The sequence below is a fragment of the Streptococcus sp. Z554 genome (assembly GCF_053010305.1).
This window is the reverse complement of record NZ_JBRKNV010000010.1, coordinates 1-49,588: the sequence shown is the minus strand read 5'-3', so window position 1 is coordinate 49,588 and position 49,588 is coordinate 1. Positions and strand designations below refer to the sequence as shown.

Sequence of the window (49,588 nt, the reverse complement as noted above, 5' to 3'; positions counted from 1 at the left end):
AAAAAATATCTATGTCAAATAGAAAAGGAGGCAGTATCCTCCTTTCCACACTTAGTTCTTATTATTAATCAATTTTTTCAGCCTTTCTACAGCTCCTCTCATGGTGTCTTTTTGCTTTTTAATCACATGGAGATAGAAACGCTCAATCTCCATGTGATTAAAAAGCGGAAAAGTTAAACCATATGATGAAAATGCAGGAAACAAATTCATGCAGTACATTCCATACTATGCTAAGAGCTATAACGAATAGATTTTGTCTGATTTTTATCTGATTAAAACTAAAGCAAGGTAAAAATCACCCTATTTCATCAACAATTGAAAGAATGAAAAATCCATAAAATCAACGTTTTTGCTCATCACAAATATTGCCAAATCACACATTACGCTTACAGAACTAAACTATTCCCCTATTTAAAAAATATTGATTCAAATTTTATGAAATGAATAAGTAGATATCGTTCTGAAAAGCCTTGATATTACGCTATTTTTAGTCCAACTGAAACCCATACTTTCCAAACCAGGTCTTAAGAAAGCTTGTAAAGCATCACAATTTAATAAACGTTCTTTGAAAGAATGACTATACTTACAAAGAGCACCTTTCGGGGTGTTCTTTTTTATGCTTCCATGCTAAATTGGTGCAATTGACACAGTTGTTGCGACTTTAGTCACTTACAAGTGTGGCTACAAACTGACATGGTCAGTTGCCTCAAAACGTTAATCAATACGATACTATCAACGTTTCGAAACATTTCATGGTTCACACCATGGGGTGTTTTTTTGATGAATTTTAGAAAACCATACAACTTTACTCGAAAGAATGCTATAATAGTTTAGAATAACTGATTCTCTGTTAAAATAAATTTATGGAGGATTACGAAGTCACTTGCCTTAAAGGTTGGCTTGTTCTATTAGACAATTGGATTTTGAATTCCTTTTTTCCAACTGTCTTTGTCCGTCTTGAAAATGCAAATTAGGGTAGTCGTTATCCAATCCTATGGAATTATTGGATGGCTATCGTAATATGAATTTAGAGTTATCTGATAAAGAGAGTAAGGAAGTTTTAAATAAGAATATACAATTACATGATGGGGTTACTGATTTTTTGAAGTCATTTTAATTTAGCTAAGATGTGACATGTGCTCTAATCTCCATAAAATAGGGAGTGAATAGGAGGAGAGGAAATGGTTGGAGATCTTTTGAAAATCGATAGGATTAAGACACTATTGCTCGAGAATGGGATTTCTTTGGAACCAGGTCTAAGTGATGAAGAAATACAAAAAGTCGAGAAAATCTATGGAATTGAATTTTCTGAGCAGTGGTTGGCAGTCTATCAACAATTATTGCCTATTTCAGAAGGTTTTTATAACTGGAGAGATTTCTCAGCTGAAAATATAGAACATATAAAACGGAACCTAGCTGCTCCCTATGATGGAATTTTGAACAGTTTGGATGAACTGGTATGGGATGAATCTTGGGGGATCGAGCCAACTACACTGTTGGACAGAAATGTACAAATCAGGAAAATGTTAGAATCAGCACCTCGCTTAATCCCCTTATATGGGCATCGTTTTCTCCCTAGTTATGAGAATCAGGAGATGCCGATTTTATCAGTAGTGGATTTAGATGTTATTTATTATGGCAAAGATTTATACGATTATTTTGAGATTGAATTTGGAAATAGGAAACTTTCTCTGGCTTTAGAAGAATATAAGCAAGTACCCTTCTGGACGAGTGACTTTTATTAAATGTTTTTACAAAGATAACTGGTCGCACCCTTGAGAACTTCATCTTACTTTGAAATATGCTAAACCCACGATTGGAATTTCTAGTGGATGTTCTTTTTTATGCTTCCATGCTAAATTGGTACAATTGACACAGTTGTTGCGACTTTAGTCGCTTACAAATGTGGCTGCAATTTGACGAAGTCAATTTCCTCAAAACGTTAATCAACACGATACTATCAACGTTTCGAAACATTTCATGGTTCACACCATGGGGTGTTTTTTGATTAGTATACTGTAGATGAAGGATGAAGGCTAGAACATTTGATTGTGGGATAGAGGTTTCTTAGATATCAAATTTCAGATTGAGTTTAACTGAGGCCTATAAACTGACTAGTTTTGATTCTATAATTAATTGATATTACCTTTATTTTTTGATACAATTTACTTATCAAATTTTAAAAGGAGATTAAAATGAAATCTTTGAAACGTATTTTCTTGGGTGCTTTATTGGCAGTTGTTGCTGTTCTTCTTGTGGCTTGTAACTCAAAAAACGATAATGGAACCTATGTTTTTGAACCTACAAAAGAGGAAATGAAACAAATTGTACCGTCTGAGCTCCTATCTTTAGTTGGTGATAATTATAAAGTTTCTATCTCTATCACTATCAATGATGATAAAGGAGAGATGAAAATTGACTCAGATTTAGCTGGGAAAAAGTCTAATCAAGTGGTTGATTTAAAAGTAGATCAAAAAGCAAAAACTCTTGTAGCGGAAGCTAATCAAGAAAAAACCGAAATTACTTATGAAGTGTCTGGAGATGTGTTAACTTTTAAGGATGTGAAAAACTCTTCACTTAAGGATAAAGATAAGGATGTGTTTAGTAATTACATGAAGATTGCTAAATTTAAAAAAGTTAAATAAGCTATAAGGTAGGATTTAGTCCTACCTTTTTGATAATAGATAATTACATTTAGTAAAACTCGATTTTCCCACTAGACATTCGTCTACTTTTTTTATATAATAAAACTAAACCAAAATGGTTGAATTTTAAAAATAAAGTCAACCTGCGATGAAAGCATCACGCTAGGAGGTAAACCATGTACCAACCAGAAAAACTTAAGGCTCGGAGAAAAGAGCTAAAATTAACACAAAAAGAGATTGCAGAGCAGCTTGGGATTAGTTTTCAGGCTTATTCAGCTTGGGAGCGTGGAGTCAAGGAGCCTTCCGAAGAGAAGGTTGCTCAGTTAGAGAAGATTTTAAAAGTACCAAAAGGCTATTTTACTCAAAGTGAAATTGTCCGTCTCTACAATAGCCTCTCTCATCAAGGGAAAGAGAAGGTAGTGGTCTATGCTCGCAACTTGGCCCAAGAAGAACAAGCTAAGAAGGTGACGGATATTTCGGAAAAACTCTACGAGTATCATGTCTATGAACGCATGTCAGCGGGGATTGGGGCTTCGGTTTATGATGATCGAAACTTTGATACGGTTTATTTCAATGAAGAACTGGCTCATGATTTTGCTTCCTGGGTATCAGGGGATTCCATGGAGCCCAAATATCAAAATGGTTCAGTGGCTCTGATTCGGGAGACCGGATTTGATTACGACGGTGCTGTCTATGCAGTGGTTTGCAATAACCAGACCTATATTAAACGGGTCTATCGTGAAGAGGATGGCTTGCGTCTGGTCTCTATCAATCCTAAATACAAGGATATCCTCATCTCTTACGAAGAAGATCCGCGGATTGTGGGCATTATCGTAGGTAACTTTGTACCCATGGAGGGATAGTCTATGGGCTACTTTGATTATTCCAGAGAACCCAAAAGTGATATTGCCTTTGTCGATATGAAGTCCTTTTATGCTAGCGTTGAGTGTGTAGAAAGAGGACTCCATCCCCTCAAAACCTCCCTTTGTGTCATGAGTCGGGCGGATAATTCTGTTGGACTTATTCTTGCCTCCTCGCCTATCTTTAAAAAGATCTTTGGAAAAGCAAATGTAGGCCGTGCCTATGACCTGCCCTTTGATATCAAGACGCGTAAATTTTCCTATTACAATGCCAAGAAACAAGGCTTACGGACAGATCCAGACTATGTGAAATTTATCGAAGATTGGGCTCAGGTAACTGTGATTGTCCCTCCACGGATGGATAAGTATATCGCAGTTAATCTGGAAATCCAAGGAATCTTTCAGAACTATGGCAGTCCAGATGATATTTATCCTTATTCAATTGATGAAGGCTTTATTGACCTAACCAGTTCGCTCAATTATTTTGTTCCAGACCAGCAGATTTCTCGTAAAGATAAGCTGGACATGCTTTCTGCTCGCATCCAGAGAGATATCTGGCGGCAGACCGGGATTTACTCGACCGTCGGTATGTCCAATGCCAATCCTCTGCTTGCTAAGTTGGCCTTGGATAATGAAGCCAAACACACACCGACTATGCGAGCCAATTGGTCTTATCCAGACGTGGAAGAGAAGGTTTGGTCCATTCCAAAGATGACTGACTTTTGGGGGATTGGGCATCGGATGGAGAAGCGCTTGAATAGTTTGGGGATTTATTCGATTAAGGAATTAGCCAATAGCAATCCTGATGTCCTGAAGAAAGAACTTGGCCAAGCTGGACTTCGCTTGTGGTTTCATGCCAATGGAATTGATGAGAGTAATGTTCATACACCCTATAAAGCCAAATCTCATGGCTTGGGCAATTCGCAAATTTTACCGAGAGACTATGTCAAGCAGCGAGATATCGAAATTATCCTTCGAGAGATGGCTGAGCAGGTGGCTATCAGGCTTCGACGGGCTAGAAAGAAGACGACAGTGGTGTCTATTCATCTTGGATTTTCTAAGCAGGAACAAAAACGCTCCATCCATACCCAGATGAAGGTTGAGCCGACCAATAATACCGGTCTTTTGGTCAGCTATGTACTGAGATTATTCCATAGTAAATACACTTCTGGCGCCGTTAGGAGCGTTGCCGTTAGTTATTCAGGGTTTGTGGATGAATCCTTTGGTTTGATTTCCCTTTTTGATGATGTTGATAAAGTAGAAAAAGAAGAAAGGCTCCAGACTGCCATTGATTCGATTCGAGAGCAATTCGGATTTACTTCTCTCTTGAAGGCAACTGCCTTAGAGGATGCATCGAGAAGTATTGCCAGAAGCAAGCTGATCGGAGGGCACTCTGCTGGAGGATTAGATGGATTAAAATGATTGATCGCTCTTATTTGCCCTTCCAATCCGCGAGGGACTATCAGGATCCAGGCATGCAGAAGTGGATGGGCTTTTTTCTATCGGAGCATACCAGTTCCCTCAGTGCAGAAAAAAATCGTGTCGATTTATCAACAGATTTGAATCCAGTCGAGAAGTTGTTGCTACTTTCCCAGCTCTACGTCGGACGACTAAAAGGCTCTTTTATGGTCAAGGAGAAACATCATAAAAGCACGATATTGGGTGAAGTAAGAGAATTATCTCCTCAAGAAATCTCTGTTAGAACGGATGAAGGCTATCGATTAATAAGGGTAGATGATATTCTCACAATCAAACTTTGTCAGGAGGAAGTTGATGACTAGAAAAGAGTTATATGAAAACAAATTGCAGATGGATTATTTTTCGGACGACTACATTCGTTTTGAGGAAGATTTTCAAAAATACTCTGCCATGAATGTACCCCTGACTTTTCTGATTGACGACATTCTGCGAACCATGGCTATGAATCAAAAAAACTACTTTGTCCTGAACAAAGAAAATGCCAAGGATGGCAGGGAACATCGGTTTTATTTTAGGGTGAAAATGGAAAAAGATTGTCCACATACTCGAACCTATGCCTATATGGGACTCAGACAAAATCATCAGTAAAGATTCTGACCGTAAATATATTTTGTTGCAACAATGCTGTGTCCAGCTGTTCAAGAGCTATTTCTTGAATGTTTTTTTGTTTGTAGTTTGAAAGTAATTGAACTATACCAATTTTTATTCTTGACAAGTGAAAGAAACAAGTATATACTGTTTTTGCTGATTCCGTAAAGCGAGAATTAGACTATACCAATTTTAAGGAGAAAGCACAGTCTATCTGTGTCGTATATACTATGTGTGGAATTGTTGGTGTTGTTGGAAACACAAATGCAACGGATATTTTAATTCAAGGACTTGAAAAGCTCGAATACCGTGGTTATGATTCGGCTGGAATTTTTGTTCTAGGTGGTGCTGAAAGCCATTTGGTGAAAGCGGTTGGTCGTATTGCAGAATTGTCTGCTAAAACTACTGGTGTTGAGGGGACGACTGGTATCGGACATACTCGTTGGGCTACTCACGGGAAACCAACAGAAGACAATGCTCACCCACATCGCTCTGAGACAGGACGTTTTGTCTTGGTGCACAACGGGGTGATCGAAAACTATCTCGAAATTAAGGAAGAATACCTTGCAGGTCACCACTTCAAGGGACAAACAGATACAGAAATCGCTGTTCACTTGATTGGAAAATTTGCCGAAGAAGATGGCCTGTCAGTACTTGAAGCCTTCAAAAAAGCCCTTCACATCATCCGTGGTTCTTATGCCTTTGCCTTGATTGACTCTGAAAATCCAGATGTCATCTATGTCGCTAAGAACAAATCACCACTTTTGATTGGTCTTGGAGATGGTTACAACATGGTCTGCTCAGATGCTATGGCTATGATTCGTGAAACCAACCAATACATGGAAATCCATGACCAAGAGTTGGTAATCGTCAAGGCTGATAGTGTTGAAGTGCAAGACTATGATGGAAATCGTCGTGAACGCACTAGCTACACTGCGGAGCTTGACTTGTCAGATATCGGTAAGGGAACGTATCCTTACTACATGCTTAAGGAAATCGATGAGCAACCAACGGTGATGCGTAAACTAATCCAAGCCTATACTGATGAGGCTGGTCATGTAGTCGTAGACCCAGCAATCATCAAGGCTGTTCAAGAGGCAGACCGTATCTACATTCTTGCAGCTGGAACATCTTACCACGCAGGATTTGCTTCTAAGAAAATGCTGGAAGAATTGACAGATACACCAGTTGAACTTGGGATCTCATCTGAGTGGGGCTACGGTATGCCCCTTCTCAGCAAGAAACCACTTTTCATCTTCATCAGTCAGTCTGGTGAAACAGCTGATAGCCGTCAGGTTTTGGTCAAGGCCAATGAAATGGGTATTCCAAGCTTGACAGTGACAAACGTACCGGGTTCAACTCTTTCTCGTGAAGCCAACCATACGATGTTGCTTCATGCAGGTCCTGAAATTGCCGTAGCATCAACCAAGGCCTATACAGCGCAAATCGCAGCCCTTGCCTTCCTTGCAAAAGCTGTTGGTGAAGCAAACGGCAACGAAAAAGCGCAAGCCTTTGATCTTGTTCATGAGTTGTCTATCGTGGCTCAGTCGATCGAATCAACCCTTTCAGAAAAAGAATTGATTGATAGCAAGGTTCGTGACCTTCTTGAAACAACACGTAATGCCTTTTACATCGGACGTGGTCAAGATTACTATGTAGCCATGGAAGCCAGTCTCAAGCTCAAAGAGATTTCTTACATTCAATGTGAAGGCTTTGCGGCTGGAGAACTCAAACACGGAACGATTGCCTTGATTGAAGAAGGAACGCCTGTTTTGGCCCTCTTGTCAGATCCAGTCCTAGCTAACCACACTCGTGGAAATATCCAAGAAGTGGCAGCTCGTGGTGCTAAGGTCCTCACCATCGCAGAAGAAAATGTTGCCAAAGATACAGACGATATCGTTCTTACGACCGTACACCCGTACCTCTCACCAATCTCAATGGTCGTACCAACTCAATTGGTCGCTTACTTTGCAACCCTACACCGTGGACTTGATGTGGACAAACCACGCAACCTTGCCAAGTCTGTAACGGTAGAATAAAGTAGTCCTGTTACTGAATTCCAACATTTCTTGTCAACCTAGCAAAATCTTGTTATACTATAGAAAAGTAGTTAATAGTGAAGTATAAGGAGATTGGAACGGAAATGAAAAAGGGGAAAATTTCATCTATCATAGGACTCTTGTTTGCCAGTTCGTTTTTGATTCGGACTGTCGTCATTCATCAAATGAGAGCTTCAAAGAAACAAGAGAGTGAAAAGATTGCTGCAGTTCAGGAATTTATCAAATCTCAAGAACAGGCTGAGGCAGAAAAGCAAAAGGATACTTTTAAGGATATCCTTGGAAATGGATCAGGAGCTTCTGAACCAAGACCTAGCTATGACAAAACCATATTTGTGAATCAACAATACAATATTGGTGTTCGAGACGGAGCCTATTATCTAGTAACAATCAGTAGCAAAAAAGAACTCTTGTTAGAAGGTGTCGATGGCGCCTATTCCCTAGCTGTTAAGAATGAAGATAAAAACAAACAAGAAGTTGCCATGGTTGTTCATAAAGACGGAGCTTGGCATATTATAAATGAGGAAGGGGAAATCACGAAAACCCTTGACCGACAATATATAACAGCTCATACCAAGCTCGTGGTTAAGAACCAAACACTTGATTTTGAATAATGTGATTGGCTCATGGTTCTTTAGAAAAACAGAGATTCATAAAAACCTCCTAGATGTTTCTAGGAGGTTTTTAAAATTATAAATCTTGCATGGAAATCTTATTGAGTTCGTTGACAACTTGCAAGATAGATAGTCGACTGATATTAATCACTAGCTTGTCTTCAATGTCTTTGATATCAAAGTTAGTGATGATAGCATCGTAGTCACTGTCCATGACTTCTTCAATATTTAGAGTTTCCTTATCCCATGTTTCATACTGGATATTATTTGAAGTATGGAATTCGTAGAGAGAAATCAAGAATTGTGGATGGGCAAAGTCATACTCACTGAGGACTAGGACCTTGACTTTCTTTTTGCGCTCAAACAATTGATCTGTAAGACCCTCAGCGTGGGTAAACAGGGTGTAGATCAGATGTGAGAGAGCAGGAGTCTTGTCCTTTTGTCCCATAATGTTCTTGTATCGCATCATTTCAAAGACCGTTGCTTCATAAAATTTGGGGAAGAATTTTTTAATCTTTCCAAGCGTATAATCTTTGTTTTGTGAAATGATTGATTCAGAGTTGATTTCTCTTCTCTCAAGCAAGGCAGTGTTGTGCAAGTTCCAAATCAAGGTATCCGTATTTGAAAATTGAACGCCAAATCTACGAGTCAAGTTATCCAGAATGTCTCGAGCAGCATGGTAGGAACGATCAACTTGTTCGTAAGACTGACGAGCAGCTAGGAAATCTTCAACTGTAAAGAAAAGACCAGGCTCCGCAAAGGGACTGAAAATCTGATTGATGGTTTCAGGAGTGATTTCAATGTTCAGTCCTTGAGCCAATTCTTGTAACTGATGCTGAAAATCAGGCAGTTGGTCATAGATAGGGCTCAACCAGGAAGTGGTTTGTTTTGGAAAGCGAACAAAATATCCTCTCTTCATTCGATGCATATCGACAGTTGCCTGTGTTCGGATTTGGTAGAGGTTCTGATATTTTGCAGGGAATTTTGCTAAATTGATAAAGAAGGAAACAAAGCTATCAACGTCTGCTTCTTTGAATTCTGTGAAAGGCCACTCTAAAAAGCTATAAGCTTCATGGAAATATTGGGAGAAGAAAAAACGAATATCTTTTTCATCTCCAATAATAGAGATTGGGGTTACCTTGAGCTTAAAGCGGTAGGTCCCATCGAGAATCTTATTGATGTCCGCAACCTTCTTACGCAGAGAAGGAAGAGAGATATCCAAAGATTCTGAAAGGTGTTCATAGGTGAAGGGGTTGTCCAAGAGGAAGAAGACTTTTAAAATTTGGAAATAATCAGATGTTTGTAAAAAATATTGGTAGATGCGCTCGATACCATTATTTTTCGTATTCACCATCATTATCCCCGCAGTTGAGTGTCGAATATCAAAATCAGGAAAGATTTCACGTAATTCTTTGATATCACTCTTGATGATGCGAGCATTGTATCCAATGGTTTTAGATAAATCATCTAGGTAAATCCAATCAGGATTTTCGAACAAATACTCTAAAATCTTTAGTTGTCTCTGTTCTTTTTGAGTGAGCAGTTCTCTCATTTTTAATAAACTCCCGAAATGCTGTTAGAATGATTAGAAAAGAAGATGATTGAAAATTGTCAGAACTCATGTATAAAAGAAAGTCACCCCTTGAGAGATTTGAAATCTATCAAGGGGTGATACTTGATAAGAAGTTCTGACGAGTCTTCAATCTATTTACGATATAAACGATCGTATTGGTAGTATGGGTCAAAGGTTACGTTAATTCCCAATTTACGGAGAACGTTCTTGTCTTCATCCGTTAAGATAATCGTAGAATGAGCTTCGCTTCCTTTGAGATTTCCGAGTTCTTTCATAGCGCGATCTGCATCTGGATTCTGCATGGCTGTGATTGCGAGAGCAATCAGAATCTCGTTAGAATGAAGTCGAGGGTTACGACTGCCCAAGTGATTGATTTTCAAACCTTGGATTGGTTTCACCACTTCTGGTTCAATCAAATTTATTTCTTTATCAATGTTGGCTGACATCTTGATAGCATTGATCAAAGCAGCAGCTGTTGGACCAAAGAGTTCTGAGTTCTTCCCAGTGACGATTTCACCAGAAGGTAACTCAAGAGCGAGAGCAGGTCCGTCGGTTTCTTCAGCTTTTTGTCGAGCAGCTACAGCTACCTTGCGGTCTGCAGGAGTAATACCAAGGTCATTCATGAGAAGTTCAATTTTCTTGACCGCTGACTCAGCAACTTTTTCAGCTTTAAAATCGAGGACTGTTTGGTAGTAGCGACGAATAATTTCTTGTTTTGATGCTTCAACTGCAGCTTCGTTATCAGTGATTGCAAAACCAACCATATTTACACCCATATCAGTTGGAGATGCATAAGGAGATTCACCCAAGATACGTTCGAGCATACGCTTGAGGACAGGGAAAATCTCGATATCACGATTATAGTTGACGGTAGTTTCTCCGTAAGTTTGGAGATGGAATGGGTCAATCATATTGACATCATCAAGGTCTGCAGTAGCAGCCTCATAAGCCAAATTGACCGGATGGTGGAGAGGTAGATTCCATACTGGGAAGGTTTCAAACTTAGCATAACCAGATTTGATACCGTTTAGCTGGTCGTGGTACATGTTAGACATACAAGTTGCCAACTTACCTGAACCAGGACCAGGAGCAGTCACGACAATTAAATTGCGACTAGTTTTGATATAGTCGTTTTTCCCCATACCTTCAGGTGAGATGATATGGTCCATATCTGTCGGATAACCCTTGATTGGGTAGTGGAGATAAGAGTCAATCCCATTTTTTTCTAATTGGTTACGGAAGGTATCTGCAGCAGGTTGACCAGCGTATTGCGTGATCACAACAGAACCAACAAAAATACCAAGTTCGTTGAATTTATCGATTAGACGAAGAACTTCTTGGTCGTAAGAAATACCCAAGTCACCACGAGCTTTTGAGTGCTCGATATTGCTAGCGTTAATGGCAATCACAACCTCAACTTGTTCTTTCAACTCTTGCAAGAGCTTGATTTTGTTATCTGGCTCATATCCAGGAAGGACACGGGCAGCGTGGAAGTCTTCCAGCATCTTGCCTCCGAACTCCAAGTAAAGCTTGCCGTCAAACTGGTTAATGCGCTCCAAAATATGGTCGCGTTGTAAATTTAGATATTTTTCAGAACTAAAAGCTTGTTTTTTCATTTTTTTACCTCTATTTTCTATTATATAAAAAAAATAGAAGATAAGAAACTAGAGAGTCACAAAAGTCAGAAAAAAGATAAAGCAAACGCTTGCATAAAATGATGAAAAGCGCTATCATAGACTATAGATTATTAAAATAATGAGGTAAGAAGATGCAAGAAAAATGGTGGCACAATGCCGTAGTCTATCAAGTTTATCCTAAAAGTTTTAAGGATAGTAATGGAGATGGGATTGGCGATTTACCTGGAATTACTAGCAAGTTAGATTATCTAGCCAAGCTTGGAATCACAGCCATTTGGCTTTCACCAGTTTATGATAGCCCGATGGATGACAATGGTTACGATATTGCCAATTATCAAGACATTGCTTCTATCTTTGGAACCATGGAAGACATGGACGAGCTGATCGCTGAAGCTAAAAAAAGAGATATCCGAATCATTATGGATTTGGTTGTCAATCATACATCCGATGAGCATGCTTGGTTTATCGAGGCGCGTGAAAATCCTCAAAGTCCTGAACGTGACTACTATATCTGGAGAGACCAGCCCAACGATTTGCCGTCGGCTTTCAGTGGTTCTGCCTGGCAATATGACGAAAAGGCTGGTCAATATTACCTACACTTTTTCAGTAAGAAACAACCAGACCTCAATTGGGAAAACGAAGAGCTCCGTCATAAAATCTATGAAATGATGAATTTCTGGATTGATAAAGGGATTGGTGGATTCCGTATGGACGTTATTGACATGATTGGGAAGATTCCTGACCAGAAGATTGTCAACAATGGTCCTATGCTGCACCCTTATCTCAAGGAGATGAACAAGGTGACCTTTGGTGATAAAGATTTGTTAACAGTTGGGGAGACATGGGGAGCGACACCAGAAATCGCAAAACTCTATTCAGATCCAAAAGGACAAGAACTGTCTATGGTCTTCCAGTTTGAACATATCTGTCTTCAGTATCAGGAAGGACAACCTAAGTGGCACTACCAAAAAGAGCTAAATGTTGGGAAATTAAAAGAGATTTTCAACAAATGGCAGACAGAATTAGGAGTTGAGGATGGCTGGAATTCCCTCTTCTGGAACAACCATGACCTCCCTCGAATCGTCTCTATCTGGGGAAACGACCAAGAATACCGTGAAAAATCCGCCAAAGCGTATGCAATCTTGCTTCACTTGATGAGAGGGACTCCCTATATCTATCAAGGTGAAGAAATCGGTATGACCAATTTCCCATTTGAAAGCTTGGAACAAGTAGAAGATATTGAGTCGCTCAACTATGCCAAAGAAGCGCTAGAACAAGGTGTTTCAATGGAAACAATCATGGATAGCATTCGTGTGATTGGACGTGACAATGCGCGTACTCCAATGCAGTGGGATACTACAGACTACGCTGGATTTTCAAGCGCGACACCATGGTTAGGAGTCAATCCAAACTATGCGAAGATTAATGTAGAAGAGGCTTTAGCAAATCCAGATTCCATCTTCTATACTTATCAAAAATTAGTTCAGATTCGCAAGGAAAACAGCTGGCTGGTTCAAGCTGACTTTGAATTATTAGAAACAGCTGAGAAGGTCTTTGCTTATATTCGCAAGGACGGGGAACGCCGTTTCCTAGTAGTAGCTAACCTCTCAAATCAAGAACAAGAATTTTACTTTAATGGGGTTCTCAAATCAGTCTTGGTTGCTAACACCGAGGTTCAAGAAAAACTCGAGCAACTAACACTAGCTCCTTGGGATGCGTTCTGTGTCGAATTAGCCAATTAAACCTAAAAACTCAAGTATCTAAGATACTTGAGTTTTTTCTAAAATAAGTGTAGAAATTTCTTTAAAATATATTTTTTTGAATTTTCAAAAAAATTCCATGAAAACCCTTGCTTTTATAAAAAAATAGGGTATAATGGTGAAAAATAGTATTTTAAAGGAGAATACCGATGAAATCGAAAAAGTTGCTCGTAGTAGCAGGGATAACGATGAGTGCAGCTCTTCTTTTAACAGCTTGTGGAAAGACAGAGAAAAAAGCAGACGCTCCTACAACATTTTCATATGTTTATGCCATTGATCCATCAACGTTGGACTATAGCGTTACTAGTAAAAGTTCAACATCTGACGTCATCGCTAACTTGGTCGACGGACTCTTGGAAAATGACAAATACGGGAACTTGATTCCATCTCTTGCTGAAGATTGGTCAGTTTCACAGGATGGTTTGACCTATACCTACAAGCTACGTAAAGGTGTCAAATGGTATACTTCTGAAGGTGAGGAGTACGCCGAGGTCAAGGCTCAAGACTTTGTGACTGGTTTGAAGCATGCTGCCGATGGTAAGTCAGATGGTCTAACACTTATCCAAGACTCTATCAAAGGTTTGGCAGAGTACGTTAGCGGTGAAAACAATGACTTCTCAACAGTTGGAGTCAAAGCTATTGACGACTACACTGTTCAATATACCTTGAATCAACCAGAAAGCTTCTGGAATTCTAAGGTAACAACAGCGACTATGCTTCCAGTCAATGAAGAGTTCTTAAATTCTCAAGGTAAAGATTATGGTGCAGCTACACCTTCAGGGATTCTCTATAATGGACCATATATTTTGAAGAACTTCACTTCAAAATCAGTGATCGAGTACGAAAAAAATCCAAATTATTGGGATAAAGACAATGTTAAGATTGACCACATCAAACTTACTTTCTACGATGGTTCTGACCAAGAATCATTGATTCGTAGCTTTACATCAGGGGCTTATACAACAGCTCGCCTCTTCCCAACAAGCTCAAACTTTGATTCAACCAAGCAAGAATACGGGGATAAGATTGTCTATAGCCCGCAAGAAGCGACTAGCTATTACTTTACCTTCAACGTAAATCGTCAGTCTTACAATAAAACAGCCAAGACAGACGAAGCGCAAAAGACTTCTACAAAAGAAGCGCTTCTCAATAAAAACTTCCGCCAGGCAATCAACTTTGCTCTTGACCGTCATTCTTACTCTGCTCAGATGAATGGTGAAGAAGGAGCGGACAAGATTATCCGTACCAGCCTTGTACCTTACGACTATGTTCAGGTCGGTGAAAAGACCTTCGGAGAAATGGCCCAAGAGCAACTGGTAACATACGGAGACCAGTGGAAAGATGTAGCTTTGACAGATGGTAAAGATACCCTTTACAATCCAACAAAAGCAAAAGCTGCCTTTGAAAAAGCCAAGTCAGAATTGCAAGCCAAGGGTGTAACCTTCCCAATCCATTTGGATATTCCAGTTGAACAGACAGATGTCATTGCTGTTCAACAAACCAACTCCCTCAAACAATCTGTCGAAGCAGCGCTTGGAACTGAAAATGTCGTCATCGATGTACTTCAAATGACTGATAATGAGAAAATGAGTATTACTTCTCAAGCCAAGGTTCCTTCTCAAAAAGACTATGACTTGAATGGAACTGGTTGGGGACCAGACTATCAAGATCCAGCTACCTATCTCAATATCCTAGATGCTAAGAAGGGTTCTGCCCTTAAACATTTGGGTATCACAAAAGGTAAAGATCCAGAAGTCATGGCTCAAGTAGGACTTGATGAATACAAGAAACTCTTGGACGATGCAGCATCTGAAACGAGCGATCTGAACAAACGTTATGAAAAATATGCCAAAGCACAAGCTTGGGTATCTGATAGCTCACTCCTCATCCCTGTAGCGTCTTCAGGTGGTTCTCCGACCGTGAGTCGTACAGTGCCATTTACAAAAGCCTACTCTCAGGTTGGTATCAAGGGTGATCCATTTGTGTTCAAAGGTTTAGAGTTACAAAATGATATTGTAACCACCAAAGAATACGAAGAAGCTCTCAAGAAATGGCAAAAAGAGAAAATTGAAACAAATGCCAAGTACCAAAAAGAGTTAGCCAACCACGTTAAATAATCTGTAACAATACTGAAAGAAATCCAGTTTTTATGCGGGATTTCTTTCTTTTTTTCATCTGGGTAACGGATTGCGAAAAAATTAAATAACTTTACTTTTAGGACAAAATTTGATAAAATAAACTTATGTCATAAAACCTAACATATAAGGAGAAAATGAATCATGAAACTCAAAAAACGACTGATTGGAGCGGGGTTGACGCTAGCCGCAGCGGTCTTGTTGGCAGCATGCGGGAAGTCAGCATCAGATGCTAAAACCTACTCGTCAACATTTGGTGCCGACCCAACCACCTTCAACTACCTTTTGGATTATTCTGGTGACAATACGAATGTTTTTACCAACTTGGTAGATGGTTTGCTTGAAAATGACAATTATGGAAATCTCATTCCTGCTCTTGCGGAAGATTGGAGTGTTTCAAAGGATGGATTGACTTACACTTATAAACTTCGTCAAGATGCTAAATGGTTCACGGCTGATGGGGAAGAATACGCCCCAATTAAAGCACAGGATTTCGTCACAGGTATCAAGTATGCAGCTGATAACAAGAGTCAAGCTCTTGATTTGATTCAGAGTTCAATCAAGGGTTTAGATGACTATGTGACAGGCGCAAATACTGACTTTTCAAATGTTGGTGTTAAAGCTGTAGATGATTACACTGTTCAATATACTTTGACACGTCCAGAACCATTCTGGAACTCTAAAACAACCAATAGCATTCTCTTCCCGGTTAATGAAGAGTTCTTGACTTCTAAAGGTAAAGAATTCGGGGAATTAAAACCAGATAGTATCCTCTATAGTGGTCCTTATTTGTTAAAAGAATTTACATCTAAATCATCACTTGAGTACATGAAGAACCCTCATTACTACGACCAAGAAAAAGTGACAATTGAAAGAGTTAAGTTGGCTTATGTTGATGGTTCAGACCAAGATATGACGATTCGTAACTTCGAAAGCGGAGCTTACTCATCTGCAGGTGTATATCCAAATAGCTCAAACTTTGCTAAGACAAAGGAAAAATACAAGGACAACATCGTTTATAGCTTGCAGGATGCGACTTCTTGGTACTATAACTTTAATGTAAATCGTCAAAACTATAACCATACAGCTAAAACTAGCGATGAGCAAAAACAAGCTACCCAAGCTGCAATCTTAAATAAAAACTTCCGTCAAGCCATCAACTTTGCAATTGACCGTACAGCATACTCGGCCCAATCAAACGGAGAAGAAGCAGCCAAAAACACTCTTCGTAACACACTTGTACCACCAACTTTCGTGCAAGTTGGTGACAAGACTTTTGGTGAGACAGTTTCATCTAAGTTGGTAAACTATGGTACACAGTGGACAAATATGAATCTTGAAGACGCCCAAGATGGTTACTTCAATAAAGAGAAAGCGCAAGCTCAGTTCGCAGAGGCTAAAAAAGAATTAGAAGCACAAGGTGTGACTTTCCCGATTCATTTGGATTTGCCAGTGGATCAGGTTAATAAAACCCTCCTTCCTAAGATTCATTCGCTTAAACAATCAGTCGAATCAACTCTTGGAGCTGAAAATGTAGTGATTGATGTCGTTCAAATTTCAACAGAAGACTATGCCAATGCAACTTTCCAAGCGCCAACCACAGCTGATCATGACTATGATTTGAACTTGGATGGTTGGTCTGCAGACTACCAAGATCCATCAACTTACCTCAATCCTTTCAATGCTGAGGATGGCTTCTATCTCAAAATCTTAGGACTTGATCCGAGCAAGGATACTGATAAGATTACAAGTCTTGGATTGGACCAGTATACTCAAAAATTAAAAGCGGCAGATGCAGAAAATACAGACGTTGCCAAACGTTATGAAAACTATGCAGACGCGCAAGCCTGGTTGATTGATAGTTCGCTATTGCTTCCTGTGAATTCAAATGGCGGTGGGGCATCGGTGACACGCGTGGTACCTTTCACACGTGCATACTCACTTGTCGGAATCAAAGGAACTGGAAGCAACTATAAGTATATGAGATTGCAAACAGAAGTGGTAACAACCGCTCAATTTGACGAAGCCAAAGCTAAATGGGAACAAGAACGTAAAAATTCAGTCGAAAAGAGTCAAAAAGAATTCGAAAGTCACGTTAAATAAAAAAATAGAGCTTTTAAAAACTCTATTTTTTATTTTAATTGTATTTTAAAAACATAAAACAGAACAAAAGTGATAATAAATATACACTAACTAAAAACATTTTTTAAAACAAGCGCTTGCATGACGGATGTAGATAGCTTTTAAAGTTACTTTGTGATATAATTAAATTAAAATGTTTTGAAGAGGTATTCCATGAAAGGTAGACGCATAAAAAAAAAGAAATCTGGCAAATTTCAGCAAAGTTTAAATGTAGGTTTATTACTAATCTATGTTGTTCTTGCTTCTTTTTTATTGTTTTTGATTTTTAAATATCAGATTTTAGCAGTCAGTTATCTTAATATTATCTTAGCGGTCGTTTTAGTGCTCGTAGCTTTATTATCCCTGCTTTTTGTAGTCAAGCGAAAAGCTAAGGTTTTTACCCTGATAATTCTGTTGGTCTCAATCTTATTTAGTTCTGTAGCATTAGTAGCTGTCAATCGGTTTGTTGGACTTGCCAATCAATTCAATGCAACGTCAAATTATTCAAGCTACTCTATGAGTGTGGCAGTACTTGCAGATAGTGAGATCGATAACGTTTCTCAACTTTCTAGTGTAACTGCTCCAACAGCTTCAGATGCCGAGAATATTCAAAAATTGATAGATGACATTAAAACAACTCAAAGCAAGGAATTGACAGTTGAGGAAGCTTCTTCTTACCTAGCAGCCTATAAGAGTTTGTTAGATGGAGAAACCAAAGCGATTGTCTTGAACGGTGTTTTTGAAAATCTGATTGAGCAGGAATATCCTGACCACGCTAAGAAGATCAAGAAAATCTATACCAAAGACTTGACCAAGAAAGTGGAGGCGCCTAAGGTAGCTACAGGAAATTCTTTCAACGTCTACATCAGCGGGATTGATACCTATGGTCCTATCAGTTCTGTTTCGCGCTCAGATGTCAATATCATCATGACAGTGAATCAAGATACTAAAAAGATTCTCTTGACGACCACTCCTCGAGATGCCTATGTCCCTATTGCAGATGGTGGAAACAACCAAAACGATAAGTTGACGCATGCGGGTATCTATGGAGTAGATGCTTCTATCCATACCTTAGAAAATCTTTATGGTATCGACTTGAACTATTATGCCCGTCTCAATTTCACTTCTTTCTTGAAGTTGATTGACCTTCTCGGAGGTGTGGATGTCTATAACGACCAAGAGTTCACATCGCGTCACGGGCAATACCATTTCCCAGTTGGCAATGTTCATTTAGATTCTGAGCAAGCTTTGGGATTTGTGCGTGAACGTTATTCACTTGCGGATGGTGATGGTGATCGCGGTCGTAACCAACAAAAAGTCATTGCGGCTATTATCCAGAAATTAACCTCGGCAGAATCACTAAAAAACTATGATAGCATTATTCAAAGCTTGCAGGATTCGATTCAGACCAATATGCCACCAGAAACAATGGTAAGTCTTGTCAATACTCAATTGGCAAGCGGAGGAAAATATACAGTAACCAATCAAGATCTGAAAGGGACTGGTCGTATGGGTCTTCCGTCTTACGCTATGCCAGATAGTACCCTTTACATGTTAGAGATCGACCCAACAAGCTTGGAAGCTGCTAAAAAGGCTATTAAAGATACCATGGAAGGAAAATAAGATGATTGATATTCATTCACATATTGTTTTCGATGTTGACGATGGACCTAAAAATAAAGCTGAGAGCAAGGCTCTCCTTGAGGAAGCTTACGCACAAGGTGTTCGAACCATTGTTTCGACCTCTCATCGTAGAAAAGGGATGTTTGAAACACCAGAAGACAAAATTGCGTCTAATTTTAGCGAAGTGAAACAGTTGGCTCAAGAAATTGCGCCAGATTTGAATATCGTTTACGGGGCTGAGATTTATTTTTCAAGTGATGTTTTAGAAAAACTTGAACAGGGTATCCTACCAAAACTCAATGGAAGTCGTTATGCTTTGATTGAGTTTAGTATGAATACGCCCTACAGAGATATTCATAGCGCTTTGACCAAAGTTCTCATGTTAGGGATTACACCTGTGGTTGCTCATATTGAGCGCTACCACACCTTGGAAAACGATGAGAAAAAAGTAAGAGAACTCATCAATATGGGCTGCTATATGCAGATTAATAGTTCGAGTGTATTAAAACCACGACTATTTGGTGACACCTACAAGTTTATGAAAAAGCGTGCTAGATACTTCTTGGACAAAGATCTAGTACATGTAGTGGCTAGCGATATGCACAATTTGGATAATCGCCCGCCCTATATGAGAGAAGCTTATGAACTCATTGCTAAAAAATACGGAGCAGGAAAAGCTCGTGAACTGTTTGAAACAAACCCGTCAAACATTATAAATGACCAACTAATTTAGGAGAAATGATGAAAGAACAAGATAAATTTGAAATTGATGTATTTCAATTGGTAAAAGTGCTTTGGAAAAGAAAATTCCTCATCGTCTTAACTGCAATAATAGCAGGTCTAGTAGCTTTTGCCTATAGCTCGTTTGTGATCAAACCTCAGTACACCAGTACTACCCGCATCTACGTTGTCAATCGTAACCAAGCAGATAAGCCTGGCTTGACCAACCAAGACTTGCAGGCAGGTGCTTACCTGGTAAAAGACTACCGTGAAATCATCCTTTCACAGGATGTTCTTGAAAAAGTGGTGGCTGATCAAAACTTAACGATGGATGCGAAAACTCTTGGGAAAAAAGTTTCCGTAACAGTCCCTGCAGATACGCGTATCGTATCCATCTCAGTTCGAGATGATAAGCCTGAGGAAGCGAGTCGTATCGCCAATGCGCTCAGAGAAGTAGCTGCTCAGAAAATCATTTCTGTAACACGAGTGTCGGATGTAACCACGCTTGAGGAAGCAAGACCCGCAACATCACCATCTTCTCCAAATGTTCGTCGCAACACAATCTTGGGTGTAGCTGTAGGAGCTAGTGCTGTGATTCTATTGGCTCTATTGGTTGAACTATTGGATGACCGAGTGAAGCGTCCAGAAGATATCGAAGAAGTGATGCACATCTCGCTTTTAGGTGTTATTCCAAATCTTGAGAAATTAAAGTAAAGAGGGAAATATGGCAAAGTTAGAATTATCAGAACAACGATTAAACTCTGTAAAAAAAGCTGAAGAGTATTATAACGCTCTACGGACCAATATCCAGTTGAGTGGGGATGGTCTCAAAGTGATTGCACTTTCTTCGGTTCGACCTGGAGAAGGGAAGTCTACCACTTCAACCAATATTGCCTGGGCTTTTGCGCGTGCAGGTTATAAGACGCTCCTTATCGATGCCGATATTCGTAATTCAGTCATGTCAGGTGTCTTCAAATCTCGAGAAAAAATTACAGGTCTGACAGACTACTTATCAGGAACCAAAGATCTATCTCATGGTTTGTGTGAAACAAACGTAGAAAACTTGTTTGTTATTCAATCAGGAGCTGTTTCACCAAACCCGACTGCCCTTCTTCAAAGTGAAAAATTTGAAGCAATGATTGAAACTTTACGCAAATACTTTGACTATATCATTGTGGATACAGCGCCTATCGGAGTTGTTATTGATGCGGCGATTATCGTACAAAAATGCGACGCTTCTATCTTGGTGGCTGAAGCTTCTGCAACAAAACGGAGAGAAGTTCAAAAAGCGAAAGACCAGCTAGAACAAACAGGGACACCATTCTTAGGAGTTATTTTGAATAAATTTAATATTCAGCTTGAAAAATATGGTTCTTACGGGTCATATGGGAACTACGGTTCCTACGGAAAGAAATAAGTAGGAAATAAGGGAGAAAAAAATGGAAGGAAGGGGTTTCTATAACGTAACTCTAGCGTTTTTACAGAGTATACTAGTCAGTATATTGGCTTATATACTAATCTCTGTATCTGAAACAGAAATTGTTGCAAAAACAGTTTTTGTTCTGTATTTTCTTCATTTTGCAGCCTTCTATATCAGTGGCTACGGTAAGGATTTTTTTAAACGTAGTCAATCCGCTGAATTGATAGAAATAGTAAAATACATCATATTTTTTGCTTTGTTGATTAGTTTTTCTAGTTTTTTTCTAAAAGATCAATTTGTGATTTCTAGAAGGGGTATGATTTACTTCCTGTCTTTGTACGGAATATTTAATTATCTCCTGAGTTTTGTGATCAAAAAATATTGGGTCCATTTTAATCATAATTTAAAGGGGAGCCGTAAAATCATTTTGATTACAGCGACATCTAGAATTGAGAAAGTGATAGACCGCTTGTTGACTGCAAGTGATGTTGGCGGAAAACTTGTTGCTGTAAGTGTACTAGATAAACCGGATTTTAAACACAGTAAAGTAACGGTTATTCCTCGAGAAAATCTCATTAATTATGCAACTCATGAGGTAGTAGACGAAGTCTTTGTAAACCTACCTAGTGAGGATTATGATATCGGTAGCATTATTTCACAATTTGAAACGATGGGAATTGATGTTACTGTTAATTTAAATGCCTTTGATAAAAATTTAGGTAGAAATAAACAAATTCATGAGATGGCTGGTTTAAATGTAGTAACTTTTTCTACAAACTTATATAAACCGAGCCATATTATTGCAAAACGAATCATTGATATTTTAGGGGCAATTGTTGGGCTAATTCTTTGTGGACTAGTAAGTATAGTCCTTGTTCCAATGATTCGAAAAGATGGTGGACCAGCAATTTTTTCTCAAACCCGAATAGGAAAAAATGGTCGTCATTTCACTTTTTATAAATTCCGTTCTATGCGAGTAGATGCGGAAGAAATCAAGCAGCAATTGATGGACCAAAATACCATGCAGGGTGGTATGTTTAAGATGGACAATGACCCTCGCGTTACAAAAATTGGACATTTTATTCGAAAGACAAGTTTGGATGAACTGCCCCAATTTTGGAATGTGTTGATTGGTGATATGAGCCTAGTTGGAACTCGACCTCCAACAGTGGACGAATACGAAAAATACACACCTGAACAAAAACGTCGTTTGAGCTTCAAACCAGGGATTACTGGTTTGTGGCAAATTAGTGGTCGTAGTGAAATTACCAACTTTGATGATGTAGTCAAACTAGATGTAGCTTATATCGATGATTGGACAATTTGGAAAGACTTCGAAATTTTATTAAAAACAATAAAAGTAGTGCTGATGAGAGATGGAGCGAAATAGACTGGTATTTCTGCTCTAAAATAGGAGTAATATGAAAAAAATAGTCTATATCGTGGGATCAAAAGGAATCCCAGCAAAGTACGGGGGTTTTGAAACCTTTGTTGAGAAGTTAACAGAGTGCCAACAAGACCAAGAGATTCAATACTATGTAGCTTGTATGCGGGAGAATTCTGCAAAATCAGGGATTACCGCAGATACTTTCGAGCATAATGGAGCAATCTGCTATAACATTGATGTTCCCAATATCGGTCCTGCGCGTGCGATTGCTTATGATATCGCAGCTCTTAATAAGGCCATTGAAATTGCTAAAGCCAATAATGATCAAGCACCGATTTTCTATGTTTTGGCTTGCCGTATTGGACCTTTTATCTCAGGAATCAAGAAGAAAATCAAAGCTATTGGTGGCACTCTTATGGTAAATCCAGATGGTCATGAATGGCTTCGTGCAAAATGGAGTCTTCCTGTTCGTAAATACTGGAAGATTTCGGAACAACTTATGGTGAAGCATGCAGACCTTCTGATTTGTGATAGTAAAAACATTGAGTCTTATATTCAAAAAGATTATGACAAGTATAGTCCAAAAACAACATATATTGCTTACGGAACTGATACAACCAAATCTAAATTGACTAATGTTGATGAGAAAGTACGTTCATGGTACTTTGAAAAAGGTGTTAATGAAAATAACTATTACCTTGTTGTTGGACGTTTTGTACCTGAAAATAACTACGAGGCCATGATTCGTGGTTTTATGCGGTCAAACTCTCAGAAAGATTTTGTCCTTATTACCAATGTGGAACAAAACAAGTTCTATGAACAGTTGCGTAAAGATACTGGATTTGATCAGGATCCTCGAGTGAAATTTGTGGGGACTGTCTATGATCAAGAATTGCTCAAATACATTCGCGAGAATGCCTTTGCTTATTTCCATGGTCATGAGGTAGGCGGGACCAATCCGTCCCTTCTTGAGGCGCTCGAGTCTACTAAACTCAACCTCTTGTTAGATGTTGGCTTTAACCGTGAAGTCGGTGAAGAGGGGGCACTCTATTGGAAGAAAGACCAATTGGCAAGCGTTATTGATCAGGCTGAACAATTGGATGCTCAAACTATCGAAGACTTCAATCAAAAATCAAGTAAACGTATCTCTGAAGCCTTTACTTGGGAAAAGATTGTTACAGACTACGAAAAAGTATTTAAAGGATAGAAATGCAGAAAATTTTATATCTCCATGCTGGTGCCGAAATGTATGGCGCTGACAAGGTTTTGTTGGAGCTTATTAAAGGATTGGATCAAGATGCTTTTGAGACACATGTTATCTTACCCAATGATGGTGTCTTAGTCAGTGCATTGGAAGAGGTTGGTGCTAAGGTTAAAGTCATTGATTACCCAATCTTACGTCGTAAATATTTTAATCCTAAGGGAATTCTTGAGTATTTTGGTTCCTATAATCGTTATTCAAAACAAATTGCTCAATATGCTAAAGAAAATGGGATTACCCTTGTTCACAACAACACGACAGCGGTTCTTGAAGGAATTTACCTCAAGCGGAAGTTGAAACTTCCTTTGATTTGGCATGTGCACGAGATTATCGTCAAACCGAAAGCCATTTCAGATTTCATCAACTTTTTGATGGGGCGCTATGCGGATACGATTGTGACAGTTTCAAATGCTGTAGCCAACCACGTGAAGCAGTCTCGTTATGTGAAAGACGATCAGGTTCAAGTAATCTATAATGGGGTCGACAATGCCGTCTATCATGAAATCGATGCTAGCTCTGTCCGTGACCAATTTGGGATCGCACAAGATGCGCTTGTTATCGGTATGGTTGGACGAGTGAATGCATGGAAAGGGCAAGGGGACTTCCTAGAGGCTGTTACTCCGATCTTACAGGCCAATCCAAAAGCAGTAGCCTTTTTAGCAGGTAGTGCATTTGAGGGAGAAGAGTGGCGCGTGGATGAGCTGGAAAAAGCTATTTCAGACTCACCAGTAGCTGGACAAATCAAGCGAATTGACTATTATAGCAAGACGACAGAACTCTATAATATGTTTGATATCTTTGTCTTGCCAAGTACCAATCCAGATCCATTACCAACAGTCGTCCTCGAAGCCATGGCCTGTGGAAAACCTGTAGTAGGTTATCGTCATGGCGGTGTCTGTGAAATGGTCAAGGAAGGTGAAAACGGCCTTCTCGCCACACCAAATCAGCCTGCAGAATTGTCGAAGGCTATTCAAGAATTGGCTGACAATACCGAGAAGAGAGAGCAATTTGGTAAGGCATCTGTCCGACGTCAAAAAGAACTCTTCTCATTACAAAGTTATATTCGGAATTTTTCGGAGTTGTATAGGAAATACTAAAAAATAAAATTGGTTGAAAAATAGAACTATTTCCTGTCTGCTTTAAAGAATTACCATTATTATTAAATGTTGTAAAGTCAGTAAAACAGATTATGAAAATACAGACTAAAATAAAAGTTCAGGTGAAAAATATATGAAACCACTTTTAACTGTCGTTATTCCAGTTTATAATGTCGAAAAGTATTTAAGCCGTTGTCTTGAGAGCATCCTGATTCAAGAGTGGAAAAACTATGAAATCATACTGGTTGATGATGGAAGTACGGATCGTTCTCCTCAAATTTGTGATGATTATGTTAAAATGTATGACTTTATCTCAGTTATTCATAAGGAAAATGGTGGACTTTCAGAAGCTCGAAATACGGGTATTTCTCAGGCTAAAGGAGAATATGTTTATTTTCCTGATTCCGATGATTGGATTGAACCAGATACCTTTATGGCCTTGGCAGAAGCGCTAGAATCTCAAAAATTTGATATTATTTCTTTTAATCGTGAGTTTGTCAAGGGTGAAGAAGATGTGATCATTTCGGATCCAGTAGAGACTCAAGTCTTTGACGGGAAGGATGCTTTTGTGCAAATGCTGAAGCATAGTTATATTACTGGTTTCGCTAATGACAAAGTCTATCGGAAATCCTTATTCACTGATCATAACGTTCAGTTTCCAATTGGTAAATACTATGAGGATCTTGGAACCAATTACAAGCTTTTTCTTTCAGCAAAGAAGGTTTATGCGACAAATCAGAAGTACTATCACTACTTAATCGATAACCCGGATTCCATTACACAGTCTTGGAATGAGAAGAAGTTTAGAGATATGTTTGGGTTCTACAAAGAAGTTTTTTATTCTGATTTTGTTCGTTCTCAATTGAACCAAGAGGAGTTACACATCTCACAGCTTTATTATGTAAATGGTTTAACGCACATACTGGCTAGTTTATATAAAGCTAAACTGCATAAAAATTATGATGAGATTACAAGTGAAGTAAAACAGGAATTAGACAAAAATAAAATGACATGTAGTGAAGCAAAGTCTATTCCAAATAGAATCAAATATTTGTTGTACCGTTTGCATTTATTAAAGCTGGCTTTCGCTATACAAGGGATGAAGTGAGAGAAATTTAGGGGATTATCTTGAAGTATTCAGTCATTGTACTGGTATACAATGTAGAGAATTATCTCCCTCGTTGTATCGATAGTCTACTTGCTCAAAACTATGCGGATTTGGAAATTTTGTTGATTGATAATGGCTCCAATGATCAGAGTGGTCAAATCTGTGAGAATTATGCAGCTCAGTTTTCTAATATTACAGTCTATCATATTCCAAATAAGGGGGTCGGTTCAGCCCGTAACTTTGGCTTATCCAAAGCGAAAGGCGAGTTTATCTGTTTTGTGGATGCGGATGACTATCTTGTGGGAAATCTATTTTCAGATGCGGAAAGTCAATTAGATTCACAATTAGACTTATTGGTGTTTAGTTACTATAATTCGATTGAAAAGAACTTATCAGAAATAAATCGACCGGCTAAAATACTTCCTACTGAAGGGAAAAAAGACAAGGGTGAGTTTATTGCGCTTTTTCAAGAATTATGGTTAACAGACATGATGTATACTGTCTGGAATAAAATTTACCGTAAAGAATTTCTGGAGGAACATCAAATTGTTTTTGAATCCTATGAATTGGGAGAAGATGTTCGTTTCAATTTGAATGTTTATCAGCATGTCAATGCAGTTTTCTTGGTGAAATCTGGTTATTATGTCTATGTTTCAGGAAGAGTAGATTCTGCGATGGGACAGTATAATCCTAATCGGATGAACTATCAACTGGAAGAATTAGAGAAAATTGACCAGCTGATGTCAAGATGGGGCATTCATGATGAACAATTTGTTGATCAAATAAAATCTCGTATTCTAATGAGTAATATTCAAAATATTTCAGCTCAAAAAACACCTCTTCCTCTGAAACGACAATATGTTGAAGAATTGTGTGAAAACAAAGAGATGGTTATTTTGGCAAAAAATACTCCTTTTATCAATCTTATTGTTAGATTCTTACTTAATTATAGAATGTATCGTACAGTGCTTTTTCTTAAAAAAATACAGATTTTAATCAAATGAGTATGTTCAATTGTTTGATATTTGATAATAGAGAGTTGTAAAGTTTTAAATATTTTTAATTTAATGACTGAAAGGGTTGGATGACTATTGTGATAAGCAATCGTATTATTTCAGAAAAAATTTACTTAATTACCTTATTTATATGGGTTGTTGTCGCGTCATTAGTCACAACTACTTATTTTATTAGATTAGAAGGCTTTCTATCATTGTATAGAATCCTCCTCTATTTCACAATTGCTATGATTTTGATAAAAGAGTTGATGAACTTTCCGAAAACGCTATATTACTTTAGATTTCATTGGCAACAATTACTAATAGTAACGGGACTTTTTATTGCAATGTTTATAGTTGCAAAAAATCGTGATGGATTGTTAGATATAAGTGTGTTGCTTCTTGTTTTTTCCGCTAGGGATATTGATTTTAGGAAATTATTAGGAACTTTTTCTGTGGCGACATTCCTGGTGCTTTGTTTGACAATTTATGCCAGTCAACAAGGTATTATTGCAAATATGTTTATGAAAGCAGATAGTGGCTACCGTTTTAGTCTAGGATTTAACTATGTATCATTTGCATCACAGAGACTCTTCTTTGCCTTGTGTACTTATCTGATGTTTCGGGGGAAAAGAATTTCGTACCTTGAATTGTTGGCCTTACTCTTGGCTACGATTTTTATGTACCAACAAACTTCGACATCTAGTCCATTTTACTTAAGTATTTTGATACTAACCTATGCCTTGTTGAGTATTAAAATCTTTAAAAAAGAGTTTATCATTGGAAATTTCTTGTCAAAGGCACTTGCGCAGTACGGTTTTATTGTAGCTTTAGCGGTTATCTTGTATTTTTGTTTTTATTCATCTGACAATTTATTTCACTTAGTTGATCAATTTACGCATAATCGCTTGCGTCTCAGTGTGGATGGTTTCCGAAATTTTGGTGTATCTTGGTTAGGGCAACCAATTTCCTTTACAACTCTTGATATGTTTGGAAATTTCACTAGTAATTACAATTATATTGATAGCTCTTTTGTTCAATTATTGGTTATTGATGGCTTGATTGTCAGTGCCTTCATGTTGTTTGCTCTTACTAAAGTTATGAAATATTTCATAACCATTCAAAAAGATATCGTACTGGCTTGCCTAGGAATTATGATTATCCATGGAATGTTCGATCCTCAGATGTTGGTTCTTCGCTACTCTCCATTAATTTTGTTCATCAGTCGATTGTTTATTATGAATCCAGATAACAAAATTGAATAAAAAGAGTTAAGTCCAGTTAAAAAGAAAGATTAAGACGAGTTACATCCTTATGAAAGTTCTTAAAAATTACGCCTATAATCTCTCCTACCAGCTGCTGGTGATTATTCTACCGATTATCACCACCCCGTATGTCACTCGGGTATTTAGCTCTGAAGATTTAGGAACTTATGGCTATTTTAATTCCATTGTCACCTATTTTATTCTCCTAGCTACTCTAGGGGTCGCCAACTATGGGACCAAGGTCATTTCAGGACATCGCAAGGAAATTGAAAAAAACTTTTGGGGAATCTACTCTCTGCAATTAGCTGCAACTCTCCTTTCTATATCCTTGTATGCTCTTCTTTGTCTGACCCTTCCCTTTATGCAAAATCCGGTAGCCTACATTTTAGGCTTGAGTTTAGTTTCAAAAGGTTTAGACATTTCCTGGCTCTTTCAAGGATTGGAGGATTTTCGAAAGATTACTGTTCGAAATATCACGGTCAAGCTCGTTGGAGTTATTTCCATCTTCCTCTTTGTTAAATCTGCAAATGACCTATATCTCTATGTCTTTTTGCTAACCATATTTGAACTATTGGGGCAACTAAGTATGTGGTTACCTGCTCGGGAGTTTATCGGTAGACCACATTTTGACATAGAATATGCTAGGCATCATTTGAAACCCGTCATATTATTGTTTCTTCCTCAAGTAGCGATTTCCTTGTATGTTACACTAGATCGTACCATGCTTGGAGCCTTAGCTTCTACAAAAGATGTAGGGATTTATGACCAGGCTCTAAAGTTGGTAAATATCCTTCTGACCTTGGTAACTTCCTTGGGAAGCGTTATGTTGCCACGTGTCGCTCATTTGTTAGCGACAGGTGATCATAAGGCAGTCAACAAGATGCATGAAATGTCCTTCCTCGTATATAATTTAGTGATTTTTCCAATGATGGCAGGAATTTTGATTGTCAATGATGATTTTGTTCAGTTTTTCCTTGGTCAAGATTTTCAGGATGCACGTTATGCAATCGCCATTATGATCTTCCGTATGTTCTTTATCGGTTGGACCAATATCATGGGAATTCAGATACTGATCCCTCATAATCAAAATAAAGAATTCATGATTTCAACAACAGCTCCCGCAATTATCAGTGTAGGTTTGAACTTACTATTCCTTCCTAAACTTGGCTATATCGGAGCAGCTATTGTTTCTGTTTTGACAGAAGCGCTAGTATGGGCGATACAATTATACTTTACCCGTAGATACCTAAAAGAAGTTCCGATTATGGGATCTATGATAAAAATTGTATTAGCATCCGCTATCATGTATGGCATTCTGCTAGGTTCAAAAACAGTGATACATTTTTCACCAACCCTAAATGTTCTAGCATTTGCAGTGCTTGGTGGAATCATTTATCTTTTTGCAATTCTATCTCTGAAAGTGGTAGATGTAAAAGAATTAAAACAAATTATTGGGAAAAAATAGAATGCATAAAACTCGGAACATTAATTTAGATTTAATAAAAGTGCTTGCATGTGTTGGAGTTGTTTTACTTCATACAACAATGATTGGATTTAAAGAAACAGGTTCTTGGAATCTTTTGGCGTATTTATATTACTTAGGTACGTACTCTATACCTCTGTTTTTTATGGTCAATGGTTATTTATTGTTAGGAAAGAAGGAGATAACTTATCCCTATATACTCCAGAAAGTAAAATGGATTCTAATAACAGTGTCATCATGGAACATTATCGTTTGGCTCTTAAAAAGAGACTTTGCGGTTAATCCAATTAAAAAAATTGTAGGCTCTCTGTTACAAAAAGGGTATTTCTTTCAGTTTTGGTTTTTCGGTGCCTTGATACTGATTTATTTATGTTTGCCTATTTTGAAAAAAATTCTGAATTCAAAAAGAAGCTATCTATATATTCTATCTTCATTGGTTACTATTGGTTTTGTCTTTGAGTTGGCAAATATGGTACTTCAAATGCCATTGCAGTCATATGTTATACAAACCTTTAGGTTATGGACCTGGTTTTTCTATTATATTTTAGGTGGATTTCTAGCACAATTTAGCTTGGATACTCTTAAAAAGTGTTTTAGGAGTTGGATGAAAGAAATGACCGTAGTTTTACTATTTGCTTCACCATTAATCTTATTTATGCTAGCGAAGTATATTCACCATAATCTTTTTGCTGAATATTTTTATGATAGTATTTTTGTGAAAGTTGTAAGTTTAGGGACTTTTTTGACGGTACTTACGTTTGATTTAAATACAGATAAAAACAGATGGATAATCTATCTTTCTAATCAAACTATGGGAGTTTTTGTTATACATACATATGTTATGAAAGTGTGGGAGAAATTAGTTGGATTTAGTTTTGCAGGAGCGCATTTGCTTTTTCTCATCTTCACATTAAGTGTAAGTTTTATTGTGGTTGGAATATTAATGAAAATCCCTTATTTCAATCGAATAGTTAAATTATAAATTATTAATAGGAGACAACTATGTACGATTATCTGATCGTTGGTGCTGGTTTATCGGGGGCAATTTTTGCCCATGAGGCAACCAAGCGTGGCAAAAAAGTAAAAGTGATTGACAAACGTGATCACATCGGTGGAAATATCTACTGTGAAAATGTTGAAGACATCAATGTCCACAAGTATGGTGCCCACATTTTCCATACTTCTAACAAAAAAGTGTGGGACTATGTGAACCAGTTCGCTGAATTCAATAACTATATCAACTCACCAGTGGCTAACTACAAGGGTAGCCTCTACAATCTTCCTTTCAACATGAATACCTTCTACGCTATGTGGGGAACTAAGACACCACAAGAAGTCAAGGATAAGATTGCAGAACAAACGGCGGATATGAAAGATGTTGAGCCCAAGAACCTTGAAGAACAGGCCATCAAGTTGATTGGTCCAGATATCTATGAAAAGTTGATCAAGGGCTATACAGAAAAGCAATGGGGACGTTCTGCAACAGACCTTCCACCATTTATCATCAAGCGCCTCCCTGTGCGTTTGACCTTTGATAACAACTACTTTAATGACCGTTACCAAGGGATTCCAATCGGTGGCTACAACGTCATCATTGAAAATATGTTGGGCGATGTAGAAGTTGAGCTTGGGGTTGATTTCTTTGCTAATCGTGAAGAATTGGAAGCATCAGCAGAAAAAGTAGTTTTCACAGGGATGATTGACCAATACTTTGACTACAAGCACGGGGAATTGGAATATCGTAGTCTTCGTTTTGAACACGAAGTCTTGGATGAGGAAAATCATCAAGGAAATGCCGTGGTCAACTATACCGAGCGCGACATTCCGTACACTCGTATCATCGAGCACAAGCACTTCGAGTATGGCGCCCAACCGAAGACGGTCATCACTCGTGAATACCCGGCTGACTGGAAACGTGGAGATGAACCCTACTACCCAATCAACGATGAAAAGAACAACGCTATGTTTGCTAAATATCAAGAAGAAGCAGCCAAAAATGACAAGGTCATCTTCTGTGGACGCCTAGCAGACTATAAATACTACGATATGCACGTGGTCATTGAGCGTGCTCTAGAAGTCGTTGAGAAAGAATTAACTAAATGACACAAGAAAAAATTGATGTCGTGGTTCTTTGGGTCGACGGAAGTGACCCGGAGTTTATCCGCGAGAAACAAGCCGTGACTGGTAAAGTTGCAGATTTGGACCAAGAAATCGACGGAGAGCAGCGTTATCGTGATTACGGGATTTTTAATTACTGGTTTCGAATGATTGAAAATCATGCCCCTTGGGTAAATCATGTTTACTTAGTCACCAATGGACAAAAACCTGAATGGTTGAACTTGGAGCATCCAAAGCTTAAGTTGGTCACTCATAAGGAATTTATCCCTAAAGAGTATCTACCTACTTATAATTCAGCGGCTATTGAGCTTAACCTCCATCGGATTGAAGGTTTGTCGGAAAACTATCTCTATTTCAATGATGATATGTATTTGATCAGAGATAGTCAGCCTTCGGATTTTTATAAGAATGGGCAACCTAAGCTTTTAGCTGTATATGATGCTTTGGTTCCTTGGTCACCATTTACAAATACTTATCATAATAATGTTGAATTGATTTATCGCCATTTTCCTAATAAAAAAGCCTTAAAATCTTCACCTTGGAAATTCTTTAATTTCCGTTACGGGTCTTTGGTTTTGAAAAACTTGCTACTCTTGCCATGGGGGCCAACGGGATACGTGAACCAGCATTTACCTGTTCCAATGAAAAAGAGTACCTTGGCACATTTATGGGAAATTGAAGAAGAAACGTTAGATAAAACGTCACGAAATAAAATTAGAGACTACGGAGTAGATGTTAATCAATACATCTGCCAGCATTGGCAAATTGAAAGTAATCAGTTTTATCCAATGTCAAAGAATTTTGGGGAGTCGATAGATCTAAATCAAGTGGATCGATTGGAGAGTATCTTTAAAGAAAAACATAAAAAACTGCTTTGTGTGAATGATGATGTTGACTTTAAAGAGGAGAATATCCTTCGTTTTAAGGAAATCTTGAAAGAACGCTATCCTGAAAAATCAGCTTTTGAAAAATGAGAAATAAGAGATGAAATACTATTTAAAAGAAGAATTTTTACACGATAACAATGTTAAAAATGCCGGTAATAAGGCACGTAATGATGTTGAAAAAATTGTAAAGAGTGAAGGTTATCAAGCCTTGGTTCTTTCAGTTGATAATTGGTACGAGATGAGTACGCTTAAAGCACAGCTTCATAAATCTAAGGCTTTTGGTCAGGCTTTGAATCAATTAAAGCAAGGTGATGAGTTATTGATCCAGTTTCCCATGCTTCACCATAGCTTTTTCTCAACGCATCATGTAAAGAAAGTTCAGAAAAAGGGTGTAAAAGTTCATTTTATTATCCATGATTTAGAAGCTCTTCGTTATGTCAAAGTTGATAATATCCCTTTGAAGCATAAGATTCGAATTCAAATTCAAGAATCAGGTCTTCTTGCTGCAGCTGATGGTATCATTGCCCACAATCCAATCATGAAATCTATTTTAGTGGATAAAGGGATTTCGGAAAGTAAGATCGTTAGCCTAGGCATTTTTGACTATTTGATTCCAAACTTCCAAGAGAAGATGGGCCTTACTAAGAATCAGCCAATTATTGTGGCTGGGAATTTGGCTCAGGAGAAAGCCGGTTATCTTTACTCTCTTCCTGAAGAACCTGCTTATAACCTTTATGGTGTCGGCTTCGACGAGAGTAGAGCTCTTGCGAATGAGACTTACTTTGGGTCCTTCCTACCTGATGAGCTTCCTGCAGCACTTGAAGGTGGCTTTGGTCTTGTCTGGGACGGGGATAGCGCAGAGACCTGCAGTGGCGTCTTTGGTGAGTACCTTCGCTATAACAACTCTCATAAGGCGTCACTATACTTAGCCTCAGGTTTCCCGTTAGTTGTATGGGAAGAATCAGCACTATCAAAGTTTGTAATGGAGAATCATTGTGGAATTACTGTAGCATCTTTATCAGAACTGATAGAAAAACTCAAAAAAATATCTGAAGAAGAATACCAAAACTTAGTGCAGTCTGCTCAAATAATAGGTAAAAATATCCGATCAGGATTTTATTTAAAATCAGCACTAGAAAGATTTGATTGAGTTAATTAATGTCATCCAACTTATTTTAAAAGTAAAACTCGTTGTTCTTATAAGGTAAATCACGGAATTTTCTTTTGTGATGATATGATAAAGAACATATAGAAAGGTTTCCAATTATGAAAGGTATTATTCTCGCGGGTGGCTCGGGGACACGTTTATATCCTTTGACTCGAGCTGCATCAAAACAACTGATGCCGGTTTATGATAAACCAATGATTTATTTCCCCCTTTCAACATTGATGTTGGCTGGGATTAGGGATATTTTGATTATCTCAACTCCTCAAGATTTGCCTCGTTTTAAAGAGCTCCTTCAAGACGGATCTGAGTTTGGGATTAAACTTTCTTATGCTGAGCAACCAAGTCCAGATGGTTTGGCACAAGCCTTTATCATTGGGGAAGAGTTTATTGGGACTGATAATGTTGCCTTGATTTTAGGAGACAATATCTATCACGGTCCAGGGCTTTCTAAGATGCTACAAAAGGCAGCAAGTAAGGAGTCAGGGGCAACTGTTTTTGGTTATCATGTGAAGGATCCTGAACGCTTTGGAGTTGTTGAGTTTGATCAGGAAATGAACGTTCTTTCTATTGAAGAAAAGCCAGAACACCCTCGTTCAAACTATGCAGTTACAGGCCTCTATTTCTACGATAATGATGTAGTAGAGATTGCCAAAAGTATAAAACCAAGCCCTCGTGGGGAATTGGAAATAACAGATGTAAACAAGGCTTACCTAGATCGTGGAGATTTATCCGTTGAGGTTATGGGACGTGGCTTTGCTTGGTTGGATACTGGGACTCATGAAAGTTTATTAGAAGCTTCACAGTACATTGAGACAGTTCAACGAATGCAAAATGTTCAGGTTGCAAATTTGGAAGAAATTGCTTACCGCATGGGTTATATCAGTCGCGAAGATGTGTTGGCCTTAGCTCAACCACTTAAGAAAAATGAATACGGACAGTATCTGCTCCGTTTGATTGGAGAAGCATAGATGACAGACAAGTTTTTCGGTAAGACTCTTGCAGCACGCAAGGTTGAAGCTATTCCAGGCATGTTGGAGTTTGATATCCCAGTTCATGGAGATAATCGTGGCTGGTTTAAAGAAAATTTCCAGAAGGGAAAAATGATTCCACTTGGATTTCCAGAATCATTCTTTGCAGAAGGAAAATTGCAAAACAATGTATCCTTCTCTCGAAAACATGTCCTCCGTGGCCTCCACGCAGAGCCTTGGGATAAGTATATTTCTGTAGCAGATGGTGGTAAAGTTTTGGGTTCTTGGGTTGATCTACGCGAGGGAGAAAGCTTTGGCAATACTTATCAGACAGTTATAGATGCTAGCAAGGGAATTTTTGTTCCTCGAGGCGTGGCTAATGGCTTCCAAGTTTTATCAGATACAGTTTCGTATAGTTATTTGGTCAATGACTACTGGGCTCTAGAACTCAAACCTAAGTATGTCTTTGTAAACTATGCTGATCCAAGCCTTGGTATCGAATGGGAAAATCTTGCAGAAGCAGAGGTTTCAGAAGCAGATAAAAATCATCCACTACTAAAAGATGTAAAACCTTTGAAAAAAGAAGATTTGTAAAAAGGAAAGAATATGACTGAGTACAAAAATATCATCGTGACAGGTGGAGCTGGTTTTATCGGTTCCAACTTTGTCCATTACGTTTACAAGAATTTTCCAGATGTTCATGTGACTGTTCTGGACAAGTTGACATATGCTGGGAACCGCGCGAATATTGAGGAAATTTTAGGTGATCGTGTTGAGTTAGTTGTTGGCGACATTGCTGATGCAGAGTTGGTAGACAAGTTGGCAGCTCAAGCAGATGCTATCGTTCACTATGCAGCGGAAAGTCATAATGACAATTCACTGAATGATCCATCGCCATTTATACATACTAACTTCATCGGAACCTATACTCTTTTGGAAGCGGCTCGCAAGTACGATATTCGTTTCCACCATGTATCTACAGACGAAGTTTATGGTGATCTCCCTCTACGCGAGGATTTGCCAGGACATGGTGAAGGTCCAGGTGAGAAATTTACTGCTGATACCAAATACAATCCTAGCTCTCCTTACTCATCAACCAAGGCTGCTTCAGACTTGATTGTAAAAGCTTGGGTACGATCATTTGGTGTCAAGGCAACGATTTCCAACTGTTCAAATAACTACGGTCCTTATCAACACATTGAAAAATTCATTCCACGTCAGATTACTAACATCCTAAGTGGAATCAAGCCAAAACTTTACGGTGAAGGTAAGAACGTTCGTGACTGGATTCATACTAATGACCATTCTTCAGGTGTTTGGACAATCTTGACAAAAGGGGAAATTGGTGAGACCTACTTGATTGGAGCTGATGGCGAGAAGAACAACAAGGAAGTCTTGGAACTAATTCTTAAGGAAATGGGGCAACCTGCGGATGCTTATGATCATGTGACTGACCGTGCAGGACACGACCTTCGCTATGCAATTGATGCAAGTAAGTTACGTAAAGAGTTGGGTTGGAAACCAGAATTTACAAACTTCGAACAAGGTCTCAAAGAAACCATTCAATGGTACAAAGATAACCAAGAGTGGTGGCAAGGAGAAAAAGAAGCTGTTGAAGCAAACTACGCTAAGACACAAGAGGTTCTTGAAAAATAAAAGACAGAAACTTTCTGCTTTTTATTGCTATACAGTAGGCTTGTTAATCAGTTGAAAGGAAGAAAAATGATTTTAATTACTGGAGCAAATGGCCAATTAGGAACTGAACTTCGTCATTTATTGGATGAGCGTAATGAGGAGTATGTCGCGGTTGATGTGGCTGAAATGGATATCACCAATGCAGAGAAGGTTGAGAAAGTTTTTGCTCAAGTGAAACCGACTTTAGTTTACCACTGCGCAGCTTACACAGCTGTTGATGCGGCAGAGGATGAGGGGAAAGAATTGGACTTTGCCATCAATGTTACAGGAACTGAAAATGTTGCAAAAGCGTCCGAAAAGCATGGTGCAACTCTAGTCTACATCTCTACCGATTATGTGTTTGACGGTAAGAAACCAGTTGGACAAGAGTGGGAAGTTGATGACCAACCAAATCCACAGACAGAATATGGTCGGACTAAGCGTATGGGAGAGGAACTTGTAGAAAAATACGTTTCTAACTTCTATATTATCCGTACCGCCTGGGTTTTTGGAAATTACGGCAAAAACTTCGTGTTTACCATGCAAAATCTTGCAAAAACACATAAGACCTTGACAGTTGTAAATGATCAACATGGTCGTCCAACCTGGACGCGTACCTTGGCTGAATTTATGACTTACTTAGCTGAAAACCGAAAGGAATTTGGTTATTATCATTTGTCAAACGATGCGACAGAAGACACAACATGGTATGATTTTGCAGTTGAGATTTTGAAAGATACAGATGTGGAAATCAAGCCAGTAGATTCAAGTCAATTTCCAGCAAAAGCTAAACGCCCGCTAAACTCAACAATGAGCCTTAATAAAGCTAAAGCTACTGGATTTGTCATTCCATCGTGGCAAGATGCCTTGAAAGAATTTTATAAACAAGAAATAAAATAAGAAGCTAGAAACTAGCTTCTTTTTTCTTTTTTTAAAAAGACAAAAATGAAAAAGAATATCATGCAAAAAGAGGGCGTATAACCAAGTGTATGTCGATATCATCCTTGATGTAAAAATGAATGGAAAAATAACTGCAAACAGATAAACAATTTTTGGAAATATAATGAATTTCATAATCATTTTTCAGTTAGATTGACTGTTTTACACTGTTTTTTAAAGAAAAAGAAAAAAGATGGACTTGTAATGGAATATTAAAATAAATTTAATGAAAAACCTTCAATAAAATCACAAAAAATTAGTCACGAATCGGATTTTTGTGATATAATATTCTGTGAATAGCTATGCCTTCTTGTAGCTGTTAAAAAATCAAAGTGTGAAACTTGGAAGATAGAGAGGACGCAATGTAATGACTAGAAATGGTTTCTTTACAGGCTTAGATATCGGAACAAGCTCAATTAAAGTGTTAGTTGCTGAGCTTGTAGATGGTGAAGTAAATGTAATCGGTGTTAGTAACGCCAAAAGTAAAGGTGTCAAGGATGGGATTATCGTTGACATCGAAGCCGCAGCGACGGCTATCAAATCTGCTATTTCTCAAGCAGAAGAAAAAGCAGGAATTTCAATCAAATCAGTAAACGTTGGACTTCCAGCAAACTTGTTGCAAGTTGAACCAACTCAAGGGATGATTCCTGTCACATCAGACACGAAAGAAATTACAGATCAGGATGTCGAGAATGTTGTTAAATCAGCTTTGACAAAGAGCATGACACCTGATCGCGAAGTAATTACTTTTGTGCCAGAAGAGTTTGTAGTGGACGGTTTCCAAGGCATTCGCGACCCTCGTGGTATGATGGGTGTTCGTTTGGAAATGCGCGGTCTTCTCTATACAGGTCCAAGAACCATTCTTCACAACCTTCGTAAAACTGTAGAACGTGTTGGAGTTCAAGTTGACAACGTGATTATTTCACCACTTGCAATTGTAAACTCTGTTCTTAACGAAGGCGAACGTGAATTTGGAGCGACTGTTATCGATATGGGTGGCGGCCAAACAAGTGTAGCAACTATCCGTAATCAAGAGCTTCAATACACAAACGTTTACCAAGAAGGTGGCGATTACGTCACAAAAGACATTTCAAAAGTTCTTAAAACTTCTAAGAAAATTGCAGAAAGCTTGAAACTTAACTACGGTGAAGCTTACCCACAACTTGCAAGCAAAGAAACTTTCCAAGTTGAAGTTATTGGAGAAGTAGAACCTGTAGAAGTTACAGAAGAATACTTAGCTCAAATTATTTCAGCTAGATTGAAACATATCTTTGAACAAATCAAACAAGATTTGGAAAGAAGACATTTGTTGGATTTGCCAGGTGGTGTTGTTCTGATTGGTGGGAATGCTATTCTACCAGGTATCGTTGAGCTTGCCCAAGAAGTACTTGGAGTTCGTGTGAAACTTTACGTTCCAAACCAAGTAGGTATCCGCAATCCTGCATTTGCGCATGTGATTAGTTTATCTGAATTTGCTGGAAGTCTTACAGAAGTTAATGTTTTGGCTCAAAGAGCTATTAGAGGAGATCAAGTTTTGCGTCAACAACCAATTGACTTCAGAACTTCAAGTCAGGAAAAACCTGCGACTTCTCAACGTTCAGTATTTGGTACAGCTTCAACTGAAACAGCAGAACCAACTTATACTGCTGATTCAACAACTCCAAATCAATCAGAAGAAAAACCAAAATTGACTGAACGATTCCGTAGCTTAATCGGAAGCATGTTTGATGAATAGGATAGAGGAATAAAATATGACATTTTCATTTGATACAGCAGCAGCACAAGGTGCAGTAATTAAAGTAATTGGTGTCGGTGGCGGTGGTGGAAACGCCATCAACCGCATGGTTGACGAAGGTGTTTCAGGCGTTGAGTTCATCGCAGCCAACACAGATGTACAAGCTTTGAGCAGTACAAAAGCTGAAACAGTTATCCAACTTGGTCCTAAATTAACTCGTGGACTGGGTGCTGGAGGACAACCTGAAGTTGGTCGTAAGGCTGCTGAAGAGAGCGAAGAAGTTCTAACTGAAGCTATCAGCGGTGCAGACATGGTCTTCATCACTGCTGGTATGGGTGGTGGTTCTGGTACAGGTGCTGCACCAGTTATCGCTCGTATCGCTAAAGGTTTAGGTGCTTTGACTGTTGCTGTTGTGACACGTCCATTCGGTTTCGAAGGAAGCAAACGTGGTCAATTCGCAGTTGAAGGGATCAACGAACTTCGCGAGCATGTTGATACGCTCTTGATTATTTCAAACAACAACTTATTAGAAATTGTTGACAAGAAAACTCCACTTCTTGAAGCTTTGTCTGAAGCAGATAACGTTCTTCGCCAAGGTGTTCAAGGGATTACAGATTTGATTACAAATCCTGGTTTGATCAACTTGGACTTTGCAGACGTGAAGACAGTAATGGCAAACAAAGGGAACGCCCTTATGGGTATTGGTATTGGTAGCGGAGAAGAGCGCGTTATTGAAGCAGCTCGTAAAGCTATCTACTCACCACTTCTTGAAACAACTATTGATGGAGCAGAAGATGTTATCGTTAACGTAACTGGTGGCCTGGATATGACTTTGATTGAAGCAGAAGAAGCTTCTGAAATCGTCAATCAAGCTGCTGGACATGGTGTAAACATCTGGCTCGGTACTTCTATTGATGAATCAATGAAAGATGAAATCCGTGTAACTGTTGTTGCTACTGGAGTTCGTCAAGATGCAGTCGAAAAAGTTGTAGCGCCACAACCAAGACAAGCGTCATTCCGTGAACCAGTAAAATCTGGACATACTCACACTTATGACCGTCATTTTGATTTGGCAGAAACAGCTGAACTTCCAACTCCTTCACAACGTCATACTGAAGCACCTAAAGCATCAGCTTTTGGTGACTGGGACTTGAGACGTGATTCAATTGTTCGTCAAGGTGAATCAGTCGTATCACCAGTTGAGCGTTTCGAAGCTCCAGCTTCTGACGAAGATGAGTTAGAAACACCACCATTCTTCAAAAACCGCTAATAGAAATGGATTTAAAAGAAAATACAAAGCAGGTATTTCAACAGGTTACAAAAGTAGTTCAAGAAACCGGCCGTGAAGACGGTTCGGTTTCTGTAATTGCCGTAACAAAATATGTTGATATTGCAACCGCAGCAAATTTGATCCACCAAGGAGTCAAACACATCGGTGAAAACCGTGTCGACAAATTTCTTGAAAAGTATCATGCTTTAAGTGATAAAGATGTTACTTGGCACTTGATTGGTAGCTTACAAAGAAGAAAAGTCAAGGATATTATTCCTTTTGTTGATTATTTTCATGCTTTAGATTCTTTGAAATTAGCCCAAGAGATTCAAAAACGTGCCAATCGAACCGTTAAATGTTTTTTGCAGGTCAATATTTCTGGCGAGGAAAGCAAGCATGGTTTTTCAAAAGAAGAACTGTTGACAGTCTTACAAGATTTGTCTAGCTTGGATAACATAGAGTATGTTGGTCTCATGACCATGGCTCCGTTTGAGGCTCAAACAGAAGAGTTGCAAAAAATTTTTAAAGAAACGCAAGAGTTGCAACAATACATTCGTGAACAACAACTCCCCAATATGCCAATGACAGAACTAAGTATGGGAATGAGTCGTGACTATAAAGAAGCGATTCAATCTGGCTCGACTTTTGTTCGAATTGGTTCAGCATTTTTTAAATAGGAAATAATCATGTCATTAAAAGATAAATTTGATAAATTTATAGATTACTTTACAGAAGATGGAGATGAAGTTGCTTCAGAAGTTGTAGCTGCACAACCTGAACGTTCACTAGCTTCGGTTCCTCAAAAAAGAGAATTACCACAGCAAGCAGCTGCTCAAGAATCTTCTCCAGTTGAAACAAAAGAGAATAACATTACTAAACTTCATGCCCGTCAGCAACAACTAGCTATGGAAAGCCATCGTAGTACTGAAAAAGTAACAATCGATGTTCGTTACCCACGCCGTTACGAAGATGCGACAGATATTGTTGATTTGTTAGCTGGAAATGAAAGTATCTTGATTGACTTCCAATATATGACAGAAGTTCAAGCTCGTCGTTGTTTAGATTACTTGGATGGAGCACGTCATGTCCTTGCTGGGGAGTTAAGAAAAGTTGCGAACACAATGTATCTTTTGACACCAGTAGGTGTTGTAGTAAACATTGAGGATATTCGTTTACCTGAAGGAGCTCAAAGTGAAGAGTACGACTTTGATATGAAGAGAAATAGAGTACGTTAATGTTTCTAATAATTCGTTTTATCCAAAATGTTACAGACATCTATTCGCTGATACTTGTAGCTTTTGCTCTGTTATCATGGTTTCCTAATGCCTATAACACCCAGTTGGGAAAGCTTTTGGAGACTTTGTGTAAACCAATTCTTGAACCTCTGAAACGTCTACCACTTCAAATTGCAGGTTTGGATTTCTCTGTTTGGATAGCTCTAATTCTCTTGCGAATGATTAGTCGCTATCTCATCAATTTACTGGTCGTATTATGAGTAAGGATCTTTACCAACATTTCGCAACTGAGGATATTCCATTCATCGATAAGGGATTGGAATGGTTGAGGCAAGTCGAGGAGCACTATGCACCGATTTTATCTCCTTTTATAAATCCTCACCAAGTATTTATCTTGGAAACGTTGGGAAATAATAGAGGAGTAAACGTCTTCTCTAGTACGAGTCATATCTCTTCAGAGTACGCTAGGGTGATTCTAGCGCCAGATTACTTCACGCCAAGTTTGGAAGATTTTGAAATGACCTTGCTTGAGATCCTGTATCCCAGCAAGTTTCAGCAACTGACCCATTCAAAGATTCTGGGAACAGTTCTCAATCGACTGGGTATTGATCGTAAGTTGTTCGGAGACATTCTGGTGACAGAAGATAAAGCTCAAATTATTGTCGATCGAAGATTTACCACTCTTTTCCAGGATGGAATTCAAAAGATCTCCAAGTTGCCTGTAAGTTTAGTAGAACGCCCTTTTTCAGATAGGATAGAATCTAAAGATGACTATCAAGAAAAAGAAGTCTTGGTTTCAAGCCTGCGACTGGATGCCTTCTTATCTAGTATATTGAAATTATCACGTTCGCAAGCTGCAGCCCTGGTTGAAAAGAAGTTGGTTCAGGTCAATTATCATATAGTTGAAAAATCTGACTATCAGGTAAAAATTGGTGATTTAATCAGCGTCAGACGCTTTGGCCGAATGATCTTACTTAAAGAAAACGGTCAGACCAAGAAAGATAAGATTAAATTAACAGTCCAATTGTTATCAAGTAGATGAGGGGGAAAGATGTCAATGAAACCTTCAGAAATTAGAGAAATAAAATTCTCTATGCAATTCAGAGGCTATGATACTGACGAAGTCGATGTTTTTTTAGAAGATCTTTTTAATGATTATGAGGAATTATTTCGTTTTAAGCAAGAAAATGAAAACTATATTAAAGATTTAGAAGAACATCTCTTGAAGTTTACGGATGATATCCCTAACAGAAGAATAACAAGTGAAAAAGAAGCTCCCCTTGGGTACACATCTACCCCTAAAAGAGAAGAAATAAATGAACAAGAACCAGTCAATGATTCTATTTTTTATTAAGTAAGTGAGGAAAAATATGCCAATTACATCGTTAGAAATTAAGGATAAAACCTTTGGTGTTCAGTTTAGAGGTTTTAACCGTGAAGAAGTTGATGAATTTTTAGATATTGTTGTTCGTGACTATGAAGCACTTGTACGAAGCAATCATGAAAAAGAACAACACATTAAAAACTTAGAAGAACGTTTGTCGTATTTTGATGAGATTAAGGATTCATTGAGTCAGTCAGTTTTGATTGCCCAAGACACAGCTGAACGTGTAAAACAAGCTGCGAATGACCGTTCTAATAACATCATTAAGCAGGCTGAGCAAGATGCTCAACGTTTACTTGATGAAGCTAAGTATAAAGCCAATGAAATTTTGCGACAAGCTACAGATAATGCTAAAAAAGTTGCTGTAGAAACTGAAGAGTTGAAGAACAAGAGCCGCGTCTTCCACCAACGTTTAAAATCAACAATCGAAAGTCAGTTGGCTATTGTTGATTCATCAGATTGGGAAGAAATTTTGCGTCCGACTGCAACATATTTGCAAACTAGCGACGAAGCTTTCAAGGAAGTCGTCCAAGAGGTTCTAGGTGAAGAGGTATCTTCATACCAGGAAGAAGAGCCAATTGACATGACTCGTCAATTCTCTCCTGAAGAGGTGGCAGAACTTCAAGCGCGGATTGAAGCAGCTAACAAGGAATTGTTAGAATCAGAGCAGGTAGCTGAAGAGTCAAGTAAGACTGAAGTTGAAGTTCAATCAGTGACTGAAACTCCTGCTGAACCTGTGCAAGAGGAAGTGTCTCAAGACGATCCGAACAATCAACAAGAGTCAGTTCTAATTTTATAAGAATCTTATTAGAGAACAAGAGTTTATCAAACACATTTCTAGCGAGTAGGAGATGGTGAAAGTCCTGCAATCCCTGTTGGTAAATGTATCCTCTCTTAGTATCAAGTCTGAAATGAGTAAGATTTGACGTTGCCCACGTTACGGGAAAAGAGGGAAAGAGACCAGTTCTTTTTCCAAACAAAGGTGGTACCACGATTTTCGTCCTTTTTGCGAGTCGTGGTTTTTATATTGTCAATTTATATTAAGGAGTAATCATGAAACTAAAAGAAACACTAAACCTTGGGAAAACAGAATTTCCAATGCGTGCCGGACTTCCAACCAAAGAGCCAGTATGGCAAAAAGAGTGGGAAGATGCAAAACTTTACCAACGTCGTCAAGAATTAAATGAAGGAAAACCTCACTTCACTCTTCATGATGGCCCTCCATATGCTAACGGTAATATCCACGTAGGACATGCTATGAACAAAATTTCTAAGGATATCATTGTTCGTTCAAAATCGATGTCAGGATTCTACGCACCATACATTCCAGGTTGGGATACTCATGGTCTGCCAATCGAGCAAGTCTTGGCCAAACAAGGTGTCAAACGTAAAGAGATGGACTTGGTTGAATACTTGAAACTTTGCCGTGAATACGCCCTCTCTCAAGTAGATAAACAACGTGAAGACTTTAAACGTTTGGGAGTTTCGGGTGATTGGGAGAATCCATATGTAACACTGACTCCTGACTATGAAGCGGCTCAAATCCGTGTCTTTGGTGAAATGGCTAACAAAGGCTATATCTACCGTGGAGCTAAGCCTGTTTACTGGTCTTGGTCATCTGAGTCAGCTCTTGCTGAAGCGGAAATTGAATACCATGACTTGGTTTCAACATCCCTTTACTATGCCAACAAGGTTAAAGATGGCAAGGGTGTCCTAGATACAGATACTTACATCGTCGTCTGGACAACAACTCCATTCACCATCACGGCTTCTCGTGGTTTGACTGTTGGTGCGGATATTGATTACGTCTTGGTGCAACCAGCTGGCGAATCTCGTAAGTTTGTGGTTGCTTCAGAATTATTGAACAGCTTGTCTGAGAAATTTGGTTGGGCAGATATTCAAGTTTTGGCAACTTACCGTGGACAAGAACTCAACCACATCGTGACAGAGCACCCATGGGATACAGCAGTAGATGAACTCGTTATCCTTGGTGACCACGTTACAACTGATTCTGGTACTGGTATCGTCCATACAGCTCCTGGTTTTGGTGAGGATGACTACAATGTCGGTGTTGCCAATGGGCTTGAAGTTGCTGTGACTGTTAACGAACGCGGGATCATGATGGCAAATGCAGGTGCTGAGTTCGAAGGTCAATTTTACGACAAGGTGGTACCAACTGTTATCGAGAAACTGGGTGATTTGCTCCTTGCCCAAGAAGAAATCTCTCACTCCTATCCATTTGACTGGCGTACCAAGAAACCAATCATCTGGCGTGCAGTTCCACAATGGTTCGCTTCTGTATCAAAATTCCGTCAAGAAATCTTGGATGAAATTGAAAAAGTGAAGTTCCACTCAGAATGGGGTAAAGTGCGTCTTTACAACATGATCCGTGACCGTGGTGACTGGGTTATCTCTCGTCAACGTGCTTGGGGTGTCCCACTTCCAATCTTCTATGCTGAAGATGGAACACCAATCATGACTGCTGAAACGATTGAGCATGTAGCTCAACTCTTTGAAGAGCATGGTTCTATCATCTGGTGGGAACGTGATGCCAAAGATCTCTTGCCAGAAGGATTTACACATCTAGGTTCACCAAATGGCGAGTTCAAGAAAGAAACAGACATCATGGACGTATGGTTCGACTCCGGTTCATCATGGAATGGAGTCGTGGTCAACCGTCCAGAACTCAAATATCCAGCAGATCTTTACCTAGAAGGTTCTGACCAATACCGTGGTTGGTTTAACTCATCACTCATCACATCTGTTGCCAATCATGGCGTAGCACCTTACAAACAAATCTTGTCACAAGGATTTGCCCTTGATGGTAAAGGTGAGAAGATGTCTAAATCTCTTGGAAACACCATTGCCCCAAGCGATGTTGAAAAACAATTTGGTGCGGAAATCTTGCGTCTCTGGGTGACCAGTGTGGACTCAAGCAATGACGTGCGTATCTCTATGGATATCTTGAGTCAAGTCTCTGAAACTTACCGTAAGATCCGTAACACCCTTCGTTTCTTGATTGCGAACACATCTGACTTTAACCCAGCTGAGGATGCAGTAGCTTACGAAGAGCTTCGTTCCGTTGATAAGTACATGACTATCCGCTTTAACCAACTTGTTAAGACTATTCGTGACGCTTATGCAAACTTCGAATTCTTGACCATTTACAAGGCCCTTGTTAACTTCATCAACGTTGATTTGTCTGCCTTCTATCTTGATTTTGCCAAAGATGTTGTTTATATCGAAGGTGCCAAATCACTTGAACGCCGTCAGATGCAAACAGTCTTCTACGATATTCTTGTGAAAATTACGAAGCTTTTGACACCAATTCTTCCTCACACTGCAGAGGAAATCTGGTCTTATCTTGAGTTTGAAACTGAAGACTTCGTTCAATTATCAGAACTACCAGAAGCTCAAACATTTGCTAACCAAGAGGAAATCTTGGATGCCTGGTCAGCCTTCATGGACTTCCGTGGACAAGCTCAAAAAGCCTTAGAAGAAGCACGGAATGAAAAAGTGATCGGTAAATCTCTTGAAGCTCACTTGACGGTTTATCCAAACGAAGTAGTGAAGACTCTTCTTGGAGCGATCGATAGCAATGTTGCTCAACTCTTGATTGTCTCAGAATTGACCATTGCAGAAAGTCCAGCTCCAGAAGGTGCAGTAGCCTTCGAAGATGTTGCCTTCACTGTTAAACGTGCAGCTGGTGAGGTTTGTGATCGTTGCCGTCGCATCGATCCAAGTACAGCAGAACGTAGCTACAACGCAACCATCTGTGACCACTGTGCAAGCATCGTAGAAGAAAACTTTGCGGATGCAGTAGCAGAAGGATTTGAATCTAAATAGTCTAACAAAAATACAGGAGAAATTCCTGTATTTTTTTAAAAAATAAAAACTTTAATAAAAATATGGTATAATATACCTTATTAAAATAAAAGGAGATATTTATGAAGACAAAAACACTAGCACAAGTAGATGGCTTTATTGGTATTATTGCAGGGGCAATTTTAGCTTTCTTACCAATTTTTATGGTATTTCTTGCAGCTATTTCGGAAGATGAAGATGCAGCAGGGCTAATTTTGGGCATTATTTTCATTGTTTTCTCTTTAGTGAAAATTGCAACCCTCATTCTTGGAATTCTCTCACTAGTCTATTATCAGGACGACAAACGTATCTCATTGGCGCCATCGATTCTATTTATTGTTGGATCTGTAGTTGCCTTGATTCCTTTCCTTGGATGGATTGGTGGAATCGTCCTTATCATCGGAGGAGCTTTGTACCTAGCAAGCTTGAAACAATTTAGAATTGAAGAATAAATTATTTCTAAGGGAAGAGTCAGAGAGCTCTTCTCTTTTTCGTTGATTTTAACTAGCTTTTTTGTGAAAAATTGTGTAAAATAGAATAGATAAACGAGGGCAACCTCGAAAAATAAAAGGAGAATCCAACTAATGGTAAAATTGGTTTTCGCTCGCCACGGTGAGTCTGAATGGAACAAAGCTAACCTTTTCACAGGATGGGCTGACGTAGATCTTTCTGAAAAAGGTACTCAACAAGCTATCGATGCTGGTGAATTGATCAAAGAAGCTGGTATTGAATTTGACCAAGCTTACACTTCAGTATTGAAACGTGCAATCAAAACAACGAACCTTGCACTTGAAGCATCTGACCAACTTTGGGTTCCAGTTGAAAAATCATGGCGCTTGAACGAACGTCACTACGGTGGTTTGACTGGTAAAAACAAAGCTGAAGCTGCTGAACAATTTGGTGATGAACAAGTTCACATCTGGCGTCGTTCTTACGATGTATTGCCTCCTGCAATGGACCGTGATGATGAACACTCAGCACACACTGACCGTCGTTACGCTTCACTTGACGACTCAGTTATCCCAGATGCTGAAAACTTGAAAGTGACTTTGGAACGTGCCCTTCCATTCTGGGAAGACAAAATCGCTCCAGCACTTAAAGATGGTAAAAACGTATTCGTAGGAGCTCACGGTAACTCAATCCGCGCTCTTGTGAAACACATCAAAGGTTTGTCAGACGACGAAATCATGGACGTGGAAATCCCTAACTTCCCACCATTGGTATTCGAGTTTGACGAAAAATTGAACGTGGTTTCTGAATACTACCTTGGTAAATAATGTAAAATAGGGTCTAGGATTATTCCTAGGCTTTTTTATTTAAAAAAATAGGGAAACGCAAGGTACAATTTAACTTGTCAAAGATAAGAATTCTTGTTATAATAGATAGAACGGAGGCGCTATGGCACTTAAAAAAGCAAGTTTAGCCTGTGCGGTTTGCGGTTCGCGAAATTACTCGATTAAAATTAGTGGGAATCCCAAACCGACTCGCTTAGAAGTAAATAAATTTTGTAAACATTGTGGTAAATACACAACACACCGAGAAACGAGATAGGAGAAAAGAATGGGTTTTATTAAGGATATCTTTACACTTCTTAAAGATACAACTTGGCCAACACGAAAACAAAGTTGGGTAGATTTTAAATCTATCATGGAATACACTGCCTTCTTTGTTGTCATCATTTATATTTTTGACCAATTAATCGTTAGCGGATTGATTCGATTCATTAACATTTTTTAAAATAGTATAAATAGGCTGAAAGAAGTTTATCAATAAGAAAGGAAAAAGATGGATAGTTTTGATAAAGGATGGTTTGTCCTACAAACATATTCTGGTTATGAAAATAAAGTAAAAGAAAATCTCTTGCAACGTGCACAAACATACAATATGTTAGATAACATTTTGCGTGTTGAAATTCCAACTCAAACTGTACAAGTTGAAAAAAACGGGAAGAAAAAAGAAGTTGAAGAAAATCGTTTCCCGGGTTATGTCCTTGTAGAAATGGTCATGACTGATGAAGCTTGGTTTGTAGTTCGTAATACACCAAACGTTACAGGGTTTGTTGGGTCACACGGTAACAGATCTAAACCAACTCCGCTTTTGGAACAAGAAATCAGAGATATCTTGGTATCAATGGGACAAACGGTGCAAGAATTCGATATCAATGTTGAAGTCGGCCAAACAGTTCGAATCATTGATGGTGCCTTTACTGATTACACAGGAAAAATCACTGAAATTGATAATAACAAAGTGAAAATGATTATTTCAATGTTTGGTAATGATACTGTGGCAGAAGTTAACTTAAACCAAATTGCCGAATTGTAACATTACTTAAGAATATATAAAATCAATTTTTAACTAATTATAGCTTTCGTTTTTGTCAACTACTTTTTCCAAGAACTAGTTGACAAGACGAAAAAAGTGTATATAATAGAAAGAGTTGAAAAAGCTCAAGGTCCGTTGGTCAAGGGGTTAAGACACCGCCTTTTCACGGCGGTAACACGGGTTCGAATCCCGTACG

At 38.6% G+C, this 49,588-nt stretch carries 46 protein-coding genes and 1 other annotated feature; of the genes, 44 read left to right on the top strand and 2 right to left on the bottom strand.

From position 1 onward, the window contains the following. Positions 1-1,181 precede the first annotated feature (1,181 nt). The 8 genes from ACVC7R_RS08110 to ACVC7R_RS08075 all read left to right on the top strand — a co-directional run bounded on the left by ACVC7R_RS08110 (position 1,182) and on the right by ACVC7R_RS08075 (position 8,243). Positions 1,182-1,745: a hypothetical protein gene (locus ACVC7R_RS08110; RefSeq protein WP_447264285.1), complete on the top strand. Its 564-nt coding sequence runs from the start codon at positions 1,182-1,184 to the stop codon at positions 1,743-1,745. Positions 1,746-2,195: 450 nt separating this feature from the next. Then, the gene (locus tag ACVC7R_RS08105) at positions 2,196-2,645 is read left to right on the top strand and encodes a hypothetical protein (protein WP_447264284.1); all 450 of its coding nucleotides are present in this window, start codon (positions 2,196-2,198) and stop codon (positions 2,643-2,645) included. A 176-nt stretch (positions 2,646-2,821) separates the two neighbouring features. Further along, positions 2,822-3,508 carry a helix-turn-helix domain-containing protein gene (locus ACVC7R_RS08100; RefSeq protein WP_447264283.1) on the top strand — a complete coding sequence of 229 codons (687 nt, stop codon included), beginning with the start codon at positions 2,822-2,824 and terminating at the stop codon, positions 3,506-3,508. Between the two features lie 3 nt (positions 3,509-3,511). Further along, positions 3,512-4,927: a Y-family DNA polymerase gene (locus tag ACVC7R_RS08095; protein ID WP_447264282.1), complete on the top strand. Its 1,416-nt coding sequence runs from the start codon at positions 3,512-3,514 to the stop codon at positions 4,925-4,927. Beyond that, positions 4,924-5,286: a hypothetical protein gene (locus ACVC7R_RS08090; RefSeq protein ID WP_447264281.1), complete on the top strand. Its 363-nt coding sequence runs from the start codon at positions 4,924-4,926 to the stop codon at positions 5,284-5,286. The genes ACVC7R_RS08095 and ACVC7R_RS08090 overlap by 4 nt, the downstream gene beginning before the upstream one ends. Continuing rightward, positions 5,279-5,572, top strand: coding sequence for a DUF5960 family protein (locus ACVC7R_RS08085; protein WP_447264280.1), 294 nt, complete (start codon positions 5,279-5,281; stop codon positions 5,570-5,572). Before ACVC7R_RS08090 ends, ACVC7R_RS08085 begins: the two co-directional genes overlap by 8 nt. 230 nt (positions 5,573-5,802) lie before the next feature. Then, positions 5,803-7,611 (top strand): glutamine--fructose-6-phosphate transaminase (isomerizing), encoded by a 1,809-nt coding sequence (glmS, locus tag ACVC7R_RS08080; RefSeq protein ID WP_447264279.1) that lies wholly within the window; start codon positions 5,803-5,805, stop codon positions 7,609-7,611. Between the two features lie 104 nt (positions 7,612-7,715). Continuing rightward, entirely contained in the window at positions 7,716-8,243 is a 528-nt protein-coding gene (locus tag ACVC7R_RS08075; protein ID WP_447264278.1) for a hypothetical protein, read from the top strand. A 76-nt stretch (positions 8,244-8,319) separates the two neighbouring features. Here ACVC7R_RS08075 and ACVC7R_RS08070 read toward each other — a convergent pair whose 3' ends face one another. Both ACVC7R_RS08070 and ACVC7R_RS08065 read right to left on the bottom strand, forming a co-directional pair. Further along, on the bottom strand, positions 8,320-9,795 hold the full coding sequence (locus ACVC7R_RS08070) for a M protein trans-acting positive regulator PRD domain-containing protein (RefSeq protein ID WP_447264277.1): 1,476 nt from the start codon (positions 9,793-9,795) through the stop codon (positions 8,320-8,322). Positions 9,796-9,947: 152 nt separating this feature from the next. After that, positions 9,948-11,432, bottom strand: a complete 1,485-nt coding sequence (locus ACVC7R_RS08065; RefSeq protein WP_447264276.1) for a DUF1846 domain-containing protein — start codon at positions 11,430-11,432, stop codon at positions 9,948-9,950. A 152-nt stretch (positions 11,433-11,584) separates the two neighbouring features. On the opposite strand from ACVC7R_RS08065, the gene ACVC7R_RS08060 reads away from it, so the two are divergent. The 36 genes from ACVC7R_RS08060 to nusG all read left to right on the top strand — a co-directional run bounded on the left by ACVC7R_RS08060 (position 11,585) and on the right by nusG (position 49,392). Next, on the top strand, positions 11,585-13,195 hold the full coding sequence (locus ACVC7R_RS08060; RefSeq protein WP_447264275.1) for a glycoside hydrolase family 13 protein: 1,611 nt from the start codon (positions 11,585-11,587) through the stop codon (positions 13,193-13,195). Positions 13,196-13,362: 167 nt separating this feature from the next. After that, positions 13,363-15,330 carry a peptide ABC transporter substrate-binding protein gene (locus tag ACVC7R_RS08055; RefSeq protein WP_447264274.1) on the top strand — a complete coding sequence of 656 codons (1,968 nt, stop codon included), beginning with the start codon at positions 13,363-13,365 and terminating at the stop codon, positions 15,328-15,330. 162 nt (positions 15,331-15,492) lie between these two features. Continuing rightward, positions 15,493-17,451, top strand: coding sequence for a peptide ABC transporter substrate-binding protein (locus tag ACVC7R_RS08050; RefSeq protein WP_447264273.1), 1,959 nt, complete (start codon positions 15,493-15,495; stop codon positions 17,449-17,451). 192 nt (positions 17,452-17,643) lie between these two features. Next, on the top strand, positions 17,644-19,092 hold the full coding sequence (cpsA, locus tag ACVC7R_RS08045; RefSeq protein WP_447264272.1) for an LCP family glycopolymer transferase CpsA: 1,449 nt from the start codon (positions 17,644-17,646) through the stop codon (positions 19,090-19,092). Between the two features lies 1 nt (position 19,093). Then, the gene (cps4B, locus tag ACVC7R_RS08040; protein ID WP_447264271.1) at positions 19,094-19,825 is read left to right on the top strand and encodes a capsular polysaccharide biosynthesis protein Cps4B; all 732 of its coding nucleotides are present in this window, start codon (positions 19,094-19,096) and stop codon (positions 19,823-19,825) included. A gap of 8 nt (positions 19,826-19,833) precedes the next feature. Continuing rightward, on the top strand, positions 19,834-20,526 hold the full coding sequence (locus tag ACVC7R_RS08035) for a CspC family polysaccharide chain length determinant protein (RefSeq protein ID WP_447264270.1): 693 nt from the start codon (positions 19,834-19,836) through the stop codon (positions 20,524-20,526). A gap of 10 nt (positions 20,527-20,536) precedes the next feature. Continuing rightward, a complete protein-coding gene (locus ACVC7R_RS08030) occupies positions 20,537-21,229 on the top strand; it encodes a tyrosine-protein kinase (RefSeq protein ID WP_447264269.1) in 693 nt (230 codons plus the stop codon). 22 nt (positions 21,230-21,251) lie between these two features. Next, positions 21,252-22,622 carry a sugar transferase gene (locus ACVC7R_RS08025; RefSeq protein ID WP_447264268.1) on the top strand — a complete coding sequence of 457 codons (1,371 nt, stop codon included), beginning with the start codon at positions 21,252-21,254 and terminating at the stop codon, positions 22,620-22,622. A gap of 31 nt (positions 22,623-22,653) precedes the next feature. Beyond that, on the top strand, positions 22,654-23,826 hold the full coding sequence (cps2T, locus tag ACVC7R_RS08020) for a beta 1-4 rhamnosyltransferase Cps2T (RefSeq protein WP_447264267.1): 1,173 nt from the start codon (positions 22,654-22,656) through the stop codon (positions 23,824-23,826). Between the two features lie 2 nt (positions 23,827-23,828). Further along, complete coding sequence (locus ACVC7R_RS08015) at positions 23,829-24,977, top strand: glycosyltransferase family 4 protein (RefSeq protein WP_447264266.1); 1,149 nt, start codon at positions 23,829-23,831, stop codon at positions 24,975-24,977. A 133-nt stretch (positions 24,978-25,110) separates the two neighbouring features. Next, positions 25,111-26,085 carry a glycosyltransferase gene (locus tag ACVC7R_RS08010; RefSeq protein ID WP_447264265.1) on the top strand — a complete coding sequence of 325 codons (975 nt, stop codon included), beginning with the start codon at positions 25,111-25,113 and terminating at the stop codon, positions 26,083-26,085. Positions 26,086-26,105: 20 nt separating this feature from the next. Continuing rightward, positions 26,106-27,089 carry a glycosyltransferase family 2 protein gene (locus ACVC7R_RS08005; RefSeq protein WP_447264264.1) on the top strand — a complete coding sequence of 328 codons (984 nt, stop codon included), beginning with the start codon at positions 26,106-26,108 and terminating at the stop codon, positions 27,087-27,089. Positions 27,090-27,169: 80 nt separating this feature from the next. Next, positions 27,170-28,345 (top strand): polymerase, encoded by a 1,176-nt coding sequence (locus ACVC7R_RS08000; RefSeq protein WP_447264263.1) that lies wholly within the window; start codon positions 27,170-27,172, stop codon positions 28,343-28,345. A gap of 49 nt (positions 28,346-28,394) precedes the next feature. Further along, positions 28,395-29,810, top strand: a complete 1,416-nt coding sequence (locus ACVC7R_RS07995; RefSeq protein WP_447264262.1) for a flippase — start codon at positions 28,395-28,397, stop codon at positions 29,808-29,810. A gap of 1 nt (position 29,811) precedes the next feature. Then, the gene (locus tag ACVC7R_RS07990) at positions 29,812-30,810 is read left to right on the top strand and encodes an acyltransferase (protein WP_447264261.1); all 999 of its coding nucleotides are present in this window, start codon (positions 29,812-29,814) and stop codon (positions 30,808-30,810) included. 20 nt (positions 30,811-30,830) lie between these two features. Then, a complete protein-coding gene (gene glf, locus ACVC7R_RS07985) occupies positions 30,831-31,931 on the top strand; it encodes a UDP-galactopyranose mutase (protein WP_447264260.1) in 1,101 nt (366 codons plus the stop codon). Beyond that, a complete protein-coding gene (locus ACVC7R_RS07980) occupies positions 31,928-32,920 on the top strand; it encodes a stealth family protein (RefSeq protein WP_447264259.1) in 993 nt (330 codons plus the stop codon). Before glf ends, ACVC7R_RS07980 begins: the two co-directional genes overlap by 4 nt. Before the next feature lie 10 nt (positions 32,921-32,930). Continuing rightward, complete coding sequence (locus tag ACVC7R_RS07975) at positions 32,931-33,983, top strand: galactofuranosyltransferase (RefSeq protein WP_447264258.1); 1,053 nt, start codon at positions 32,931-32,933, stop codon at positions 33,981-33,983. Between the two features lie 116 nt (positions 33,984-34,099). Continuing rightward, the gene (rfbA, locus tag ACVC7R_RS07970; protein WP_447264257.1) at positions 34,100-34,969 is read left to right on the top strand and encodes a glucose-1-phosphate thymidylyltransferase RfbA; all 870 of its coding nucleotides are present in this window, start codon (positions 34,100-34,102) and stop codon (positions 34,967-34,969) included. Next, the gene (locus ACVC7R_RS07965; RefSeq protein ID WP_447264256.1) at positions 34,970-35,563 is read left to right on the top strand and encodes a dTDP-4-dehydrorhamnose 3,5-epimerase family protein; all 594 of its coding nucleotides are present in this window, start codon (positions 34,970-34,972) and stop codon (positions 35,561-35,563) included. Between the two features lie 12 nt (positions 35,564-35,575). Then, positions 35,576-36,625 carry a dTDP-glucose 4,6-dehydratase gene (gene rfbB / locus ACVC7R_RS07960; RefSeq protein WP_447264255.1) on the top strand — a complete coding sequence of 350 codons (1,050 nt, stop codon included), beginning with the start codon at positions 35,576-35,578 and terminating at the stop codon, positions 36,623-36,625. A 66-nt stretch (positions 36,626-36,691) separates the two neighbouring features. Beyond that, the gene (gene rfbD, locus ACVC7R_RS07955; RefSeq protein ID WP_447264254.1) at positions 36,692-37,543 is read left to right on the top strand and encodes a dTDP-4-dehydrorhamnose reductase; all 852 of its coding nucleotides are present in this window, start codon (positions 36,692-36,694) and stop codon (positions 37,541-37,543) included. A gap of 406 nt (positions 37,544-37,949) precedes the next feature. Beyond that, on the top strand, positions 37,950-39,317 hold the full coding sequence (gene ftsA / locus ACVC7R_RS07950; RefSeq protein ID WP_447264253.1) for a cell division protein FtsA: 1,368 nt from the start codon (positions 37,950-37,952) through the stop codon (positions 39,315-39,317). 16 nt (positions 39,318-39,333) lie between these two features. Continuing rightward, positions 39,334-40,587 carry a cell division protein FtsZ gene (gene ftsZ / locus ACVC7R_RS07945; protein WP_447264252.1) on the top strand — a complete coding sequence of 418 codons (1,254 nt, stop codon included), beginning with the start codon at positions 39,334-39,336 and terminating at the stop codon, positions 40,585-40,587. Positions 40,588-40,592: 5 nt separating this feature from the next. Then, a complete protein-coding gene (locus ACVC7R_RS07940; RefSeq protein WP_447264251.1) occupies positions 40,593-41,264 on the top strand; it encodes a YggS family pyridoxal phosphate-dependent enzyme in 672 nt (223 codons plus the stop codon). A gap of 9 nt (positions 41,265-41,273) precedes the next feature. Continuing rightward, positions 41,274-41,822 carry a cell division protein SepF gene (locus ACVC7R_RS07935; protein ID WP_447264250.1) on the top strand — a complete coding sequence of 183 codons (549 nt, stop codon included), beginning with the start codon at positions 41,274-41,276 and terminating at the stop codon, positions 41,820-41,822. After that, a complete protein-coding gene (locus ACVC7R_RS07930; protein WP_447264249.1) occupies positions 41,822-42,082 on the top strand; it encodes a YggT family protein in 261 nt (86 codons plus the stop codon). Before ACVC7R_RS07935 ends, ACVC7R_RS07930 begins: the two co-directional genes overlap by 1 nt. Further along, positions 42,079-42,864, top strand: coding sequence for a YlmH family RNA-binding protein (locus ACVC7R_RS07925; RefSeq protein ID WP_447264248.1), 786 nt, complete (start codon positions 42,079-42,081; stop codon positions 42,862-42,864). The genes ACVC7R_RS07930 and ACVC7R_RS07925 overlap by 4 nt, the downstream gene beginning before the upstream one ends. A 9-nt stretch (positions 42,865-42,873) precedes the next feature. Further along, positions 42,874-43,176 carry a DivIVA domain-containing protein gene (locus tag ACVC7R_RS07920; protein WP_447264247.1) on the top strand — a complete coding sequence of 101 codons (303 nt, stop codon included), beginning with the start codon at positions 42,874-42,876 and terminating at the stop codon, positions 43,174-43,176. A gap of 16 nt (positions 43,177-43,192) precedes the next feature. Then, positions 43,193-44,005, top strand: coding sequence for a DivIVA domain-containing protein (locus tag ACVC7R_RS07915; protein ID WP_447264246.1), 813 nt, complete (start codon positions 43,193-43,195; stop codon positions 44,003-44,005). Beyond that, positions 44,002-44,214: a binding site (T-box leader), on the top strand. (Overlaps the previous gene by 4 nt.) Before the next feature lie 45 nt (positions 44,215-44,259). Beyond that, positions 44,260-47,052, top strand: a complete 2,793-nt coding sequence (ileS, locus tag ACVC7R_RS07910; protein ID WP_447264245.1) for an isoleucine--tRNA ligase — start codon at positions 44,260-44,262, stop codon at positions 47,050-47,052. Between the two features lie 101 nt (positions 47,053-47,153). After that, entirely contained in the window at positions 47,154-47,522 is a 369-nt protein-coding gene (locus tag ACVC7R_RS07905) for a hypothetical protein (protein WP_447264244.1), read from the top strand. 132 nt (positions 47,523-47,654) lie between these two features. Next, the gene (locus ACVC7R_RS07900; RefSeq protein WP_447264243.1) at positions 47,655-48,347 is read left to right on the top strand and encodes a phosphoglycerate mutase; all 693 of its coding nucleotides are present in this window, start codon (positions 47,655-47,657) and stop codon (positions 48,345-48,347) included. 121 nt (positions 48,348-48,468) lie between these two features. After that, positions 48,469-48,621, top strand: a complete 153-nt coding sequence (rpmG, locus tag ACVC7R_RS07895) for a 50S ribosomal protein L33 (protein WP_001809375.1) — start codon at positions 48,469-48,471, stop codon at positions 48,619-48,621. A 9-nt stretch (positions 48,622-48,630) separates the two neighbouring features. After that, positions 48,631-48,807: a preprotein translocase subunit SecE gene (secE, locus tag ACVC7R_RS07890; protein WP_004254104.1), complete on the top strand. Its 177-nt coding sequence runs from the start codon at positions 48,631-48,633 to the stop codon at positions 48,805-48,807. 48 nt (positions 48,808-48,855) lie between these two features. Then, the gene (gene nusG, locus ACVC7R_RS07885) at positions 48,856-49,392 is read left to right on the top strand and encodes a transcription termination/antitermination protein NusG (protein WP_016466132.1); all 537 of its coding nucleotides are present in this window, start codon (positions 48,856-48,858) and stop codon (positions 49,390-49,392) included. Positions 49,393-49,588 lie beyond the last annotated feature (196 nt).

Bases quoted from the DNA above. Each gene is read 5' to 3' on its own strand.
- ACVC7R_RS08110 (WP_447264285.1), top strand. From the start codon at position 1,182: ATGGTTGGAGATCTTTTGAAAATCGATAGGATTAAGACACTATTGCTC.
- ACVC7R_RS08105 (WP_447264284.1), top strand. From the start codon at position 2,196: ATGAAATCTTTGAAACGTATTTTCTTGGGTGCTTTATTGGCAGTTGTT.
- ACVC7R_RS08100 (WP_447264283.1), top strand. From the start codon at position 2,822: ATGTACCAACCAGAAAAACTTAAGGCTCGGAGAAAAGAGCTAAAATTA.
- ACVC7R_RS08095 (WP_447264282.1), top strand. From the start codon at position 3,512: ATGGGCTACTTTGATTATTCCAGAGAACCCAAAAGTGATATTGCCTTT.
- ACVC7R_RS08090 (WP_447264281.1), top strand. From the start codon at position 4,924: ATGATTGATCGCTCTTATTTGCCCTTCCAATCCGCGAGGGACTATCAG.
- ACVC7R_RS08085 (WP_447264280.1), top strand. From the start codon at position 5,279: ATGACTAGAAAAGAGTTATATGAAAACAAATTGCAGATGGATTATTTT.
- glmS (WP_447264279.1), top strand. From the start codon at position 5,803: ATGTGTGGAATTGTTGGTGTTGTTGGAAACACAAATGCAACGGATATT.
- ACVC7R_RS08075 (WP_447264278.1), top strand. From the start codon at position 7,716: ATGAAAAAGGGGAAAATTTCATCTATCATAGGACTCTTGTTTGCCAGT.
- ACVC7R_RS08070 (WP_447264277.1), bottom strand. From the start codon at position 9,795: ATGAGAGAACTGCTCACTCAAAAAGAACAGAGACAACTAAAGATTTTA.
- ACVC7R_RS08065 (WP_447264276.1), bottom strand. From the start codon at position 11,432: ATGAAAAAACAAGCTTTTAGTTCTGAAAAATATCTAAATTTACAACGC.
- ACVC7R_RS08060 (WP_447264275.1), top strand. From the start codon at position 11,585: ATGCAAGAAAAATGGTGGCACAATGCCGTAGTCTATCAAGTTTATCCT.
- ACVC7R_RS08055 (WP_447264274.1), top strand. From the start codon at position 13,363: ATGAAATCGAAAAAGTTGCTCGTAGTAGCAGGGATAACGATGAGTGCA.
- ACVC7R_RS08050 (WP_447264273.1), top strand. From the start codon at position 15,493: ATGAAACTCAAAAAACGACTGATTGGAGCGGGGTTGACGCTAGCCGCA.
- cpsA (WP_447264272.1), top strand. From the start codon at position 17,644: ATGAAAGGTAGACGCATAAAAAAAAAGAAATCTGGCAAATTTCAGCAA.
- cps4B (WP_447264271.1), top strand. From the start codon at position 19,094: ATGATTGATATTCATTCACATATTGTTTTCGATGTTGACGATGGACCT.
- ACVC7R_RS08035 (WP_447264270.1), top strand. From the start codon at position 19,834: ATGAAAGAACAAGATAAATTTGAAATTGATGTATTTCAATTGGTAAAA.
- ACVC7R_RS08030 (WP_447264269.1), top strand. From the start codon at position 20,537: ATGGCAAAGTTAGAATTATCAGAACAACGATTAAACTCTGTAAAAAAA.
- ACVC7R_RS08025 (WP_447264268.1), top strand. From the start codon at position 21,252: ATGGAAGGAAGGGGTTTCTATAACGTAACTCTAGCGTTTTTACAGAGT.
- cps2T (WP_447264267.1), top strand. From the start codon at position 22,654: ATGAAAAAAATAGTCTATATCGTGGGATCAAAAGGAATCCCAGCAAAG.
- ACVC7R_RS08015 (WP_447264266.1), top strand. From the start codon at position 23,829: ATGCAGAAAATTTTATATCTCCATGCTGGTGCCGAAATGTATGGCGCT.
- ACVC7R_RS08010 (WP_447264265.1), top strand. From the start codon at position 25,111: ATGAAACCACTTTTAACTGTCGTTATTCCAGTTTATAATGTCGAAAAG.
- ACVC7R_RS08000 (WP_447264263.1), top strand. From the start codon at position 27,170: ATGACTATTGTGATAAGCAATCGTATTATTTCAGAAAAAATTTACTTA.
- ACVC7R_RS07995 (WP_447264262.1), top strand. From the start codon at position 28,395: ATGAAAGTTCTTAAAAATTACGCCTATAATCTCTCCTACCAGCTGCTG.
- ACVC7R_RS07990 (WP_447264261.1), top strand. From the start codon at position 29,812: ATGCATAAAACTCGGAACATTAATTTAGATTTAATAAAAGTGCTTGCA.
- glf (WP_447264260.1), top strand. From the start codon at position 30,831: ATGTACGATTATCTGATCGTTGGTGCTGGTTTATCGGGGGCAATTTTT.
- ACVC7R_RS07980 (WP_447264259.1), top strand. From the start codon at position 31,928: ATGACACAAGAAAAAATTGATGTCGTGGTTCTTTGGGTCGACGGAAGT.
- ACVC7R_RS07975 (WP_447264258.1), top strand. From the start codon at position 32,931: ATGAAATACTATTTAAAAGAAGAATTTTTACACGATAACAATGTTAAA.
- rfbA (WP_447264257.1), top strand. From the start codon at position 34,100: ATGAAAGGTATTATTCTCGCGGGTGGCTCGGGGACACGTTTATATCCT.
- ACVC7R_RS07965 (WP_447264256.1), top strand. From the start codon at position 34,970: ATGACAGACAAGTTTTTCGGTAAGACTCTTGCAGCACGCAAGGTTGAA.
- rfbB (WP_447264255.1), top strand. From the start codon at position 35,576: ATGACTGAGTACAAAAATATCATCGTGACAGGTGGAGCTGGTTTTATC.
- rfbD (WP_447264254.1), top strand. From the start codon at position 36,692: ATGATTTTAATTACTGGAGCAAATGGCCAATTAGGAACTGAACTTCGT.
- ftsA (WP_447264253.1), top strand. From the start codon at position 37,950: ATGACTAGAAATGGTTTCTTTACAGGCTTAGATATCGGAACAAGCTCA.
- ftsZ (WP_447264252.1), top strand. From the start codon at position 39,334: ATGACATTTTCATTTGATACAGCAGCAGCACAAGGTGCAGTAATTAAA.
- ACVC7R_RS07940 (WP_447264251.1), top strand. From the start codon at position 40,593: ATGGATTTAAAAGAAAATACAAAGCAGGTATTTCAACAGGTTACAAAA.
- ACVC7R_RS07935 (WP_447264250.1), top strand. From the start codon at position 41,274: ATGTCATTAAAAGATAAATTTGATAAATTTATAGATTACTTTACAGAA.
- ACVC7R_RS07930 (WP_447264249.1), top strand. From the start codon at position 41,822: ATGTTTCTAATAATTCGTTTTATCCAAAATGTTACAGACATCTATTCG.
- ACVC7R_RS07925 (WP_447264248.1), top strand. From the start codon at position 42,079: ATGAGTAAGGATCTTTACCAACATTTCGCAACTGAGGATATTCCATTC.
- ACVC7R_RS07920 (WP_447264247.1), top strand. From the start codon at position 42,874: ATGTCAATGAAACCTTCAGAAATTAGAGAAATAAAATTCTCTATGCAA.
- ACVC7R_RS07915 (WP_447264246.1), top strand. From the start codon at position 43,193: ATGCCAATTACATCGTTAGAAATTAAGGATAAAACCTTTGGTGTTCAG.
- ileS (WP_447264245.1), top strand. From the start codon at position 44,260: ATGAAACTAAAAGAAACACTAAACCTTGGGAAAACAGAATTTCCAATG.
- ACVC7R_RS07905 (WP_447264244.1), top strand. From the start codon at position 47,154: ATGAAGACAAAAACACTAGCACAAGTAGATGGCTTTATTGGTATTATT.
- ACVC7R_RS07900 (WP_447264243.1), top strand. From the start codon at position 47,655: ATGGTAAAATTGGTTTTCGCTCGCCACGGTGAGTCTGAATGGAACAAA.
- rpmG (WP_001809375.1), top strand. From the start codon at position 48,469: ATGGCACTTAAAAAAGCAAGTTTAGCCTGTGCGGTTTGCGGTTCGCGA.
- secE (WP_004254104.1), top strand. From the start codon at position 48,631: ATGGGTTTTATTAAGGATATCTTTACACTTCTTAAAGATACAACTTGG.
- nusG (WP_016466132.1), top strand. From the start codon at position 48,856: ATGGATAGTTTTGATAAAGGATGGTTTGTCCTACAAACATATTCTGGT.